This is a genomic window from bacterium (assembly GCA_037128595.1).
Classification (GTDB): Bacteria; Verrucomicrobiota; Kiritimatiellia; order CAIKKV01; family CAITUY01; genus JAABPW01.
Genome location: JBAXWB010000017.1, coordinates 57,672 through 109,207, shown reverse-complemented (window position 1 = coordinate 109,207; position 51,536 = coordinate 57,672). Strand labels below are relative to the sequence as shown.

Annotated in this window: 51 protein-coding genes and 1 tRNA gene (1 of these 52 only partly in view); 14 read left to right on the top strand and 38 right to left on the bottom strand. The window is 56.4% G+C overall.

All coding sequences use genetic code 11. From position 1 onward, the window contains the following. Nucleotides 1–217: 217 nt before the first annotated feature. From lepB to WCS52_11885, 5 genes are all read right to left on the bottom strand, one after another. Nucleotides 218–1,324: a signal peptidase I gene (gene lepB / locus WCS52_11905; protein MEI6167890.1), complete on the bottom strand. Its 1,107-nt coding sequence runs from the start codon at nt 1,322–1,324 to the stop codon at nt 218–220. 18 nt (nt 1,325–1,342) lie between these two features. Continuing rightward, nucleotides 1,343–3,169 carry a translation elongation factor 4 gene (gene lepA / locus WCS52_11900; GenBank protein ID MEI6167889.1) on the bottom strand — a complete coding sequence of 609 codons (1,827 nt, stop codon included), beginning with the start codon at nt 3,167–3,169 and terminating at the stop codon, nt 1,343–1,345. 8 nt (nt 3,170–3,177) lie between these two features. Further along, nucleotides 3,178–3,885 carry a ribulose-phosphate 3-epimerase gene (gene rpe, locus WCS52_11895; protein ID MEI6167888.1) on the bottom strand — a complete coding sequence of 236 codons (708 nt, stop codon included), beginning with the start codon at nt 3,883–3,885 and terminating at the stop codon, nt 3,178–3,180. A 281-nt stretch (nt 3,886–4,166) separates the two neighbouring features. Next, nucleotides 4,167–4,394 (bottom strand): CopG family transcriptional regulator, encoded by a 228-nt coding sequence (locus WCS52_11890; GenBank protein ID MEI6167887.1) that lies wholly within the window; start codon nt 4,392–4,394, stop codon nt 4,167–4,169. Next, on the bottom strand, nt 4,384–4,644 hold the full coding sequence (locus WCS52_11885) for a BrnT family toxin (protein MEI6167886.1): 261 nt from the start codon (nt 4,642–4,644) through the stop codon (nt 4,384–4,386). The genes WCS52_11890 and WCS52_11885 overlap by 11 nt, the downstream gene beginning before the upstream one ends. An 8-nt stretch (nt 4,645–4,652) precedes the next feature. Here WCS52_11885 and WCS52_11880 point away from each other — a divergent pair, with 8 nt between their 5' ends. Then, the gene (locus tag WCS52_11880) at nt 4,653–5,066 is read left to right on the top strand and encodes a hypothetical protein (protein MEI6167885.1); all 414 of its coding nucleotides are present in this window, start codon (nt 4,653–4,655) and stop codon (nt 5,064–5,066) included. A gap of 5 nt (nt 5,067–5,071) precedes the next feature. On the opposite strand, the gene truA is transcribed toward WCS52_11880, so the two are convergent. Continuing rightward, nucleotides 5,072–5,839 (bottom strand): tRNA pseudouridine(38-40) synthase TruA, encoded by a 768-nt coding sequence (gene truA / locus WCS52_11875; GenBank protein MEI6167884.1) that lies wholly within the window; start codon nt 5,837–5,839, stop codon nt 5,072–5,074. A gap of 147 nt (nt 5,840–5,986) precedes the next feature. Here truA and WCS52_11870 point away from each other — a divergent pair, with 147 nt between their 5' ends. The 6 genes from WCS52_11870 (at nt 5,987) to WCS52_11845 (ending at nt 12,034) form a co-directional block, all read left to right on the top strand. Further along, complete coding sequence (locus tag WCS52_11870; protein ID MEI6167883.1) at nt 5,987–6,406, top strand: hypothetical protein; 420 nt, start codon at nt 5,987–5,989, stop codon at nt 6,404–6,406. A gap of 1 nt (nt 6,407) precedes the next feature. Further along, the gene (locus WCS52_11865) at nt 6,408–7,484 is read left to right on the top strand and encodes a UDP-N-acetylglucosamine--N-acetylmuramyl-(pentapeptide) pyrophosphoryl-undecaprenol N-acetylglucosamine transferase (GenBank protein MEI6167882.1); all 1,077 of its coding nucleotides are present in this window, start codon (nt 6,408–6,410) and stop codon (nt 7,482–7,484) included. A gap of 38 nt (nt 7,485–7,522) precedes the next feature. Then, entirely contained in the window at nt 7,523–8,308 is a 786-nt protein-coding gene (locus tag WCS52_11860; protein MEI6167881.1) for a dihydroorotate dehydrogenase electron transfer subunit, read from the top strand. Nucleotide 8,309: 1 nt separating this feature from the next. Beyond that, entirely contained in the window at nt 8,310–9,224 is a 915-nt protein-coding gene (locus tag WCS52_11855) for a dihydroorotate dehydrogenase (protein MEI6167880.1), read from the top strand. Further along, nucleotides 9,221–10,825, top strand: coding sequence for a hypothetical protein (locus WCS52_11850; protein MEI6167879.1), 1,605 nt, complete (start codon nt 9,221–9,223; stop codon nt 10,823–10,825). Before WCS52_11855 ends, WCS52_11850 begins: the two co-directional genes overlap by 4 nt. 114 nt (nt 10,826–10,939) lie before the next feature. Next, nucleotides 10,940–12,034 carry a hypothetical protein gene (locus tag WCS52_11845; GenBank protein MEI6167878.1) on the top strand — a complete coding sequence of 365 codons (1,095 nt, stop codon included), beginning with the start codon at nt 10,940–10,942 and terminating at the stop codon, nt 12,032–12,034. 7 nt (nt 12,035–12,041) lie between these two features. Here WCS52_11845 and WCS52_11840 read toward each other — a convergent pair whose 3' ends face one another. The 4 genes from WCS52_11840 to WCS52_11825 form a co-directional block, all read right to left on the bottom strand. Beyond that, on the bottom strand, nt 12,042–13,031 hold the full coding sequence (locus WCS52_11840) for an aldo/keto reductase (GenBank protein MEI6167877.1): 990 nt from the start codon (nt 13,029–13,031) through the stop codon (nt 12,042–12,044). Then, nucleotides 13,024–13,290, bottom strand: coding sequence for a hypothetical protein (locus WCS52_11835; GenBank protein MEI6167876.1), 267 nt, complete (start codon nt 13,288–13,290; stop codon nt 13,024–13,026). The genes WCS52_11840 and WCS52_11835 overlap by 8 nt, the downstream gene beginning before the upstream one ends. 31 nt (nt 13,291–13,321) lie before the next feature. After that, the gene (locus tag WCS52_11830; GenBank protein ID MEI6167875.1) at nt 13,322–13,987 is read right to left on the bottom strand and encodes a YceH family protein; all 666 of its coding nucleotides are present in this window, start codon (nt 13,985–13,987) and stop codon (nt 13,322–13,324) included. Between the two features lie 94 nt (nt 13,988–14,081). Further along, nucleotides 14,082–15,716 (bottom strand): DUF4080 domain-containing protein, encoded by a 1,635-nt coding sequence (locus WCS52_11825; GenBank protein MEI6167874.1) that lies wholly within the window; start codon nt 15,714–15,716, stop codon nt 14,082–14,084. 100 nt (nt 15,717–15,816) lie between these two features. Between WCS52_11825 and WCS52_11820 the strand changes: the two genes are divergently transcribed. The 4 genes from WCS52_11820 to queF are packed head-to-tail and all read left to right on the top strand — an operon-like array spanning nt 15,817 to nt 19,828. Continuing rightward, nucleotides 15,817–16,302 (top strand): SH3 domain-containing protein, encoded by a 486-nt coding sequence (locus WCS52_11820; protein ID MEI6167873.1) that lies wholly within the window; start codon nt 15,817–15,819, stop codon nt 16,300–16,302. Beyond that, a complete protein-coding gene (locus tag WCS52_11815) occupies nt 16,299–17,201 on the top strand; it encodes a M48 family metalloprotease (GenBank protein MEI6167872.1) in 903 nt (300 codons plus the stop codon). Before WCS52_11820 ends, WCS52_11815 begins: the two co-directional genes overlap by 4 nt. Before the next feature lies 1 nt (nt 17,202). After that, complete coding sequence (locus WCS52_11810; protein MEI6167871.1) at nt 17,203–19,353, top strand: adenylate/guanylate cyclase domain-containing protein; 2,151 nt, start codon at nt 17,203–17,205, stop codon at nt 19,351–19,353. Nucleotides 19,354–19,408: 55 nt separating this feature from the next. Then, entirely contained in the window at nt 19,409–19,828 is a 420-nt protein-coding gene (gene queF, locus WCS52_11805; protein ID MEI6167870.1) for a preQ(1) synthase, read from the top strand. A gap of 49 nt (nt 19,829–19,877) precedes the next feature. On the opposite strand, the gene WCS52_11800 is transcribed toward queF, so the two are convergent. From WCS52_11800 to WCS52_11685, 24 genes are all read right to left on the bottom strand, one after another. Next, nucleotides 19,878–20,225, bottom strand: coding sequence for a hypothetical protein (locus WCS52_11800; protein ID MEI6167869.1), 348 nt, complete (start codon nt 20,223–20,225; stop codon nt 19,878–19,880). Between the two features lie 14 nt (nt 20,226–20,239). Further along, nucleotides 20,240–21,268, bottom strand: a complete 1,029-nt coding sequence (gene recA, locus WCS52_11795) for a recombinase RecA (protein ID MEI6167868.1) — start codon at nt 21,266–21,268, stop codon at nt 20,240–20,242. Between the two features lie 45 nt (nt 21,269–21,313). After that, nucleotides 21,314–22,285: a UDP-glucose 4-epimerase GalE gene (gene galE, locus WCS52_11790; protein ID MEI6167867.1), complete on the bottom strand. Its 972-nt coding sequence runs from the start codon at nt 22,283–22,285 to the stop codon at nt 21,314–21,316. After that, nucleotides 22,282–23,313, bottom strand: coding sequence for a UDP-3-O-(3-hydroxymyristoyl)glucosamine N-acyltransferase (gene lpxD, locus WCS52_11785; protein ID MEI6167866.1), 1,032 nt, complete (start codon nt 23,311–23,313; stop codon nt 22,282–22,284). The genes galE and lpxD overlap by 4 nt, the downstream gene beginning before the upstream one ends. 6 nt (nt 23,314–23,319) lie before the next feature. Continuing rightward, nucleotides 23,320–23,901 (bottom strand): OmpH family outer membrane protein, encoded by a 582-nt coding sequence (locus tag WCS52_11780; GenBank protein ID MEI6167865.1) that lies wholly within the window; start codon nt 23,899–23,901, stop codon nt 23,320–23,322. A gap of 18 nt (nt 23,902–23,919) precedes the next feature. Beyond that, nucleotides 23,920–26,262 (bottom strand): outer membrane protein assembly factor BamA, encoded by a 2,343-nt coding sequence (gene bamA / locus WCS52_11775; protein ID MEI6167864.1) that lies wholly within the window; start codon nt 26,260–26,262, stop codon nt 23,920–23,922. Continuing rightward, nucleotides 26,259–27,689: a replicative DNA helicase gene (dnaB, locus tag WCS52_11770; protein MEI6167863.1), complete on the bottom strand. Its 1,431-nt coding sequence runs from the start codon at nt 27,687–27,689 to the stop codon at nt 26,259–26,261. Before dnaB ends, bamA begins: the two co-directional genes overlap by 4 nt. Nucleotides 27,690–27,694: 5 nt before the next feature. Further along, nucleotides 27,695–28,141, bottom strand: a complete 447-nt coding sequence (gene rplI, locus WCS52_11765; GenBank protein ID MEI6167862.1) for a 50S ribosomal protein L9 — start codon at nt 28,139–28,141, stop codon at nt 27,695–27,697. A gap of 18 nt (nt 28,142–28,159) precedes the next feature. Continuing rightward, complete coding sequence (rpsR, locus tag WCS52_11760; GenBank protein MEI6167861.1) at nt 28,160–28,378, bottom strand: 30S ribosomal protein S18; 219 nt, start codon at nt 28,376–28,378, stop codon at nt 28,160–28,162. 31 nt (nt 28,379–28,409) lie between these two features. After that, complete coding sequence (gene ssb / locus WCS52_11755; protein MEI6167860.1) at nt 28,410–28,877, bottom strand: single-stranded DNA-binding protein; 468 nt, start codon at nt 28,875–28,877, stop codon at nt 28,410–28,412. Between the two features lie 19 nt (nt 28,878–28,896). After that, nucleotides 28,897–29,223: a 30S ribosomal protein S6 gene (gene rpsF / locus WCS52_11750; GenBank protein MEI6167859.1), complete on the bottom strand. Its 327-nt coding sequence runs from the start codon at nt 29,221–29,223 to the stop codon at nt 28,897–28,899. 2 nt (nt 29,224–29,225) lie between these two features. Further along, nucleotides 29,226–29,843 carry an aminoacyl-tRNA hydrolase gene (gene pth / locus WCS52_11745; protein MEI6167858.1) on the bottom strand — a complete coding sequence of 206 codons (618 nt, stop codon included), beginning with the start codon at nt 29,841–29,843 and terminating at the stop codon, nt 29,226–29,228. 3 nt (nt 29,844–29,846) lie between these two features. Then, nucleotides 29,847–30,575 (bottom strand): 50S ribosomal protein L25, encoded by a 729-nt coding sequence (locus tag WCS52_11740; GenBank protein ID MEI6167857.1) that lies wholly within the window; start codon nt 30,573–30,575, stop codon nt 29,847–29,849. 26 nt (nt 30,576–30,601) lie between these two features. Further along, complete coding sequence (locus WCS52_11735) at nt 30,602–31,531, bottom strand: ribose-phosphate pyrophosphokinase (protein ID MEI6167856.1); 930 nt, start codon at nt 31,529–31,531, stop codon at nt 30,602–30,604. A gap of 31 nt (nt 31,532–31,562) precedes the next feature. After that, a tRNA-Gln gene (locus WCS52_11730) sits at nt 31,563–31,636 on the bottom strand. 980 nt (nt 31,637–32,616) lie between these two features. Further along, nucleotides 32,617–33,786: an HD domain-containing protein gene (locus WCS52_11725; GenBank protein ID MEI6167855.1), complete on the bottom strand. Its 1,170-nt coding sequence runs from the start codon at nt 33,784–33,786 to the stop codon at nt 32,617–32,619. A gap of 62 nt (nt 33,787–33,848) precedes the next feature. Next, nucleotides 33,849–34,118 (bottom strand): toxin-antitoxin system HicB family antitoxin, encoded by a 270-nt coding sequence (locus WCS52_11720; protein ID MEI6167854.1) that lies wholly within the window; start codon nt 34,116–34,118, stop codon nt 33,849–33,851. A gap of 86 nt (nt 34,119–34,204) precedes the next feature. Further along, entirely contained in the window at nt 34,205–36,085 is a 1,881-nt protein-coding gene (locus tag WCS52_11715; GenBank protein MEI6167853.1) for an aminopeptidase P family protein, read from the bottom strand. Continuing rightward, a complete protein-coding gene (locus tag WCS52_11710; protein MEI6167852.1) occupies nt 36,082–37,575 on the bottom strand; it encodes an excinuclease ABC subunit UvrC in 1,494 nt (497 codons plus the stop codon). Before WCS52_11710 ends, WCS52_11715 begins: the two co-directional genes overlap by 4 nt. A 24-nt stretch (nt 37,576–37,599) precedes the next feature. After that, entirely contained in the window at nt 37,600–40,554 is a 2,955-nt protein-coding gene (locus WCS52_11705; protein MEI6167851.1) for a glycosyl hydrolase, read from the bottom strand. A 144-nt stretch (nt 40,555–40,698) separates the two neighbouring features. Beyond that, nucleotides 40,699–41,607: a sugar phosphate isomerase/epimerase family protein gene (locus WCS52_11700; protein ID MEI6167850.1), complete on the bottom strand. Its 909-nt coding sequence runs from the start codon at nt 41,605–41,607 to the stop codon at nt 40,699–40,701. A gap of 30 nt (nt 41,608–41,637) precedes the next feature. Continuing rightward, nucleotides 41,638–42,669, bottom strand: a complete 1,032-nt coding sequence (locus tag WCS52_11695) for a Gfo/Idh/MocA family oxidoreductase (protein MEI6167849.1) — start codon at nt 42,667–42,669, stop codon at nt 41,638–41,640. Nucleotides 42,670–42,673: 4 nt separating this feature from the next. Further along, nucleotides 42,674–43,669, bottom strand: a complete 996-nt coding sequence (locus tag WCS52_11690) for a sugar phosphate isomerase/epimerase family protein (GenBank protein MEI6167848.1) — start codon at nt 43,667–43,669, stop codon at nt 42,674–42,676. 20 nt (nt 43,670–43,689) lie between these two features. After that, the gene (locus WCS52_11685; protein MEI6167847.1) at nt 43,690–44,787 is read right to left on the bottom strand and encodes a Gfo/Idh/MocA family oxidoreductase; all 1,098 of its coding nucleotides are present in this window, start codon (nt 44,785–44,787) and stop codon (nt 43,690–43,692) included. Nucleotides 44,788–44,905: 118 nt separating this feature from the next. On the opposite strand from WCS52_11685, the gene WCS52_11680 reads away from it, so the two are divergent. Then, complete coding sequence (locus WCS52_11680) at nt 44,906–45,634, top strand: AraC family transcriptional regulator (protein MEI6167846.1); 729 nt, start codon at nt 44,906–44,908, stop codon at nt 45,632–45,634. A 6-nt stretch (nt 45,635–45,640) separates the two neighbouring features. Here WCS52_11680 and WCS52_11675 read toward each other — a convergent pair whose 3' ends face one another. Both WCS52_11675 and WCS52_11670 read right to left on the bottom strand, forming a co-directional pair. After that, a complete protein-coding gene (locus tag WCS52_11675) occupies nt 45,641–46,825 on the bottom strand; it encodes a flavodoxin domain-containing protein (protein ID MEI6167845.1) in 1,185 nt (394 codons plus the stop codon). Between the two features lie 24 nt (nt 46,826–46,849). Next, nucleotides 46,850–47,392, bottom strand: a complete 543-nt coding sequence (locus WCS52_11670; GenBank protein ID MEI6167844.1) for a 3D domain-containing protein — start codon at nt 47,390–47,392, stop codon at nt 46,850–46,852. Between the two features lie 63 nt (nt 47,393–47,455). Here WCS52_11670 and WCS52_11665 point away from each other — a divergent pair, with 63 nt between their 5' ends. Then, on the top strand, nt 47,456–48,340 hold the full coding sequence (locus WCS52_11665) for a DUF4412 domain-containing protein (GenBank protein ID MEI6167843.1): 885 nt from the start codon (nt 47,456–47,458) through the stop codon (nt 48,338–48,340). Nucleotides 48,341–48,416: 76 nt separating this feature from the next. Here WCS52_11665 and WCS52_11660 read toward each other — a convergent pair whose 3' ends face one another. Next, nucleotides 48,417–48,944 carry a hypothetical protein gene (locus WCS52_11660; protein ID MEI6167842.1) on the bottom strand — a complete coding sequence of 176 codons (528 nt, stop codon included), beginning with the start codon at nt 48,942–48,944 and terminating at the stop codon, nt 48,417–48,419. A gap of 180 nt (nt 48,945–49,124) precedes the next feature. On the opposite strand from WCS52_11660, the gene ilvD reads away from it, so the two are divergent. After that, the gene (gene ilvD / locus WCS52_11655; GenBank protein MEI6167841.1) at nt 49,125–50,795 is read left to right on the top strand and encodes a dihydroxy-acid dehydratase; all 1,671 of its coding nucleotides are present in this window, start codon (nt 49,125–49,127) and stop codon (nt 50,793–50,795) included. Nucleotides 50,796–50,803: 8 nt separating this feature from the next. On the opposite strand, the gene WCS52_11650 is transcribed toward ilvD, so the two are convergent. After that, nucleotides 50,804–51,536, bottom strand: the 3' portion of a protein-coding gene (locus WCS52_11650; GenBank protein MEI6167840.1) for an AEC family transporter. 260 nt of this gene lie beyond the right edge of the window; only the last 733 of its 993 coding nucleotides appear in the window; its start codon lies off the right edge, out of view — the gene reads right to left on this strand; it ends in the stop codon at nt 50,804–50,806.

The window sequence follows — 51,536 nt, the reverse complement described above, 5'->3', positions numbered from 1 at the left end:
GATTGAAACGGGCAAATATTCTTTCAGAATAGGCCCAACTGGCGAACTCGGGCTAATGGAGGGCGCCGCTCTGTCGGCGCCGGAGCGGATGAGGTTGTGAGCGCCCCCTTCAGTCAGGTTAAGAGCAGGCAAACCACTCCATTGAAGGGGAAATATGGAACGCCAAAAGTCAGTCCGGAACGGACTCGCAACGCGCAACTCTCAACTTGCAACTTCTCTACTGAATCCATCCCCAGCGGCGGGAGAAGGGCCAGTAAACGATCATGGCCGGGCCGACCAGATTCCGGGCGGGGACAGAGCCCCAATAGCGTCCGTCGAGACTGTTATGGGTGTTGTCACCCAGGGCCAGGTATTGGTCGGATCCGAGGGTCAGAACGTCGTTCGTGGAACGGATGAATAGGGCCCCCTGCTCCACCTCTCCCAGACAATAGCCGGAGTACCCCGGAGACCGTTCCGAGATCCGCCGGATGGCGGCCGGCTCCTTGACCACTTGGCCGTTGACCAGGAGGTTCGGCTCACGGATGGAGATGGACTCAGTGGGCAGTCCGCACATCCGTTTGATGTAATGAGTCTCTTCGGTCAGTCCGCGGATCGGGATCCCGGTGGTCCGAAAAACCATGACCTCACCACGGGTCGGTTTCATAAAGTTCCACTTGATCCGGTTCACAAACAAATGATCCCCGGTGATCTGATACCCCCGGGCGATAATCTGACCGGTGACAACCTCGTCGCCATTCTTGACGGTCAATGGCAACCCCATAGGGATGGCGTGAGCCAGACCGCCAATGTCATAGGCGGCTTCCCCGACCCCATCACCCGTACGACGGGACGAATAGGGTCCCCGGATGACCCCAGCCGTTTGGGCGGTGCATTCCACATAGGTTTGGCCAAAGAGCAACCATTGGGCATACTTGAGGGGCACCTGGTCAAATATCCCCTTCCCGTCTGCCGGCTCATAGTGGATTCCATACAAGGTCGGCTGCATGGATCCGGTGGGGATTTTGAAGGGTTGCAGGCAATAGGTGCGAAACGCCATGGCGACAGCAATGGCCACCACGAACACTTCAAGATTCTCCCTGAACCCGGGAAAGGATTTGGGCGGCATGAGAACAGAAATGGCTTTTTGAACGGCGCCACACCCGGCCTCGATCCGGGTGATATCCTTCTGGCTCACGGCGGCGGTCAATTCGGATTCCGCCTTGTTCAGCGGCTCCAGAGCTTGGGGCGTCACCACATCTTCACGGAGATGGCGGCACAACTGGGCATGGCGTACCCATTCCTGACCGTGCTTAATGAATTTACGCTTTTGAAAGTATCCTGCCATGGTCGTCTCCGCCTCCACTCAACCCGTTGATTTCAATACTGAGATGAACGCTTCCTGCGGCACGCTGACGGATCCGATATCCTTCATACGCTTTTTGCCTTCCTTCTGGCGCTCCAGCAATTTGCGTTTCCGGGAAATATCGCCGCCATAGCACTTGGCGGTCACGTCCTTGCGCATGGCCTTGATGGTTTCCCGGGCAACAATGTTTTTACCGATGGCCGCCTGGATGGGCACGGTGAACTGATGGGCCGGAATCACGTCTTTAAGCGCTGCGCACATCTGGCGCCCGCGTGAGACGGCCTTATCCCGGTGGATGATGCAGGAGAAGGCATCCACACTTTCGCTATTCAACAGGATGTCCATTTTGACGAGATCGCTGGGGGCGTAGCCGATGTGCTCATAGTCCATTGAGGCATACCCGCGGCTGATACTCTTCAGGCAATCATGGAAATCGATCAGGATCTCGTTGAGCGGCATGGTCGCGCTCAACATCACGCGCTTGGCGTCAAGGGTGTCCGTTTTCTCAACCAACCCACGCCGGTCCATAACGACCCGGAGGATGTCCCCGATATTCTCGTTGTGACAGATAATGAAGGCCCGGATCATGGGTTCCTCCATGTGATCCACCCGGGTGGGATCCGGCAGATGAAGCGGGTTATCGACCTCGATCATCGAGCCATCCCTGAGATGGACCTGATAGATCACGGAGGGATAGGTGCTGATGACATCCAGATCAAACTCACGGCGCAAGCGCTCCTGGACCACTTCCAGGTGCAGGAGGCCCAGAAAGCCACAGCGGAAGCCGAAGCCCAAGGCGACAGAGGATTCCGACTGGTAGGTGAAGGCGCTGTCGTTCAGCCGCAACTTCTCCATGCTCTTCTTCAATTTCTCGTAGTCGGCGGTATCAACCGGGTAGAGACCGCTGAAGACCATGGGATGGATTTCCTTCATACCTGGCAAGGGCTTGGTCACCTGCTTGTTGTGCATGGTCAGCGTATCGCCGATCTTAATCTCGGAGGAATCCTTGATGGTGCCGATGACATAGCCCACCTGCCCTGCGGTCAGCTTTTTGCAGGCTTCCATTTTGGGCCGGAACCGCCCCACTTCCTTGACTTCGGTGTCCAGTCCGCTGGCCATCAAATGTACCCGGTCGCCTGCCTTGAGTTCGCCATCCACCATGCGGATGAAGGTGACCACGCCGCGGAAGGCGTCGTAGATAGAGTCAAAAACCATGGCCCGGAGATACCCGTCCTGGCAGGTTTTAGGGGGCGGCAGGCGCAGGATGGCCTCTTCCAGCATGTCCGTGATGCCTAACCCGCTTTTAGCGCTGATCCGGCAGGCATCGTGAGCGGGAATGGAAAGGATCTCCTCGATTTGCTTGGCCACCACCTCAGGTTCGGCGCCGGGCAAATCCACCTTGTTGATCACCGGCATGATTTCCAGGTTATTCTCGATGGCCAGATAGGTGTTGGCCACGGTCTGGGCCTCCACCCCCTGGGCGGCATCCACCACCAGAATGGCCCCTTCGCAGGCCATCATGCTGCGGGACACCTCATAGGTAAAATCCACATGCCCCGGGGTGTCGATCAGGTTCAGCTCATATTCAATGCCGTCCTTGGCTTTGTAGGACATGGTCACCGGATGGCTTTTGATGGTAATGCCGCGTTCCTGCTCGAGATCCATGCTGTCCAGGACCTGGTCGCGCATCACCCGGTCCTCAATGGTGCCGGTCAATTGAAGCAACCGGTCCGCGAGGGTGGATTTCCCGTGATCGATATGGGCGATAATGCAGAAGTTCCGGATGGTGGGCAGGGAGGTGAGGTTATTTTGATCTTGGAGATGCATCGTTGATATTAATCCTTCATCGAGTCATACGTTTGAGCCGCGAGCAAGCGCATGGTGGCGACCGCTTCCCGCATATCACTGGCCCGGTAAAGCGACGTTCCGGCAACAAACACATTGGCACCGGCCGCGGCGGCAAGGGACACGGTCTTTAAATCAATCCCGCCATCCACATTGATATCCACATCCAGACCGCGGGCCTTGATGGTCGAGCGGAGGGTTTTGATTTTCGGCAGCACCGACTGGATAAAAGCCTGTCCGCCATACCCGGGATGCACGCTCATACAGAGCACCTCATCCACCTCCGACAGCACCTCGTAGACCGACTCCGCAGGGGTATCGGGGTTCAGGGTAATGCCGGGACGCGCCCCGAGCTGACGGATCGTCTGCAACATGCCTCGGATATCCCCTTCACTTTCGATATGGATCAGGAGCACGTCAGCGCCGGCTTTAATGAAGGGGTGCAGATAGGCTTCCGGCTTGGACATCATCAAGTGGACGCTCAACGGAATGGAGGAGGTCCGGTTCGCCATGGCCACCACGTCCGGCCCCATGCTCAAATTAGGAACGAAATGACCATCCATGATGTCCAGATGCAGCCCATCGGCACCGGCCGATTCGGCCCGTTTGACCCCATCCGCCAGATGCCCGAAATCAGCCGCCAGAAGGGACGGCAGGATCACGACATTTCCTGTTGCTTTTTGTTGTGCGTAATTCATATGCGCCTCATGCTGCTTGCTCCAATTTGGCGGCGCATTATGTCAGGAAGCCGCCATCTCTGCTACAAAAAATAGAGGCAAGGCGAATTCCATTTTCACCAGAAACCCGCATTCCCAGACAGCCCATTATTACATCGGGCGTTCATGCTGAGAGGGGGACTCGCCAGGGCAAGAAGGGACAGGCTGGCGCGCCCCCCCCCCTCCCCGCTCTCTTCTCCGCGAGTTACTCGCTCGCGGCGTTCATCCTCGATGGGCACACAGTTAAGGTGTGGTTCGGGTTTTCATGCGACCGCTTCCTTGAGTTTTTCGGCGAGCCAAAGCTTGATCACGGATTGGCGTGTCACACCTAGGCGATGAGCCTCACGGTCAAGGGAATGAATCATCCAGACGGGAAAATCCACATTGACCCGCTTTTGTTGGCAATCCGGACGAACGGCTTTTGAAAGATCCAAATGCCGGGTAATGTCGTCGCCCTTTTCAAATTGATCATCAAATGTCTTAGCTTTCATAAATCTCAAGCTCCTCCCCACGCGAACGCCGCACCGAGATGATTCTGGTATTCTTCCCTCGATTGGTAATCACTGCCGACCAATGTTTACCGCGGATTATCCCGATGACAACCGTTCGCGGTTCATCAGCCGTTCGGGCGGGTATCTCAACCCGATCCACATCTGTCCAGAGATCTTGCGCCTCCACAAAATCAATCCCATGCTTTTGCTTGTTGGCGGCGCTTTTATTTGGATCAAATTCAAATGCCATAACTGTATATGAAATATACCTTTTTCACTCTTGAATCAATTATTAATTCTGCCCGTACGCGACTCTTGACCCGCGACGAGCGTGCGAGCCGTCGCGGTCAAAGAGATGGTTCGGCTATTGACGTATTTGCCCGCCTGGCAGGCGTGTGGGTGAAACTATTCCTGACGAAGGATCGAGGCACGCTTCTTCCCCGTAAACTTGATGAACCACTCCAGGATCAGATTAAGGAAGTCAGACGTATTCATGACCAGGATCTGAAGGCAGGACATGGCGCTGTCTATCTGCCCTTCGCGCTTGACCGCAAATATCCGGCGGCCCCGAAGGAATTCGGATGGCAACAGGTTCATTGCAACACCGGATTTGCCAACCATCACGGCGGGACAACTGAATTTCGGCAACGTCAAGGAATCCGCAGGAATTAAAATATTCAATACCACACGCGCCAGAGGAAAAGACCTTCAGGCGGGGCAGTGGGCACGCGGGCGGTGCGGATTTTGGAGGCCAGAATCTCCGTCACTTCTTCCAGTGGAACGGCGCCCTCCCCCACCCTTAAGAGCAGTCCGGTCAGGCTGCGCACCATCTTATACAGAAACCCCTCGCTGGACGCGCGAATGACCACCTGGGAGCCAACCCGTTTGACGGACAGGGAGTAGACCTCCCTCACCGTGCTTTCGACCACGCGGTTGGGATTTGCCGTGAAGGCGGCAAAATCATGCCGCCCAATCAGGAGGGCGGCCGCCGCCTGCATCGCGTTCACATCCAGCGGTCGCCGGATATGCGCCGCATACATCCGCTTGGTGGGATTCATCACCTTGGCATTCCAGATAATGTAGCGGTATTCCTTTTTGACGGCACTGCGGCGGGCATGGAAATCGGACTTGGCCCGGGCCACTTTCAGCACCCGGATATCCTGAGGGAGTTTGGCATTCATGCCATTCAGAAGATTCCCGCAAACCCATTTCTTTGAAAGATCAAAATGGGCCACCTGTCCTTCGGCATGGACGCCTTGATCCGTCCGGCCACTCCCGTGGACCTTGACCGTCTCACCCGAGAGACTCTGGATCACTTCCTCAATCCGCTGCTGAACCGTCATGTGATTCGGCTGGACCTGCCACCCGGCGTAGGCGCCCCCGTCATAGGCCACGGTGATCCGGTAGCGGAAGGCCGTTGATTTTGGTTTTGGTTTTGAATCCATAATCGTCACTGAATTCACAATATATATTCTTAAAGCCGGTTTTGACAGAGCAAAACCCTCCATACAGGCTGCCGGCCACTCTTGACTTCTCTCCCATCAATCTGCACCATCGCCGACATGGGTTTTGACTTTAAAGCAAATATAACGATGGTGCTCCGGAACGTGGTGGCCAGTGGCAAATTCATGATCCCTGTCATTGTGAGCATGGTGTTGCTGTCCGGCTTTCGCTCCGCCACTTTCTCCTGGGAACACCTGCAGGCGGGTGGGCCTCCTATTGCCAATACCCTGCTGATTGCCTGGTTCAGCGGTTCTGTAATGGGGCCCCTGTTAACCTCCTGGCTGCCGGGGCAGCACTCCGCGACAAAAGGTCTGATGGCCGGCCTGCTGGGATTATTGTTGTTCCCGGCGGCGTGTTTCTTCCTTCATCTTGAACCCCTGGACGTATTGATGGCACTCCTGGTGATCCCGTCCGTCACCTTCTTTCTAATGACAAAACACATTCACCCGATTCCGCTGGCCGGGGTGGCCTTGGCCGCCGGAATCTGGGGCGCTGCGAGGTTTATATAATATGGCGAAATACAGTATTTCATGCGGAGGCACCGGGGGGCATGTATTTCCCGGTATGGCAACAGGACTGGCACTCCAGAAACACGGGCATGAGGTTGCACTCTGGCTTTCGGGGAAAGCCATTGAGGCGGCCACCCGCCATGAATGGGCCGGGCAAGTCATCCAGATTGAGACCGCGAAACTGTCGTTTCACCCCCTGCACTTGCCCCGCACCCTATTAACCATCGTCCGGGCCTTCCGGGCGAGTCTCAAAGCCCTCCGGGCCCAGCAGCCGGATGCCTTGCTGGCCATGGGAAGCTACTCTTCACTCGGCCCCGTGCTGGCTGCCAGATGGCTGAACATTCCCGTCATTCTTCATGAGGCCAACGTCATTCCCGGCAAAGCGATTTCTGTTCTTGCCCGTTTGGCCACTGCTATTGCCATTACCTTTCCTGAAACCCGGACCTATCTGAAACATCCCAACATCCAACTCACCGGACTGCCGATTCGGAAACAGATGGAGGAAGCGGCGGCAATGCAAGGTGCGCTTCCGGCGCATTTCACCGTGTTGACAATGGGGGGAAGTCAGGGGGCTCATCGGTTAAATGAAATGGTTCCCCTTTCGCTGGGGCAGCTTAAGGCTACCGGCATGGCGGTTGAAGCCATTCACCTGGCCGGGGTTAAAGAGAAGGCTGCTGTTGAAGCGGCTTATCGTAACGCCGGTGTCCCCGCCACCGTTTATGGGTTCTGTTCCGATATGGTCTCGGTCTATGGCAAGACCCGGCTGGCGATCTCAAGATCCGGGGCAAACTCCTGCCTGGAACTTGCCTTGTTTGGCGTCCCGGCCATTCTTATCCCCCTCCCCTCCTCTGCCCGTGATCACCAAAGAGCCAACGCCCGGGCCATGATGGCCGCCGGAGCCGCCACCATGCTTGAGCAGGACGTACTCTCCCCTGAGGTGTTGGCCGAAACGATCCGGACGCTGAACACCTCCCCTGATAAAATGGAGGGGATGCGGACCCGGGCACGGGCTCGGGCGGGCGCAGGGGCCGCTGAACGCCTCGCAGATTTGATTGTGAAAATTGGAGGCAGTCGGTAAGGTGTATCGCTTTTTCCGATCAACTGTTGGGAGTGATTATGCGTATTGAAAACGGAACTGTTGTCAGCCATGAACGGATGGGTCCCCATTACCGGGTCCTCACCTTAACTCTTCCTGAAGTCACGGTCTCGGCCACCCCGGGTCAGTTTGTGCATGTCCGTATTGCGAAACTGCATGATGCCGTGTTGCGCCGCCCATTCAGTATTTACAAGGTCGATGGCCAGAACCTTTCCATTCTCTATAAATCGATTGGCCGGGGCACGACCACCATGCAGGCGCTCAGCCCGGGGGATACGGTGAGCATGGTCGGTCCGCTGGGTAATGGGTTTCCCCTGGCCCTGAAGGCCGGGACCATACCGGTATTAATTGGAGGCGGCTACGGGGTGGCCCCCTTGTATTTTCTGGCGCGACGGATGACGTCACGTGGCATTCTGTTTGTGGGGGGGGCCAAGGCCGTGGATATTCTTCTGGCCGATGATTTCAAAGCCATGGGCTGGGAGGTCCGCATTGCAACCGATGACGGCTCGCTTGGCGAAAAAGGCCTGGTTACCGCACCCCTGGACGCCTGGCTGAAGGCAGGCGAGGGAAACGTGCAACCGGAATTCTACGCCTGCGGCCCGAACGGCATGCTCAAGGCGGTCGGCGATCGCGCCATCAAAGGCAACTGGCAGGCGTGGCTTTCTCTTGACCGGCACATGGGGTGCGGTGTAGGGGCCTGTCTGGCCTGCGTACAAAAGGTGCGGCTGAACGGGCAGGACACCCTGGCGCGGGTGTGCAAGGATGGGCCCATCTTTGAATCGCGTGATATTATCTGGGAAGACTAACATGAAACCGACTCTTGATATCAATCTCGCCGGATTCCGGATGAAGAACCCCGTGATGGTGGCGTCCGGCACCTTTGGCTATGGTCCTGAATATGCCGAACTGGTCGATTTGAACAAACTGGGCGCCATCGTTGTCAAAGGCATCAGTATGGAGCCTTGGGGTGGCAACAAAACGCCGCGGATGGTGGAAGTCCCCGGTGGTCTGATCAACGCCATCGGTCTTCAAAATCCCGGCACCCGGGGCTTTACCGAGAAGTATATGCCCTTTCTGCGCAAGCATGACATTGCCGTGATCGTGAATATCTGGGGTAAGACGCTGGAAGAATATGCCGCCGTGGCGGAATGGTTCAACACCATCGAGGGCGTTCACGCGCTCGAGATCAATATTTCCTGCCCCAACGTCAAAGCAGGCGGAAGCTCATTCGGGGTCCATCTTGATTCCACCGCCCGGGTGGTCGCCGCGGTGCGTGCGAAAACCAAGTTGCCCATTATCCCGAAGCTGGCCCCGAATGTCTCGGACATCGGCGCCTTTGCGAAAGTGTGTGAGGATAACGGGGCGGACGCGATTTCCCTGATCAATTCGTTTCCGGCCATGGCCATTGACATTGAAACCCGCAAGCCCATTCTCGCCAATATCTCAGGAGGACTGAGCGGGCCGGCCATCCACCCCATCGCCGTAAAATTGGTTTACGAGGCCGCCAAGTCCGTGAAAATCCCTTTGATCGCGATTGGCGGTATCACCTCAGCCAAAGAAGCCATTGAATTCATGATCGCCGGCGCGTCGGCCGTTGCGGTGGGAACCGCCAATTTCACGGAACCCCTGACGGCCCTGCAGGTGGTGGATGGGATCGCGGACTATCTCGTCCGGCACAAAATTGAAAAAGTCCAGGATCTTGTCCGCAGCATCCGAATATGAAAACACTCCGGCAAATATCCTTCTGGGTGACACTGACGATCAGCCTGCTCATCAGTGTCTGGTGGACCTTCCATGTGCCCTACCGGCCTGAACACGTCTTTGACGCCCTTCCCGCCGCCGCCACCGTGGTGAGCGTTCATCAGAATTTAGCGGAAGAATGTGATGCCGTTTTCAACAATCCGTTATTGCTCCGTGCGATCCGGGCCGGCGGAATCGATGAAGCCAGTCTGGCCGCATTGAGCACCAATACGGTGGCGCGCAAATGGATTGCCAAACTATCCGCCGATCAATCCGTACTGGCCTATGTCCCCGCCATGGGCTCTGAACAGAAGCCCGCCCTGATCGCAGCCTCATGGATCGGGAACCAGAGCCGGCTGTTGCGCTGGCAGATGGCCTGGCTTAAAACACGTGAACTCACCCCGGTTTATCTGGATGATGGAAATCTGACAATCTGGCTGAGCCGCACCCGGTTCGGTAAATCCAACTTGCGGCTTTCCCTGGCCCTATCGGAAGGGCTCGTGCTGGCCTGCATCTCTGAGGATCCCATCGGGGTCCGCACACTCCTCGAAGCCGCTGAAAATTATCCCGATCGGTATACCGTCGCCGGCCGGGGTCGGCCAGCTGTTGCGCACGGCTTACTGAAGGGGTCCCCCCGCCACTGGGGCTGGTTTGAAGCCAATCGCAAGCCGGTGGCGTTCCAATTTGAGCTCCACCCCGAAACCGTGAACCTGGAGATGAGCGGAACGGAAGTGCTTCCGGTTGCCTTACCCCTCAAGGAGGCGGAGGGAACCGGAAATGCGATGAATCTGATCGCCAAGACCTCCGACTTTGCAGCGCTTCTGCCATTGGACTGGGTTTCTGCATTCATCCCGCCGGACCCCCCGTTATTATTCCTGAAGACCGTGAGGGAATTGGCTGACCCCAAGGGAACCCCGGACCATGCCCTGGCATTTATGGCGCTACTGGATCAGGATCACAACGGACGGATCCGTGGACCCATCAATAAAAACTTAAGGTCCCTGATAAAGGGGGTGAAAGCCCCTACCCTGCTATTGGGTCTGCAAATCCAGAGTGATTCCGAGGCCGATAACCGGATCAACCAGACGCTGACGAAGCTCAACAGCCAATACGGACTGGAGTTGACGGCCGGTCCATTTGAGCCGGAGAGCGGATTAAGAATCACCTCGATATACGACGCCAGGAAAAGTTTCTACAGCTCTTTTGAGCCGGAGGAACGGGTCGCCTATGTGGTCCGGGGAAACTGGCTGATTCTTGCCAGCAATGGCTCTGTTCTTAAAAAGCTCCTCAGCCAACCAACAACCGGTGGAAAAAATGACTGGAAGCTGGACCCCGCCGCCATGCCGACGGCAAGCGCCTGGGCCAATTTGAACGGGGTTGGCCAAACCCTGAAAAACGTCTCAGGGGTAGCCAAACTGGCCTCCATGCTGGACACCTCCAGTGGAACACCCGCCCTGCGCGAAACGCTGAATCAGGTGGGAACGGTCGCCGCCGTGCTTCGCGAATTGAACCAGGCCCATCTGACCATGCAGTCGTCTCCCGGCGGTTTCCGGCTCAATCTCGTCATCGGCGCGCCGCTATAACGATTCCCTGGCATAGGGGATTTCCCCCCCCTGAAATCGGGGCTTCCCTGATAGCGCGCCATCGCTGAGCTGTCATAGAGTGTTCGTGCAACCCTACAACCATTAGGAGGCACCGTGAACTACAGCCTAAGCAACACAGTCAACTGCATTGTCCGGACAATCGATGGCGACGCGGGAACAGTGGAGCAATTCTATTTTGATGACCTGACATGGAGCCTGCGCTACATGACTGTCAAGATGAAGAAGGGACCATCGGGGCGCCAGTTTCTCATCCCCATGATGGCTTTAGGCAGACCCGACTGGGGAAAGCACGTGATCCCCGTAAATTTAACCTTGGCCCAGGTCCAGAGCAGTCCTACCACTGACCTGGATGAACCCGTCTCACGCCAACATGAGATTGAGTTGCATCATCACTATGCCTGGCCGGGGTATTGGGGGGAAACCTACTATGCGCCTCCTGGATATGGATCCCTCACCGCCCCCCCCATATTTGGCGTGCTGGCCGCCGAGACGCTCTCGTCAGGAATGCGTAAAATCGATCCGCATCTGCGCAGTACATGGGAAGTCACGGATTTCGGCGTTCAGGCCACTGATGGCCACATCGGCCATGTCGAGGATTTCATTATCGATGACGCGACGTGGACCCTTCGTTATCTGGTGGTGAACACTCGGAACTGGTTGCCGGACAGGCTTTTCCTCGTGTCCCCTCAGTGGATCAGCAAGGTGAGTTGGGACGAGATGAAGGTCTTTGTCGAGCTCACGCGGGAAGCCATCCGGAAGAGTCCCGAATATAACCCTGCAAAACCGGTCAGCCCGGAATATGAAGGGGAACTGCGCGGTCATTTACAGAAACCGGAGCCCAAGGAGTGGGTCCTGTTCAAATTCCATGCCCCCCCGAAAACGAAAGTATATGTTGCCGGAACCTTTAATAACTGGAATCCGACCGCACTTAAACTAGGTTATCATGGAAAGCGGACCTATTCCGCCATGCTCCTGCTCCCGCTGGGAACCTACGAATATAAATATATTGTGAACGGAGAATGGAGCAATGGCCCGGACTGTACGGATCATGTTCCCAATGGCTTTGGGACAACCAACAACCGGTTGATCGTCACCCGATCGCAAGCGCATGACGTTCACCGCCACACCTTTCCCCGGTTGCCCGAGGCGGAGGATCACCGTTCGTGGAGTGCCCCCGTGGGCGGCTGAAATTGCGTTAAGGGATATCTCCCGCCTCAAGTTCGCAGAGGGTTTCACGGTCAAGACGAAGGCCTGGGTTGCGAAGGCTTTCCATGAGCTGGTCATTGGACCGGGGGCCAATAACGGGAATGGTCAGGGCACGCTGGGAGATCAGATAGGCTAGAGCCACGTCAGTCACAGAGGCTGACATTCGTTTGGCGATCCGGACCGCGGCCCGGAGACGGGCATAGTTCAGCGCCGATTCGTAGGGGCCTTTGATGGCGGAATCGTAATGCATTTTCCCCGCATGCGCACATTTGGTGAAAAAACCGTTCGCCTGGGAGGAATAAGGGATGATGGCTAGGCCCTTCTCTTGACACAAGTGGATGGCGGCGGGATCCATCGTTTGCAAGGAATCGTCAGGAAAGCACTTCATGTCAGCATGGGCAAGGGACCAGAGGTTCTGCATGGCGACAAATCCGGCAAGGCCATGAGCCGATGAATACGCGAGGGCTTCTGCGACCCGGTTTACCCGCCAGTTGGAGCAGCCGAAATACCTGATTTTCCCGGACTGGATCAAGGCATCCATGGTCTCCATGATTTCGCCAACGTCTCGGGCGGGATCATCCCGGTGCAACCAATAGAGATCAATCTGGTCAACCGCCAGGCATCCCAAACTCAACTCGATATCCTGCTCCAGATCTTTTCGCGCGAGCCGGCTCTTGCCCATTTCGGACAACGGCGGGTGCCCGCCTTTGGTCGCGAGAATAATCTGAGGCCTGTTCTTGCGGGTCTTGATCCAGTTCCCGACGGTACGTTCACTCGCAGAGGTGCCCCCCGGTAGCCAATCCGCATAAACACGGGCGGAATCCAGGAAGTTACCGCCGGCCTCGACGTAACTGTCCAGCATTTGAAAGGCGTGCGCCTCGGCGATCGTTGACCCCATGAGCGCCGTCCCGAGACACACCGCGGAACTATTTAAGTCGGTATGAAACAGACAGGCTTTGCTCAAGAGCACATCAGTCATGGCTGAATACTATTTTTTTCGCTTCAACCCCGCGAATGGCCGTGAGCTTTTTGATAATGGACGAGCATTTTGTTTCATCACCAACTAATTCGAGCAGGATGATACCGCTGGAGGATGAGGCCTTTCCATCTACGTCGTGCAGCCCCAGTCGTGTCTTGATATGCACCCCGTAATCCGTGAGCACCTTCTGGACAGAACCCGCATGCTTAACCCGATCTGTGATATGAACACCGACAATGATATGTTTGTGTTTTTTCATTGAGTCTTTTGATCCTTTCTATGGAAATACATTATTTAAACTGCCCTGCAAAATCAGCAAACTGGGCCTTTAGGCGAGCCAGTTCATCTTCCAGCGACGCCACTTTTATTTCCAGCGCGGCCAGGCGGTCATTCTCAGCCATAACCGTCTGGCGGGCGGGTTCACCAGCCCCCCCTCCGAGTTCAGTCTCCTCAGGGACCCCCCCTCCCAGCAGGTGTGTATACCGTTCCTCCCGTTGCCCGGGTCGGCGCGGGGCAACCGCGGCCAGGCCACCACCTGTCCAAGCCATTAATTGCTGGAGGACGGGCAGTACTTCTTCGATGGAGGCAAAATCACACAAACGCCCGGCATGGGTCCGGAGTTCACCCACCGTTTGCGGACCTCGCAACATCAGCTCGCACAACACGGCCAATTGCGGTAACAACAACGGGTAGACGTCCTCAATATGGTGGCGATACTTGGGAGTACGGCTGCCCGCCAGCGTGACCGCCCAGGCCAGCCTGCGGTCCCGCAGGGAATCCAGCGCCCGCACGGCATCCTGATCGGACAGTTGCATCACGGGATCGCGGTTTGATTTTTGATTACACGCCATTGTCAGGGCGTTGAGCGTCATGGGATAATATTCAGGGGTTGAAAGGGATTTTTCAACCAGACAGGCTAGCACTCGTATTTCGATTTGGCTCAAGGTCGGTTCCATCTGTCATGTCTCCGTATATCTCTCAAGGCGGATCCGCTTAAAATCCGCCTCGGATGTGCCACAGCTTATCATGCTCAAGCTTTAATGAAAGGCTTTAGCAACGATATACGGCGACGACCGCCCGTTCGCCGCAAGCCCCCGTTCCATAGCAAAACAGATGCGGCGGATGTAATTCAACCCGCCACTTCCGTGAGACCCTGGCCCCGGCATCACCTTCCACCAGCACGGCCTCTGGCGGCAGTTCATTTTTCCATAACACCGCCGGACGCAGGCCGTTTCTGGCACTGAACCCAAGCCGGAACCACCGGTAACATAACCGCTCGGCCACCACCGCCAGCGTGGCGTCGCAGGTGAGCAAAAAGGCATGCAAGGTTTGGAACCTTGCCTCAAGGCCGGGACGGACTGTAAACTCCATACGATCCCTGCTCCATGCCTCAAACCGGGTAAGAAATGACGGATCAATTTCAACCGCTTCGGCAAAGATCAAATGCAGTGGTTTTGCGTTATAATACCAGTCAATCAGTTTGGATAACCGGTCCGACTGACCCAACTCTTCAGGGGATAGGGAAGACGTTTGCGTGACCTGATAAGGAGGAATGGGATTGCTGATCAGCCCCCAGCGCGCCGGATCCGCGGCCAGCGGGGTGCCGGGCAACAGTTTTAAGCGCTCAAGCTGAATCTCGGCGGGCCGGAGCAACATTACGGCCTCCAGATCAGCAACAATGTCAGACAGTTTGCTGCCGGGAAGTCCGGCAATCAAATCCACATGCACCTCAATATCCGGTAAACGACATAAGCGTTTCAGGCCCTCACAGGTTCGATTGACCGTCGCGCCCCGCTCGATCGTCGCGCACACTTCGGGATTTAAACTCTGGATGCCCGCTTCGAGGTGAAACCGGCCGGGTCCTGCCTTGGCAAATTCATCCGCCAACTCCTGATTAAACCGGGCTGGCTCTATTTCCAGATGAAACCGGAGCATAGGGAACTCATCGCGAAACAGCCGGGTCAGCATCAAGGCCCGCATACGGTCTTCATTGAACGTCCGATCCACAATCCGCACATCCTTGACCCCGGCCGAAGCAATGGCCTGCAGATCGGCCCGGACCCGATCCTGTGAATGAATGCGCCGCGCAGTGTGACGACTGGTGCAGAACAGGCAACCGTTCCCGCAGCCCCGGGATGTCTCCAACTGGATGAAAGGCTTCTGAAACCCCATCAGCTCACGCGGATAGAAGGGAGGGATCGCATCAAAGTCCTCTACGCCAGGCGCCGTTCCCTGATCACAATAGACCCCTTGGGAATCCAAGCCACAGACGCCCGGGATATCCGACCACGGCTGCCCCGTCCTCCAACGTTCAAGCAATTCGGGCAGGGCCACTTCTCCCTCCCCCCGAACGGCAATCGTGGCAAATCCATCAGGGCCGGCCACTGCCTCGTTAGACCCGAGACATTCCGGTCCGCCCACCACAATCCGGCAGTCTGGAGAAGTGACACGCAGCGACTTGAGAATCCCGACAACAAAGTCATGGTTGAAGAGGTAAAGCGTGGCGGCCACTACATCCGGCTTGGCGTCAATCAGCTCTGACAATACCTTGGCCGGTGAATCTTTAATGGTCACCTCCAGGGTGCGCCAATCCCAGACGGATTCATCCACCATGGCACGGAGACTCCAGGCCGCGAGACTGGTATGGGAGTAGGAACAATTGACGGCCAGAAATACGACTTTCATAGATCAACCGACGATATCATTAAGAAAAGATCTTGTACACCGGCTTGCAGGAGGATAAGTGTCTGTTATATAGTCATTATCACAAAAGGAGTTTTAGCATATGAACATGAAACGTTTCTGTTGGGCTCTAGGGGTATTCGGGCTTTCGCTGGCAGCCGCAGTCGCCGCTACCGCCACCATCATGAGTGTTCAGATCAATAAGGCGGAGCTCCGGGAAACCCCCTCTTATTTAGGGAAAGTCGTCACTTCACTCGCCTATGGCGATAAAGTTTCAGTTCAATCCCAGAATGGTGCCTGGATGCAAGTCAGTGCCTCCGGCCAATCGGGCTGGCTCCATAATTCCGCGCTCACCAAGAAGACGATTGTCATGAAATCCGGGGCTGGCGCCCAGACGACCGCCTCCAGCGGCGAAATGGCACTGGCGGGCAAGGGATTCAATTCCGATGTGGAGAAACAATTCAAGGATAACCACAAGGAGATCAATTTCGCCCCAGTCGATAAAATGGAGAAAATTAAGATCCCGATATCCGATCTCCAGGAATTCGCCAAAGACGGTAAGCTTCAGTCCGCCGGAGGTGCAAAATGAACCCGCGCTATCTGATCGCTTTTTCGTTATGCCTGCTGGTAGCCGGCTGCGGCACCTTGGGGAAAATTTCCGAAATGGGTACTGAGCTGGCCTCATCAGCCGGCGTGATCTCTAAAGATCAGGCCGAGTCGATCAACAAGAGCGCGGGTGCCATTGACAAGGCTTCGGAGTCCATGACCCCCGAGCAGGAATACTATATCGGGCGCACCGTGGCGGCCACCATTCTTTCCCAGAATAAACCCTATGATCAGAAGGCTCTCACCACCTACCTGAATACGGTTGGCCAATACCTGGCGATGTTCTCCGACAAGCCGGAGACCTTCGGTGGCTATCACTTCCTGGTCATGGACACGCCTGACATCAATGCCTTCGCGGCGCCCGGGGGCCTGATTCTCGTCTCCCGTGGCATGCTCCGCTGTTGCAAGAATGAAGAAGCACTGGCAGGCGTCCTGGCCCATGAAATCGGCCATGTGGAGCTGAACCATGGCATGCAGGCCATTGATAAGAGCCGCTATTCTGCCGTCGTCACGACCTTGTTAGCCGAGGGTGCAAAAAACCTGGCGGGCAGTAATGTGGCTGAATTGACCAAGGCATTCGAAGGCTCCATTTCCGACATCACTTCAAAAATGGTGAACAGCGGATATGCGCGCAAGTACGAATTCCATGCAGACAAGGCGGCGGTAACCATCCTCCAGCGGGCTGGGTATTCCCCGTCCGGGCTGGTCGCCATGCTGCAACAGATGGAGAAGCAGCTCAAGCCCGGTGGCCATGACTTTGCCAAGACCCACCCTCCCCCCGCCGACCGGATCACGGAACTGACGAAGTTGATCGGGACCACCCCTGCGGTGGAGCCGGCGGTGCGTCAGGCGCGATTCAACGATAATATGCGAGGACTGTAAGGTGCCGGCGGAGGGCAAGGAATCAGCCAGTACGCTGCGTTTGCGCCTCCTGCAGGCACTGGGTATTGGTTTGCTTGCTACCATTTGCACCTTGGCTCTTTCCCAGTTTTATCCCCGCATGATGAACCGGGGCGAGTCCCTTACTTGGGATCTAAGGGCGACCTGGTTTGCCAAGCCAGGAACCGACACTGATAAAATCCGGCTTATTTTCCTGGATCAATACAGTCTGGACTGGGGCTCCAAACAGGGATGGTCATGGCCTTGGCCCCGGCAAGTTTATGGAGCCATTCTTAACTTCTGTTCCCGGGCACATGTCAAGGCCGTCGCCTTCGATGTCATCTATAGCGAGCCCTCCAGTCTGGGGGTTGATGATGACGCCGAATTCGGGAAAGCCATCGCCGCCACTCCGGGTTTCGTGGGAGCCATTTTTGTAGGGAAGGAAACCGGGGGCAGCACCAACTGGATGCACAGCATCCCGACTCCGCAATTTAAAATAACCACGGAAAATCCAGCGTCCCTCAATACATTCCAATTACCCCATGCGTCATTCCCCATTCCTGAGGTTGGCTCCAACGCTACGCTGCTTGCCACGGTTTTCGGAAATCCGGATCGTGATGGCCTCTATCGCCGCATCCGTCCGTTCAGCATGTTTGACGGCCGGATTGTTCCGTCGCTGGGACTGGGAGTCTGGCTGGCGTCAACCACCAACCAAACCATGCATATGGAACTCCCCTGGTTTACCGTTGGCGACCATCGTATTCCGCTCGATCGGAATGGATGCGCCATTCTTCGCTACCGTGGACGTTCGCAAACGCACAAAACGGTAAACGCTGCCGCCATCATTGAGTCCGAGATGTTGCTCCGTGAAGGGAAAGCCCCCTTGATCAATCCGGAATCATTCCGGAATACCTATGTTTTTTTTGGATTTACAGCTCCCGGCCTGTTTGATCTCAAGGCTTCCCCGGTAGATTCCGTATTTCCCGGGGTCGAAATCCATGCCACCTTCCTGGATAACCTGCTTTCCTCGGAGATTATGCGTGAAACACCAAGAATCTGGCGAATGTTGCTGATTCTGCTACTGGCCTGCGCCGCCTCCTTGTCGGTCCGGTTCGGACGCCATACCTGGCAAACTCTTGTGGCCTTTGTGGTATTCTTTACCATCCCCATCCTGACTGGAGGATTCGCCTATACACAAGGACTCTGGCTCCCTATTCTTGCACCGCTCGTCGCCACCACCCTCGCCCTGATCGGCGCCCTCGCCCTGAACTATGCCACCGAGGGTAAGCAGAAGCGGTTCATCAAAGGGGCCTTCAAACAGTATCTCAGCCCGCTCGTCATCGAGGAACTGGTTCAGCACCCGGAACGGCTCAAACTCGGCGGCGAACTGCGCGAGCTCTCCATTTTCTTCTCCGACATCAGGGGGTTCACCAGCATCTCGGAGCACTTGAATCCTCAGGAGTTGACCGCCCTGCTCAACAACTACCTGACCGCGATGACCGATATCATCTACAGCCATGGCGGCACGGTGGATAAATATGAGGGCGATGCCATTATCGCCTTCTGGAATGCCCCGCTTGCCCAGAAGGATCATGCGCAACTGGCCGTCCACACGGCGTTGGAGTGTCAGTCCAAACTGACCGAACTGAACCCCGGCTACAAGGAACAGATCGGGGCGGAACTGTATCAACGCATCGGCCTCAACAGCGGCCCGGTGGTGGTCGGCAATATGGGCTCGCGCCAGCGCTTCAACTATACCTTTCTGGGGGATGCCGGCAATCTGGCGGCGCGCCTGGAGGGGATTAACAAACAGTTCGGGACCTCGCTGCTGATTTCCAGCCATACCCGCAAGCAGCTCGATGACCGCATCGCGGTGCGTGAAATCGCCCGGGTTCAGGTCGTGGGCCGCAAGGAGCCCGTATGCGTCTATGAACCCATGCTCCCGGACTATGCGGCGGAACACCATGAAGTGCTGGACCGCTTTGCCCTGGGACTTGCCCGGTATTACGCGGGTTCGTTGACAGAAGCCCTGACGCATTTCGCTTCAATTGAATCACAGGACGCTCCGGCGGCAGCCTATGTGCGCCGATGCAAGACCCTCCTGGCCACCCCTCCCCCCGAATGGAGCGGCGTCTGGGTCATGACGGAAAAATAGTGAGCAGAAAGCAACGGGCAGTATGCAGAAGAGTGAAGAAAGAAATGGAGCAAATATGCACAAACGTGACATCAAAGAACTGACCCTGCTGGGCCATAGCACCACCCGGTATCCGGACAGTCCCGATAAAGCGAGGCTCGAAGCGTTTCCCAATGCTTACGTCAACCGTGACTATGTGGTGGGCTTCGATTGCCCTGAATTTACCAGTCGCTGTCCTATCACCGATCAGCCGGATTTTGGCCATATCAAAATCGAATACGTCCCGAATAAGCTCTGCCTGGAAAGTAAAGCACTCAAGCTTTACCTGTACTCGTTCCGCAACCACAACACCTTCCACGAGGAAGTGGTGAACCGGATCCTGGATGATATCGTCAAGGCCATCAAGCCACGCCGCATCAAAGTGACCGGTACTTTCAATCCGCGGGGTGGAATTGCCATTCGCGCCGAAGCCGAGTGGGCCAGCAAAAAACGGTAGCAAGCCCGGCGCCGAAGGAGCGGCGCCCTCCATTCAAGTGAATTGAAGTCTACCGGGGGAAGAGTTTCCCGCACTTCTGGCATTCCATCACATAGGTGATGCCAGTGATGGATCCGCTGCAATCGATATCGTCGCGACGCTTCAGTTCCGGTGCCCCGCAGGACGGGCACCCGGATTGCTGGTGGGCTTCTTTCTGACGCGCCTCCATCAATTCCGCGTCATGGGCTTCAATGACCTCACAGGCGCGATCAAACCCGTCGTCTGCAACATGCATCTCGACAAACTCAAGTCCCTGGTCTTCCACCACGCGGCGCTCCACGGGGATCTGACCGCGCTGGAGCGCATTCAGCGCCAGCGCGGCATCCGCAGGATCAGAATAAGAAGCCAAAAGCGCCATAACGGAACGCTCCCTTACAGACGGGCCGCACTGACCTTCGCCTTGATACCGTCCACGAGTTTTTTGGACAATGCGGGATCTTTCGACAGGTTTTCTGCCGCGGATTCACGCCCCTGCCCCAACTGAGCCCCGTCATAAAACAACCAGGAACCGCGTTTTTCGACCAATCCATGTTCGATGGCGCTATCGATGACAGAACCATCCCACCATATCCCGCGGGCAAACAGAATGTCGAACTCCGCTTCCACAAACGGGGGCGCAACCTTGTTCTTCACCACTTTCACACGAGTCCGGTTGCCCATGACCTTGCCGGAGGCGTCCTTGATGGCCGCGATACGCCGGATATCCAGACGAACCGAAGAGTAGAATTTCAGTGCCCGCCCGCCCGGGGTGGTCTCAGGACTTCCAAACATGACCCCGATTTTTTCGCGGATCTGGTTGGTGAAAATGCAGAGCGTCTTGGAGGTCGAAATGGCGGCCGTCAACTTCCGCATCGCCTGAGACATCAGGCGGGCCTGAAGTCCGACATGCGAGTCCCCGATTTCGCCATCCAACTCCGCCTTGGGGGCGAGGGCGGCAACGGAATCCAGCACCACCACATCCACGGCGTTACTGCGAACCAGCGTCTCACAAATGCTGAGGGCCTCTTCCCCCGAACCCGGCTGGGACACCAACAGATCGTCTAAATTCACGCCGATCTTCTTGGCATACCCCGGATCCATTGCATGTTCGGTGTCGATGAACGCTGCCAGCCCGCCCGCCTTCTGGGCGTTGGCAATCACATGCAGGGTCAACGTGGTCTTGCCGGAGGATTCCGGTCCGAAGATTTCAACCACCCGGCCGCGCGGCAACCCGCCCACACCCAGCGCCATGTCCAACGAGAGAGCGCCGGTCGGTACGACGCTGATTTCTTTCCGGCCTTCCGCCTCGCCGAGACGCATGATGGCGCCGTCGCCGAACTCTTTCTGGATCTGGGCCAGAACGGCATTCAAAGCGGAATTGGTGGAGGTTTCCGCGGGGGTTTTAGGTGATGCTTTGCTCATAATCAACGATTCCTTTTACTGTCTGCAATGTTAAACGGGCATGTCTTATTTCTTGTAGCCATCCGGATGGGCCTGATGCCATGCCCACGCACTTTCTATAATATCATTTAAATTAGAATTATGGGGAGTCCATTTTAAGATTTTTTTAGCTTTCAAGGCTGAAGCCACCAGACGATCCGGATCTCCCGGACGGCGGGGTGAAATCACTTCGGGAATATCCCGCTGAGTAACCTTGCGCACCACATCAATGACCTCGCGCACCGAAAACCCTGTGCCGGTTCCCAGATTGAAGGGGCCGGTCGCCTTGCCGGTCAGGGCGAGGATATGGGCGCGCCCCAGATCGACAATATGAATATAGTCGCGGATACAGGTTCCATCGGGCGTATCGTAATCATCCCCGAAAATATTCACATGCGGCTGCTGCTTCAGAGCCACCTTGATGACATTCGGAATGATATGGGTTTCGGGATCATGATCCTCTCCGAATTTCTCCGTGGCCCCGCAGGCATTGAAATACCTGAGGAAAACCGGTTGAATCTTGTGGATCTTTTCGTACCACAACAGGACCTTTTCAAACATCAGTTTGGCTTCGCCGTAGGGGTTCACCGGGCGCTGGGGCGTATCCTCCGTAATCGGAATCTTATCCGGGAACCCGTAGGTGGCGCAGGTGGACGAGAACACAATCCGGGGAACATCAAATTTCACCATGGCATCCACCAGATTGGTGGCCCCGGTGGTGTTATTGGCGAAATACATGCCGGGATCTGTCATGGACTCCCCGACCAGCGCATAGGCTGCAAAATGCATCACGGCCTCCGGCTTGGCATTTTTCATCGCCCGCTGAATCTGGCCGACATCGCGCAAATCGCCAACCACGAGCTTGGCCCGCTTGTCCACCGCCGCTTTATGTCCCCGTTCCAAGTTATCGAAGACCACGACCTCATGTCCCTCATTGAGAAGCAACTCCGTGGTTACACTACCGATATATCCGGCTCCGCCAGTCAAAAACACCTTCATACGCTCTCCTCAATACGTTTAATTCTGGATTCCAGTGCCACCAATTTCTCTTTCAGTTCCGGCAAACGCATCGTGTGGGCATGCAGTTTTTTTGCCTCACGCGCCGGCATCGCGGGAGAACCAAAAAGAATGGATCCCGGGGGTGCATCTTTGGACAATCCGGCTTGAGCCATCACGATACAATCACTCCCGATGGCGATGTGCCCGGCAACCCCTACCTGACCGCCTAATTGGACGCGGTCACCAATGTGCGTGCTTCCCGCAATCCCGACTTGTGCCGCCATCGCGGTATCCTCGCCAATGGTGACATTATGGGCAACCTGAACCAGATTATCCAATTTGGTCCCATTGCCCACACGGGTTTCACCGAAACGGGCACGATCAATGGTGGTATTGGCACCGATTTCGACATCATCACCCAGTACCACAATGCCCACCTGCGGGATTTTCTTCCAGTGTCCGGCTTCCTTGACGTAACCGAACCCGTCACTTCCGATGACCGCCCCGTTATGCAGAATTCCCCGGGCGCCCACCTTGCAATATTCGCGTATTGTCACCTGCGGGTAGAGCAGACATTTCGGCCCGATTTCACAAAAATGGCCGATATAGCATTGGGCCACGAGCACGGTTCCCTCACCTATTACCGCCCCCGGCTCAATCACGCAAAGGGGTCCGATGGTAACGTCCTTGCCGATTTTCGCATCAGCTGCAATGACGGCCGTCGGATGGATTCCCGGCTGATGGCTGATGACCGGACGCGCCAGCCAGAGTGCCACCTGCGCAAAGGCGGCATCCGCGCTTTTAACCCGGATCAAGGTTACCGCCGACGTCCCCGTCCACTCCTCATTTACCAGCACGGCACTGGCGTGTGTTTTGGTCATATCCGGCAGATAGCGAGGATTCCCCAGAAAGGACAGATCACCGGCTTCTGCCTGGATCAGCGAAGCGACGCTCTTGATTTTTACAGAGCCATCCCCCTGCACCCGGCCCCCGAGTTTTCCGGCAATTTCATCAATCGTAAACGTCATGGAAGTTTACTCCTTGGAGGCGGCCTTGTCGGCATTCAGAATTTTCAAAACCTCGTCGGTGATATCCATCAGGGGATCCACATACAACACCGACTCCAGGCCATTGCCGAGCAGTCCGCCATCGGCCAGCACCAGGGTATAGTGGCCTTTTTGGGAGCAGGCCGTAATCGCCGCCTTGATTGACTTGGCGAGTTCGCCCTGGATCTTGCGACCTTCCCCTTCCAATTCCTTTTTCCGGGTGGCGGCCTTATCGCGAATGGTGTTTTCAAAATCAATGACCGTAGTGAGCTTCTCTTCCGCCAGCTCTTTCTTTTTTTCGCGGGCTTCTTCTGTCAACGCCTTGTTCTCGGCCTCAGCACGCAGGGTCTCGAATTCCTGCTTCATTTTTTTATGCTGCGCCATGAGTTTGTCGCGTTCTGCGGAAAAATCCTCAAGCTGCTGCTGAATGTGCGCCTCCGCCAGTTCGGTTTTGTAATACTCCTTGAGAATCCGGGCCGTGTCTACAACGGCGATTTTAAGCTCTGCCGCTCCCGCCACACCTGCCATGAACCCCACCAGCGCCAACCCTGCAATCATCTGTTTTTTCATACGCTACTCCTATTTCTGTTAAAACCCATACCCGATTGAGAAACTCCAGTTTTCAGTTCTCGATCTGGGATCATCCTTCTTTACCGGCCAGGCATAATCAAACCGCATCGGGAAACCCGGGATATCCAGACGCAACCCGATACCGACCCCGGCGGCATACTTATTGAAATCAAATTCGTAGGGATCATACCATACATTGCCGACATCATAGAAGGTGGCAAATCTGAATTTCGGAATACCGGGCACTGGAATGGTATATTCCGCACTGCCAACGGCCAGACTCTGCCCGCCGGCGGGACGCACATCCGGTGACCCATCCGCCCGGACGGCCTTGGTACCCACCCAGCGATAGCGGAACCCTCGAACTGTTCGGGCACCACCCGCAAACAACCGTTCCGTAATGGGCACTTCCTCCATATCTCCATAAGTATCGACTACTTCCGCGCGACCCCGGAAACTCAGCACATGCTTCCACCACAGGGGAATATATAATTGCCCGCCCGCCTCCAGATCATAAATATCCGTATCAAATCCCAACGGCCCGCCCATAAACGTTCCCTGGGTATACAGTTTTGAACCCCGGGTCGGCACAAAGAAGTTATCCCGGGTATCCCGGGTCCACGTGCTGCTGACCGAGCTGGCCAACCGCCGGGGATCCGAAAAGTACACCACATTGGTATCCCCAGCGCTATCCACCACCACATACGCATTGGTATCTGCAGAATCCTTGGTCGAAACCTGTTCCAGCCGGTACTTGAAATCCAGCCGGTTGGGGCCCCATAGCGGGACGCCCAGTCCGACCGCGCCCCCCTGCCGGAGCACTTCATAATCACGATCGTCCTGCTTCACACTGTACAGGTCCACACTCAACGACAGCTTCCGGTCCATAAACCACGGCTCGACAAATGACAACGTGTAGGCTTCCCGGGTCGACCCGAATTCTCCCCGCAGTTTGATTTTCTGTCCGGCCCCCACAAAAGGCTTGCCGCTAATATCAAAGTTGCCCTGACTGACTTCGGCAAATCCGATGAGCTTATCAATACTCGAGAACCCGACCCCGGTCATGAATTGACCCGTCCGCTGCTCTTCCACATTAAACACCAAGTCTGTTTTATTGGTCGTACCGACCGGCTCATGTTCGCAATTGACGTTTGAAAAGAATCCCAGATTCCGCAGGCGGTTCTCCGTCGTCCGTACCCGCACGCCGTCAAATTGATCCCCGGGATAGATCAGCAATTCGCGCCGGATGACCTTATCCTTCGTAACGCTATTCCCCCGGACCAATACATTCCGGACAGTGGTCAGGCGGCCCTCATTCACCACAAACCGGACATCGACTTCCCCGGCCTTCTCGCGGAGATCCAGCTTGGGCTGCACATAGGTGTCCATATACCCGCGACTTTCATAGTAGTCACGAATGGCATCGGCGGCCTTATTGATGATTGAGGTGGAGGCCTCCCCGGCAATCTTGAGGTCGGCGGCCTTCAACAGCGGCGCATCAGGATAGATGGTGGCCCCGGAAATCGAGACTTTCGAAATGGAATATTTCAGATTTTCCTGGATCGGCACAGAGATGATATACCGTCCCGGTGCCTCTTCGCGCTTCACCGGGGGCTTGATTTCAACATCCAGAAAGCCGGCATCTTTATAAACCGCCCGGATCCGCTCACACCCCGACGATAACTCTTCGACATTATAAGGGGTCTTATGAAACCAGCTTAAGGGATTGTACCAGGCCATGATCTCCATGGCCTCCCGGATGACAGACATTTCTACCGATTTCCTGCCGGGGAACTCATAGCGGACGATCTGCGCCTTATCCCCTTCGCGGATATTGATCAGGAGCGAGACCTGCCCCGGTTGTCCGGCCACCGGGTCCATGCCCGCATCCAATTTAGCAGTGGCGAAAAGCCGTTTGCGGTATTCCTCGGTCAATTTCACCAGCCTGGCGGCAATGGTGGGATCATCGATGAAATCACCGGGATTCAATCCCACAATATCCTGAACCTTGGCGACACTAAGCTCTTTATTCCCTTTGACGCGCACTGGATTCACCAGTTTATACTTCATGCGCACCACATACACCAGGGACACCCCGTCCCCCTTGACATCCACCTCGGCCGTGACATCCGCCAGTTTTCCCGAGGCCAACAGGGAGCGCACATCATTGGCCACCTCCGCCCGGTTCAGTGGAGCCCCTTCCCGGACGGCAATATAGGAACGGATCATCTGCTCATCCGCCGGGACCGGTCCCACCGTCTTGATTTTCAACACCTTCACAACCGGTTCAGCCAGGGCGGGACACGCCATGACGAGTCCAATCAAAACGAGTTTAATGATACGGTTTACCGTCATAGTCATCGGATCTCCTGATGTAAATAGGCCGGCTGAACGGCAGGTTCATCAACGCCATGCGCCGCGTCACGGAATCGGGTGAAGGCGTCATCAAACGCCATCCTGACTTCTTCCATGGCCGGCCCGTTACGATTCTTGGCGATCTCCACAATCGCCAGCGTGCGATCTTCCCGTTCCGCATCATTTGAAGTCCGGCAGGGGCGTCGCAACAACATCACAATATCCGCATCCTGCTCAATGGATCCCGAATCACGCAGATCCGACAGCTTTGGTTTTTCCTCACCCCCCCGGGCTTCGGGCGCACGACTGAGCTGGCTCAACACGAGGACGGGAACCCCTAGTTCCTTGGCCATTCCCTTGATGCCGGCGGAGACCATGGTGATTTCAACTTGACGTCCGTGTCGGGAATATTCCGGCGCACGTAGGAGCTGGAGATAATCAATGACAATGAGCTCAACATTATGTTTGCTCTTCATCCGGCGCGCGCGGGCCCGCAACTCCATGATATCCAGCCCGGCGCTATCATCAATAAAAATAGGGGCATGTTTCAGTAGATTGGCCGCATTGATCAAGTGGGCATGGTTGGTCGCCGAAATGAAGCCATCAGAAATCGAATGCCCGGATACCCCAGCATGGCAGCAGATCATGCGTTTGACGAGATCCAGACAGGACATTTCCAGGCTGAACACCCCGACAGGCCGCGGACGGGATTCAGGGTCCGCCTTCCCCAGGGCCACATGCTCCACCACGTTCATGGCCAATGACGTTTTCCCCATCGAGGGCCGGGCCGCCAGCACCACCATATTGCCGGGCTTCAGCCCCTTGATCATTTTATCAAGGTCCCTGAACCCGGTGGGAATGCCCTGGAACCCCTTCTGCTCATTATCAAAAGTGCGGATGATCTCATCCACCATGGTTGGCCAGGGACGCATCTGCCCATGCTGATGGGCGGTGATATCGAAGAACGCCTGCTCCACATGACTCAGCACCTGGGAGGCCTCGACCGTGGGATCGTAACAGCTCTGCTCAGCCCGCCGGGAGGTGGAAATCACCTCCCGGAGTAAATGCCGGTCCCGGACGATATTGATGTAATATTCGGCATGGGCGGAGGTAGGCGTCGCATCCACAATCCGATGGAGGGTGGTGGGGCCTCCTATGCGATCCAGTAGCCCGGTGCTCTTCAGGCGCTCACCCACCGTCAGCAAATCAAGAGGCCGCCCGCCATGAGCGAGCTCCAGCATGACCTCAAATATGACGCGATGGGCGGGGATGTAAAAAGAATCGGGAGCCAATTGTCGTTCGATGCAAAGGTCCATGACCTTATCCGCATCGAGCAACACGGCCCCCAGCACCCCCCGCTCCGCGTCCTCGCTATGCGGTGGAACGCGCTCAAGAGGCGTCACCTTGGACGAGACAGGGGCTTCATTGGCCATAGGAACTATTCCTGCACGACCCACACCTTGATGAGGGTCTCGACATCGACACCGACCTTGACGGTCACATCAAAGGCGCCCAATTCCTTGATCGGTTCAAGTTCCACCGCGTGCTTATCCAGCTCAAACCCCTGAGCCGCCAGCAACTTGATGACATCCCCGCTGGTCACGGAACCGAAGAGCTTGTCGCCCTCGCCCACCTTGACCGGAATGGTGTATGACCCCTTTTGAATGGCTGCGGCCAGATCCAGCGCCTTTTCCTTCGCGGCCTTGCGCTCAATTTCGCGCTGCACCTGAAGTTTGGCGAGTTGGCGGCGGTTCCCTTCCGTCACGGCGGCTGCCAGTTTCTGGGGAACCAGGTAATTTCTCGCGTACCCATCGCTCACCTTGACCACTTGTCCGGCCGTACCGAGATCCTTGACGTCCTGCATCAAAATCATTTCAATCGACATAATTTGCTCCTATCAATATTAGCGCAACAATCCCATTACCCGGGCACGACGAATCGCGCGGGCCACTGAGCGCTGCAACTGGGGTGCCGCACCCGTCAACCGTGCAGGCAGAATCTTGCCCTGTTCGGAGGTGAATTTTCGCAGCATTTCGTAGTCGCGCGGATCAATATGTTTGATGCTCTCAACTTGAGGCACACGACGCTTCGATACCATGTTTACACTGTTGTTCTCTCGCATAGCCATAACTAGTCTTCCTTCTCCTTAAAAATTAAAACGGCAAATTATCATCATCCCCGGTCGGAGGCACATCCCCAGCCGCAGAGGGAGCCGCGCCTCCCCGGACCACCTGAGCCGGGCGAATCTCGCCCACAGGGGAGTCCGGAGCATCGCTGTATTCCGCGCTGCGTTTCGGAGCACCGATAAACTGGGTCCGGTCGGCCACCACCTCAAGGCGGTTATGCTTCTGGCCGTCCTTTTCCCATTCATCATATTTCAGGCGGCCTTCCACCAGGAGTGGCGAGCCTTTTGACAGATACTGTCCGCACGCCTCACCCTGTTTGCCCCACACGACCACATTGACAAAACAGGTTTCCTCGCGCTCTTCGCCTGAGGCCAACTTGTATTTATTGCTGATCGCCATCCGGATTTTGGCCAACGCCTTTCCCGAGGGCAAATAGCTCACCTCGGGATCGCGGGTAAGATTTCCAACCAGGAAAACTTTATTCATCGTGGCCATAAGAGACACCCTTCCGAAATCAGGCAGGGACCGCGGGGGCCACTGCCGGCGTCTTGTTCAGCAACTTCTCATCCACGCGGGTGATCTGAACGCGGAACACATCGTCATTCAAATGATAGCGGGAGGTCAGCACACTGATCTTGTCGGCAGCAATCCGGAACGTGACCGACAAGTAGAATCCGGACTCTTTTTTCTGCATAATCCGGGCAAATGACCGGCGTCCCATATCGCGGGATTCCAGAACCTTGCCGCCGGCTTTTTCGATCTCACTGGTCACATAAGCGGCCAGATCCTTCAAACGCTCTTCTTGAACGGTTTCACCAAAAATGAACAATCCTTCGTACATATTCACTGCTTTTTTCCTCCTGCCGTTACATCGTCTAAGCCGGCCGGATTTTCCTGCCTGGCATTAAAGCGGTTCATCGCAAAATCCATGCCTTTTTCCAGAATGACCTGAACAGCATCAGCCGTTTCCCCGATCGCTTTCTGGACCACCGCCCACTCCTCGCGTCCGAACTTTCCAAGCACATGGTCTACCAGATCATCGTGAGTCGCCCCACGCCCGATCCCGACCCGTACCCGTGCGTATTCCGTCGTCCCCAGGATCTCGTTGATTGACGCCAATCCCCGATGTCCACCTGCGCTACCCTTTTTACGGAGGCGCAGTGTTCCGAGCGGAATATCCGCATCATCCACCACTACCAGCAGATCCGCCGGGCTTACCTTGCGGTAATTTAACACCGCCCCGACCGCCCTACCGCTATTATTCATAAACGTTTGAGGCTTTACGAGGATCAACTCCTCGCCGGCATACACCGCAGACCCGACAAACGCATCAAATTTTGAACCGGCTTTCAGCTTGCAACCCAAGCGTTCCGCCAGGCAATCCACCAGCAAAAAACCCATGTTGTGCGGCGTTCGCTCGTATTCCGCACCCGGATTGCCAAGTCCCACTACTATTTTCACGGATTATTTCTTGGCAGGCTTAGCCGCTGCAGCCTTCGCAGGAGCTGCCGCCCCTTTCGCAGGAGCTGCCGCACCCTTCACAGGAGCTGCACCTTCCGCCGCCCCTTCTTCCTTCTTCTTGCCGATCACCTCAGGAGCCGCTGCTGCCGCCGCTGCGGCTTCATCGACCTTCTCCTCACGAGGCGCCACCACCGTGGCCACAGCCACATCACCCGCGGTCAACACCGTGTACTTCGCATCCAGCTTGATGTCCCGGATCATCATGGTCTTGCCCAGGCCCAGTTCGGTCACATCCACCTCGAAGGAATCCACCAGGTCACCCGGCAGACACTCGACTTCGATCTGGCGCAGCAAGTGCTCCAGGATACCGCTCTGTTGCGACACACCCACCGGCTCGCCCTTGAGCTCGATCGTAATGGTCACGCGCATCTTCTTGGTCATCGAGATTTCCAGGAAATCAGCATGCAGCACTTCGCCCTTGATGACGCTATGCTGGACCTCGCGCAACAACGCCTTGACCACGCTGCCGTCCACATCCAGATCCACAATCAGGTTTTCACTGGCGTTATGCGTAATCATCGACTCGAAAGCACGACCATTGATCTTGATCGAACAGGCGGCTTTTTCCCCGTACACAACGGCAGGCACAAAGCCTGTCCGGCGCAAGGCCTTGGCAGCCGACGTTCCGGAGGTTTCGCGTTTGCTCGCAGACAATTTAATTTCTTTTCCCATACTTACCTTTTCCCTTTCAACTTAACCTAAACCTTGAATAACGACGATACTGACTGATTGTCATGAATGCGCAAAATGGCTTCCCCCAATAATCCCGCCACGGAAAGCACCGTTACGGGAAATCCATTCGGGTTCGCCAGCAGCGGCACTGTATCCGTGACCACCAGTTCCTTGATCTGAGAGTTTTTCAACCGCTCAACCCCGACATCCGTCAACACCGCATGCGACACGGCCGCATAGATGCCTTCGGCGCCATTTTCCTTGAGAATGCGGGCTGCCGTGGTCAGGGTTCCGGCCGTGGTCGCCAGATCATCCACCAGGACACAGTTACATCCGCGAACATCACCGACCATGGTCAATGCTTCCACTTCACTGGGGCCCTTGCGCTGTTTCGCGACAATGGCCAGCCCGGCCCCGAGCATCTCGGAATAGGCATGTGCCATCTTGAGGCCACCGGTATCCGGGGAGACGACCACCAGCTTGCTTAATTTCTTATCAATCAAATGTTTGGCAATCACCGGCGACGCATACAGATGGTCCACGGGAATGTCGAAAAATCCCTGCAACTGCTGGGCGTGCAGATCCATCGTCAGCAACCGGTTGGTTCCCGCCGCCACCAGGATATTGGCGACCAGTTTGGCGGTGATCGGAACGCGGGGCTGATCTTTGCGATCCTGCCGGGCATATCCGTAAAAAGGCATTACTGCGGTAATCCGGGCGGCGGAGGCACGACGCAACGCATCCACCATGATCAGCAGTTCCATCAGGGTTTCATTCGCCGGATGACAGGTGGGTTGGACGATAAAGACATCCCGGCCTCTGACGTTTTCAAGGATCTTCACAGCCGTCTCGCCATCGGGGAAACGGTTGACCATCGCTTTCCCCAATGGGATGCCAAGCGAGTCGGCAATGTTCTGCGCCAACTTCGGATTCGCTGTACCTGTAAAAATCTTCATAATAGTCTACTTACTATAACTCAACGCCTGATGGTTGCCCGACTAGGATTTGAACCTAGACTCTAGCCGTCAAAGGGCCGTGTGCTACCATTACACTATCGGGCAATATTTGCGCAACCTTCGTCCATAACCATGGCCCCAACTCACCCTTTACCTGCGCTTCAATCGCCAGGGCTTGGTCGTGATTGGCAGCCACGGCAAAAACCGAGGCCCCGCTGCCCGACAACAATACCCCCAACGCCCCTGCAGATTTCAGCCTCTCGGCGAGAATCAACAGGAGCGGATATTTGTTAAAAACCACCGCTTCCAGAGAATTCTGGAGACTGGCAGAAGCCAGTTTCACATCTCCTCTTTCGAGCGCAAAGCACGCATTGATAAAGGTTTCTTGAGGTGAAGTCAACCCTGTTCTAAATCTGCGATAGATATCCCGGGTGGGAGCATTAAAGCCGGGATTGACCACGACAATCCACCACTGGGTTCCCGCAGGCCAATGGCAGGGAACCGGACGCACTTTTTCGCCCCGCCCCTCCATACATACCGGTTTCCCGTAGACCATGGCGGGAATATCGCTCCCCAGCCGGGCCCCCAATTCCATTAATGGCTCAACGGCTAATCCCGTCTGCCAGAGCCGGTTCAGGCCGACCAGCGTCCCTGCGGCATCTGCGCTGCCCCCGCCCATGCCGCCCCCGATCGGGATTTCTTTTTGAATTTCAATCCGGGCCCCGCCCGCATACCCCGTGGCTTCGCGCAACAGCCCGGCCGCACGCGCCGCCAGGTTATCCGCCGGCGCCGGCAGCAGCACCTGATTCTCCCCGGGCAACCCGACCACCGCGCAGGAGACGTCAATCGACGCGCCCTCCGTCGCCGTGAGCGTGAGGGTGTCATAAAGAGAGACCGGAACCACCAGGCTCCGGAGGTCATGATACCCGTCAGGCCGCTTGCCGAGAATCTCAAGGGTCAGGTTGATTTTGGCAGGAGCCAGAATCGTCACCGCAGGGGATTCATCCGCCGATATGTCTTTCTTTTGCACCATGGCGCGGGCGGAGTTATCAAACCCCCCCACCCATGTCAAGACGCCAGAAAAATCACCCCACCGGCTTGGGCAGGAATATTTCCTGGAAGAAGCTCCGCGCATAACGGTCCGTCATCAGCGACATATGGTCGATGATGATCTGGGACAAGGCCGGACGATCCCGCTTACCATACATTTTCTGGATGAAATGATGCAGCTCACGGACCGCAACCGAATCCCGGTCTGCAGATAATCCCCACAGGGTTTGGCGACGCGACGAAAGCTCCCGCAGCTCAAAGTCAAAGATACTGGCGAGCATATTGTCTGCGCGCACCGCATATTCCTTCAGGAGCGGATGATAGTAAATATTCTTGCAGTTATAACGATAGAGCTGGGTGAAGGCATCGAAGACATCATCCGAAAACCCGATCCGCTCCGGGGTTTTGAGATTGGTGCGGATCATATCCGTCACCAGATTATTAATAATGGTGCGGTTGTCCGCGCCTAATACCCGGATCACCGTTTTGGGCAACGCCGGCATCTTCCCGAACACGCTCAGGGCATCCTCATAATCCCGCCCGGAATAGGCAATCCGGTCCGCCAGCCGCACCACGCAGCCTTCCAGTGTAAAAGGGACCATCCCGCGGCGTTTGATTTTATCAAGGGCTGGCCCCGGCTTGGCACGCGGCCCCAGGTACTGTTCCGTGCTCTCCCCGCAATGGCATACAATTCCATCGCGTACCTCATACGTCAGGTTCAGGCCATGCTCTTCCGTGGAGGGCCGGAAAGCGAGCCGGTCCACCACCCGCAGGCTGTGCAGTTCATGGGAAAATGACTGCGAGGCATCAATGCGCTTCCAGAGTTTGTCCAGGGCCGTTTCGCCGGCATGGCCAAACGGGCCATGCCCCAGATCATGCCCCAACGCAATGGCATAGGCCAGATCCTGATTCAAGCCCAGCGCCCGGGAAATGGTCTGCGCAATGGAGGCCATATAGAGGGAATGGTCCACCCGCGTGGAGACATGGTCGCTTTCAGGCGAGAAAATCACCTGGGTCTTGTAGCGGAGCCGCCGGAACGCGGTGCAATGAAGAATGCGATGGGCATCGCGCTGGAATGCCAACCGGATGGGATCTTCCGCTTCCTCGCGCTGCCGGCCTAAACTGGCCGAACTGCGGGTCGCCAGAGGATGATCCAATATCTTCTCCTCCCGGTCCTGAACAAGCTCTCTGAGGGTCTTCGTCATGTATGCACCTATATCAAGGCCGCCCTTGTTCAGTCCAGAAGGAACCACTCATCTATCAGGCATTATCCCCAATAGCCGATACCTGTCGCTGTCCTGAAATTAGAATCGTTTGCCTGCGCGGGCACATCAGGCACGGAGGCCAGAGCATCCTTGAAGGCCTCTTCATTGAAACGAGCGGAGGCTTCCCGGAAGAAATCGCTGGTCTCATGGCGAATCACTTCATTGGAGATGGATGTCACCATGAATTGATTGAGAGACATATGCTCATCGTTAGCCAATCTGCGCACTTTCCCGTGAATAGAATCTGGAAGGCGAGCCTGTATCGTTTTCATCGTATTGCTCCATTCCTTATTGCACGACCCGTTGCTAAAGCCCTGTTTATAAGCTTTAGCACATGACCACGTTTCCCGTACCGCCGTTACACCGGGCGGGTTTTCCGTTTTAACCAAGCCAAGGCCGGACCCTCAAGTTCTGGCGAAAGACGGGTCCACACGGTCTTATGGTAAGCATTCAGCCAAGCACGCTCTTCCGGTGTCAGTAAGGCCAAGATTAATGGTGCCGTATCAATGGGACACAGCGTTAGCGTGTCAAAGCGCAGGAATGGTCCGTAGCCGGCATTGCCCGCCTCCGCCACCAGGGCCATGTTCTCAATCCGGATCCCGTATTTGCCCTCGCGGTAGAACCCGGGCTCTATGGTTACGACCATCCCAGGCTTAAAGGCGCTGGGACTCCAGACCGAGGTGAACCCATGCGGTCCCTCATGGACATTCAGGTAAGCCCCCACCCCATGTCCGCTCCCATGTTTGTAATTCACCCCATCTCCCCACAACGGGAGTCGCGCCAAAGCATCCAAATGGGTCCCGGTCAACCCGGCAGGAAAACAGACCCGGCTCAAGGCGATCATTCCTTTGAGGACTAACGTATAGTGGCGTCGTGCCGCCGGTGATACCGGCCCGAGCGCTACCGTCCGGGTGGTGTCCATCGTCCCTTCAAAGTAGTTCCCGCCGGAATCCACCAGAAACAGGCCTTTTGGCTTGAGCTGAGCCGCCGAGTCACGGTCGACCGTATAGTGGATCATCGCCGCATTCGCCTGATAGCCGCATATCGCATTGAAACTATCATCCCGATACTCCGGCGCCGCCTGACGGAATTCCTTGAGCGTTTCCCTGGCGGTAAACTCCGTTACCCGCCCCCCGCGCGCCAGCTCACGCTCAAGCCAGACGAAGAACTTCACCAGCGCCAAACCATCCAGCCGAGCGGCCGTATCCCAATTCGCCTGCTCAACGGGATTTTTTATGGCCTTTAATTCCGTGGTGATATCCAGCGGCTCTTCCAACCGGCGCACCCCCTTCGGAATGGCATCGATCAGCCGGCTATTCACCCGTTGCGGGTTATAACAAAGCGCCTTTCCCTTTTTTAGAGCTTTGAGGGCGGGGCCGACCGACTCATAGGGACGCAAGGTCACTCCCTGTTTCTTGAGAGTGGCTTGCAAGACCATTGAGAATTTTGAACGCTCAGCAAAGAGGATGGCTTCCTTCATCCCGACCAGCGCATAAGCCAGCACCACCGGTGAATGCTCCACGTCATTTCCCCGGATATTGAATAGCCAGGCGATATCGTCCAGGGAAGAGAGCAAGCAGGCGTCGGCTCCTTTTTCTGCCAACCTGGCGCGCACGGCTGCCAGTTTCCGGCTCCGTCCGATCCCCGCAAATTTCACAGGAAAATCGATCGCGGGCGCCTGCGAGGGAAGCGGACGATCCGTCCACACCTGATCGCACAGATCTTCATGCGTTTTGAGTTTCAACTTTTTACCAGCGAAGGCTTTCTCCATGTCCCGTACGGCCGAGACCGAAAAGACCTGTCCGTCGAAGGCAACGGTCTGGCCGGGCTTCAATTGGGCGATGATCCAGTCGTTAATGGTCGGCACCTTCGGCTCCCGGCTCTTGAAAAGCCTGATCCCGCTCCCCTGCAGCTCTTTTTCAGCCTGGAGGAAATACCGGCCATCCGTCCAGAGTGCGGCAGACTTCAAGGTAATCACTAACGTTCCAGCTGATCCGGTAAACCCGGAGGCCCACTTCCGAGTTTGCCACCGTGCTCCCACATATTCGCTCTGATGGGGATCCGAGGACGGCACCACCAGGGCCGCCACCCTGCGATCCGCCATCCGTTTCCTCAGAGCCAAAAGTTTTTGCGGCACATTCATTTTATATTCCTTGGTCTTCATTTCGTCCCTCAAGGGCACCTGATCGACCTGCCGCCGCCGGGGACGCCGGCGGCCACCCTGAGTTGTTAAAATCATCCATGATGAGTTCCTGGAGAACTCCTCGCCCGCAGCCATTCATTGATGGTTTTGGCGGAGGTCAGGCTCACGCCGGGCACGGCGGCAATTTCTTCCGCCGAGGCGCGCTGAAGCCGGAGCACGGACCCGAAATGATTCAGGAGGGCCATCTTGCGCTTCTCCCCCATCCCGGGAATCTCATCCAGGGCCGACTCCCTCAGACGGCGTCCCCGCAGCCGCCGGTGATAGGCCAGCGCGAACCGATGCGCCTCATCCCGAATCCGTTGCAACACATAGAGTGCTTTTGAATCCGATGGCAGTCGGAGCGGTGCCGCCTGCCCTGGAACATGAATTTCCTCAAACCGCTTCGCCAGGCCGATCACCGGCACGTGGGTCACCCCCAGCAGCAGCAATTCACCCCGCGCCGCATTCAACTGCGACAACCCGCCGTCCACCACCAGCAGATCAGGACCGTTTCCGCCATCCCGCTGTAACCGCTCAAACCGCCTGCGGATCACCTCCGCCATCATGGCGGGATCATCCGCCTGATGCACGGTCCGGATCCTGAAGTGACGGTAGCGATTGGGCGAAGGCATGCCATCCACGGCGCACACCATACTGGCCACCGAGTGGGTCCCGGAAATATTGGAAATGTCATAGCATTCAATCATCCGGGGCGGTGTAGTCAGGTTCAACGCCTCCTGCAACCCCTTTATCCCGGCCTTGGCATCCTCCGCCTTGATTTCCGGAGTGGACGCCACCCGTGCGCGCTGGTGCGTGATCTCCCGGAGCATGAACCAGGTGTCGCGCAACGCCGCCGCCTCTTCAAAATGATGGTGGGCTGCCGCCTCCGCCATGCTTTCCCGCATGGCCTCGAGCAGGGCGGGCGTCTCCCCGCGCAGAAAGGCACACGCGGCGGCAACCTTTTCCAGGTAGGCCTCCCGGGTGATCCGTCCGATACAGGGGGCGGAACAGAACCGGACAATATCGTTGAGGCAGTGTTTGTGTTGGATCGCATCAGGTTCACGCGGGGCACATTTGCGCAAGCCGAAATGCTTCTCCACAAAATCCATGGCCACCCGGGTGGCGACGGAATTGACATAAGGCCCGAGATACACCGCGCCATCATCACGCCGGATGCGTACCCCTTTGAACTGGGGCCAGGGCTCGGCCAGATCAATCCGGAGCATCAGGAACCGCTTGTCATCCCTCAAATCAACGTTATAACGGGGCTTATAATCCTTGATCAGCTGGCCTTCCGTCAGCAGGGCTTCGGCCTCATTGCGCAGGACCACGATATCGAAATCGTCCACACTCCGGATCAAGCCGCGTAGTTTGGGGTCAGCCCTTACCCAGGTACTGGTGCGGAAGTAGGACTGAACGCGTTTACGCAACGAGGCCGCCTTGCCGATGTAAATAATCTTACCCCGCCGGTCCCGCATGAGATAACACCCCGGCTGATCGGGGAGTTCCTGCAGTTTCCGCCGCACTTTATCTGGAATCGTGATCACAGGGCGGCATTATACACAGAATGATCAGCCGAGCAAAACTTCGAAAGGCGTATCCAGTCCGTACCCCACAGAATAGTAATCACGCCCCGGCGGCTGGTCGAATTGAGGTCCTTTTCCCCAAGCCCAGGGATCGGTAATATTGAGGCGACCGACCCCCAGATGGGGTCCGAGCGGATTGCGCAAGGAACCATAGACAACCAGGTCCACGGTATTTTCGCCCGGGACCACGCTCTCCGTAATATCGCACTCCATGGGTTGATGATAAATCACCCCCGCTTCCTTGCCGTTGACCACCACTTTCGCCACTACCCCGCTCCAGGCAGGCAGCAATACCCGGACCCGCTTCCCCGTTGAGACCGGCAGGATGAAGGTGGCGGAATACATCACTCGATGTCCATAAAGGGGCAACCCCTGCTGACTCCAGTTCCCCGGCCCCAGGGGCCTGGGAGGGGCGATCACAAACCCTTTCTCGACCGCCCTGAGGGAAAAATCGCCAACAATATGCGCGGCCTCAAACTCGTGGAACACCGTCATGGGAGAGGCTTTAATGGTGAGGGTATTTTCACCCACCCTTGCCGCTCCGGCAATATCCAGAAGCCCGAAGGCCCGATCAATCCACCAGACGCCGGGTTGGGCCTTGATCTCAATGTCATTGCAGGTAACCCGGTAAAGGTCGGGACGTTCCACCACCGCTAACAACCGGCCGGGAACGGCCGTCTCAACGGTAAAGTGATAGGTCGCCCGGAAACCGCTTGCCGCCGGGAACGTCGTTTTCAGAAGCTCGTCCCGGAACTGCACCGCATGATCCCACGGATTTCCCTGAAGCCCGTTTTTCTGGAAAATAAACTCCGCCGCGGGCTTCCAGTAGAGCGAAGTCTTGAGCTCCCCGCCTGCCTCCACATCAACATAATCCAGAATCAGGTTGTTATCGTCCAGACGACGAACGGAGAAGTTGGACAGGGCGACAGGGACACCAGACGACACGGAGGTCGTCCCGCCAGAGAGAAAACAGGGAGGAGAGACGGACTCTGTCGCGGCCGTATCCACCGTATCCAGATACAGCAGAGTACTGCCGCAGGGAGGCAGCGTGAATGAGACCGCAATCTGGCCATCGGCCTGCCGGGAAACCGCACGGACGAAAACAGCCCCGTTATCCAGACAGACCTCACGGGCCCCTTTAGCCCGGGCCACAACCTGTCCCTCAGCAGAACTCGTTTTGCTGGTATTTGTGATGAAAACAATGTCCCCATCACTTAACTGGCGGCGATGATGATGCACCAACCCTTTATTAGACGGATCCAAGAGCACACGCACGGCCGGATTGCACCTTTCCGTCACTTTCTCAGACACCTCGCTTTGATTCACAAAATGCCAGCCTTTTGAGCTACGCAGCCGCTCGCATTCAGCGGTACGCCGGCCATCGACATGAGATGGCAGATCTGATCCGGCACAGGACAGGACGGTTCCCCCTTGTTCCAAAAACCGTTCAAGCAGATCAAAAGTCACCCGGTTGATGGTTTCCATTTCGGCTGGAATCACGACCACCTCATAGGCGCATTCACCAACCTGAAAACGCGCTTGCCCCTCTGCCGTCATCGTGACCGAGCCGCGCTCCTGGATGATATGCTCACTCCCCAGGTCAAACTCAAGCTGGCGTTGGGCCAATGCCACGACAAACGCCTGAAACTTATCCCCGATCTCCTTCAGCCGGGCCTCATCCGCAAAATGATGAATCCAAGCGGTGCTGGTTGGTTCGAGTACAAGACAGGGATTGAGTTGCCGCCCCTGGGACAAGGCGCAGGATACCCGCGCAAAATAATCCACCAACACCCCATAGCATTCCATCCAGGGCGAGTGATAGGAAAACGTCGGGGGATAATCCCGTTTACGGGCACCCCGTAAAGAGATACTGGAGAGGTGCTCATTGATCGTATTCACGCCGAGCACGGTTACCCAATCCCCGACGCGCTTATAGTCCTCAAAGGTCATCTCCGCGCCGCTGCCACCATATGTTTCACACAGGGTTCGGACGCGCCCGGTCTGATTGGCCACGCTGGCAAGTTCCAGGACAATCCGTGTGTTGCCGAACTGGGCATGAGGCCCCTCCGCATATTCGCTGAACAGCAGATCGATCCCCGGCCGCTGTTGCCAGGCGGACATCGCCATATTATCGGGGACCGTCGCACAGTTGGGCCAACCGTGCTCCCAGTAATGGCCGGTGAACTCCATACCCGCCTTTTCACAATATCGGTAATAGGGTTTGGCCCAGCGATCCACAAACAGCTCATTGATCAACTGAAAATAGTGGTGCCGGAAGGCCTGTCCTTTTTCACACGCCTCTTTAAGATACGGGAGTCCCTCATAAATATCTTCGCCCCAGCGCTGGCTGAACTGCTCGGGAAGATCAGGGGTCCAGTGAATGTCCCCGCAGGGCCTGAGGTGGGGCTCATCGGTAAAAACGCCCGGAATCGCCCGCCCGAATTCAGCCCCGAAGCGCCGGCGATACGGCTCCAGTGTAACCTCTAGAAATTTTTCCGTTACCCCGGGCCGGATCAAATCTGTATGGAATCGCCCGCCGTACCAGGGTGATTCCCCGGCCTGCACCTGCGTAACAACCCGATTCGAATCCACGGTGAGCCCGAGCGCACGGGATTCCGGCATCACCTCAGGCACATGGCCGCCGGCAAATCCCGAGGGATAGGAATTCTCGTCATAAATCCAAAGGCGTACATTATGCTGGCGTGCCAGCTTCAGCGCATAAGTCCACAGGGCGAACCAGTCTTCGGACAGATAGGGCGTCATCAGTCCGGGCCGGGGATGCACAATGACCTGCCGGATATGCTGTTCGGCTAACGCAGAAAGCGTCTGCTCCAGCTGTTCCGGTGTCACGAAGTCATTCCAAACCCAGAACGGGGCGGAGGTGAATTCATTCGGCGGGTGATGAAGATCGAGCGCGGAAATAGTATCGATATCTTTCATAGCCCAAGACTGTCCCATAAACATTTCCGGACAATCAAGTGCCAAAAAGCCCTTCAGATCAAACGTCTGATTCCAAATGGCAACAGACGCAATTAGGATTTCTCGTCAGGCACCGCCATGCCCCCCTTCCCCTTGGCCCCAGATTTACAGCACAACCGGATTGGGCACAAACGCGCCGCCCCGGCAATGTTTCAGGTAATTCAGACCATGTACCTGGCCCGTCATCTCCAAGTCGCCCTTGTAGACGGGATCGTGCCAGCCTTCAATATCAATGGAGCCTTTGAATCCGCCCCGTCGCAACTCGGTGATGACATCGGTCCAATTGGTATCCCCGAAGCCCGGCGTGCGGTGGAAGGCAAATTTGTCTTTGCCAAAAACTCCCTTGGTCTTCACGACATCCCACAAAATGGAGGCGTCCTTTCCGTGCACATGGAAAATGCGGCTCACCCACTGACGAAGCTGCGGAATCGGATCAATTAATTGAACCATCTGGTGGCAGGGCTCCCATTGCAGCCCGATGCTGGTACTGGGGACCGCATCAAACATCAATTGCCACGCGTCGGGGTTATGGGCGATATTCCAGTCCCCGGTCAGCCAGGTACCGTCCATGCTGCAATTCTCGAACGCAAGACGAACTCCCTTGCCTTCCGCGCGTCGGGCCAATTCCCCGAACACTTCCTTGAACCGGGGAATGGAGTCGTCAATCGGCTTGCCTCGCACCCGCCCGGTAAACCCGGCGACGATATCCGTCCCGAATAAATGGGCGTTATCAATCAGGGTTTCCCACCCCTTGAGTGTCGTCTGATCCTTCTCTCCGGTTTCAAGGGGATTCCCGAAGATCCCGATCGAACTGATGACCACATCTTTGCCGCCAATCGCCTCCTTGACCTCAGCGGCCAATTTTTTGATATCGTTATCACCCAGGGTCTGCCAGAACGTCAGGGAGAAACTCTCAAACCCGTGCGGCAGAATCTGCTGAATGTATTGTTTCGTGTGTTGACCGCCCCCGACCAGCGTTCCGATCCTGATGTCACCATGATTCTGATAGTTCATAAATTGCGTATCCTTAAGAAATTCGGCTCGTCACCATTTGACCAGTACCTCTTTGCCGGTTGCCGCACTTTTAACGGCGGCAAACACCATCGCGAGACTTTTGATATTGTCCGTGCATACTGTTTCCGGCAGCGTGCCATTTCGCACACAGTTCACATAATCCAGGATCTGTCCGCCATGGGACCCCGTCCGGCTCGGGTCGTCAAAAGGCGCCACCGGGACGGCCTCGCAGGAAGAAATGAACGAGCCGGTTGTCTTGACCGCCTGGGCCTGGATATCCTTGGCGCCGTCCCACCGGAAGCTCCCTTTGGTCCCGATCCCGTGCCAGGTGCTCTCCCAGGTGGTGTTCATCCCTTCAGCGCACCAACTGCCCCGGTAGGTATACACCACGCCATTACTCATGGTGAACAGGGCCACGGCGGAGGCATCGTGATCATACCACGAACCGGCCGGGTTCCATTCCTTACAGTAAACAGACACTGGATCGCCTCCGCCCAGCAGGCGGGCGGCATCAAAGGTGTGAATGGCCATGTCCAGCAGAAGCACATGCTTCATGTGGTCCCGGAATCCGCCGAAATGGGCACCAATGAAAAAGTCGGAATTCAGCGCCGTCAGGGTCCCGATCTGCCCGCCCTCCACCAGCTTCCGCACACTCCGTATATTGGCATCGAAGCGGCGATTCTGGATGACCGCATGGGTGCGCCCGGCCTTCTGAGCGGCCCGTACAATACGCCGGGCATTGGCCATGCTGTCGGCCAGGGGCTTTTCCCCGAGGACATGACACCCATGGCGGAAGGCCTCCAATGCCACGTTGACATGCGCTTCAGGAACGGTGCAGTCAAACACCATGTCGGGTTTGGTTTTTTTTAGAACCGCACGGAGATCCGTACCAATCTCAACCGAATCCGCCAGATTAAACTCCACCGCCCGCTTGCGGGCATTTTCATCAATCCGGTCAACCAACCCGACAAACTTGATGTCAGGCATGTCAACAGCCGGCCTCAGCCAGGCTGCACTGATGCTGCCACAGCCAACGAGCACCACGCGAAACGGATCAGACATAAGGTCACCCTTTTTCAAATGCCGCATCAAAAGCCACGTTTGACGGGGGGAACGCAAGCCGTTTGACGAACTCGCAGGCCTCTTTGGCGCCATGCTCACGATCCATACCGCTATCCTCCCACTCCACGGAGAGCGGCCCCTGATAGTTGATGCGGTTCAACGCACGGATAATCTTCTCGAAATCCACATTCCCCCGACCCAAAGAGCGGAAGTCCCAGAAACGGCGGGAATCCCCGAAGGTCAGGTGACCGCCGAACACGCCGGACAACTGCGGCGTCTGAGCCCAGGCCACATCCTTCATGTGAACATGGAAGATGCGGTCTTTAAACCGCTCGATGAACGCCACATAGTCCACGCCCTGGTACCCCAGATGGCTCGGATCATAGTTGAAACCGAAGGCCGGATGCCCATCCACCGCCGCAATGGCACGTTCCGCCGTGACAATGTCAAAAGCGATTTCAGTGGGATGGACCTCCAGGGCGAACTTCACGCCCGCCTTCTGGAACTGATCCAGAATCGGCTTCCACCGTTTCCCGAAATCCGCATACCCGGCCGCCACCATGGCTTCTGATACAGGCGGAAACGCATAGAGCAAGGACCAGATCGAGCTCCCCGTGAAACCGTTGACGACCTTGACGCCGAGTGTCTTGGCCGCCTGGGCCACCTTGATCATTTCCCCGGCAGCGCGCTGGCGCACCCCTTCGGGATCGCCATCCCCCCAGATATACGGAGGGAGAATGGATTTATGGCGCTCATCGATCCGGTCACACACCGCCTGGCCCACGAGATGGGCGCTGATGGCATGCACCTTGAGCCCGTGACACGCCAGCGTCTCATGCTTCTTGCGGCAATAAGCCGCATCCGCCTGATCGACCTCGAAGTGATCGCCCCAGCAGGCCAATTCCAGCCCGTCATACCCGAACCCCTTGGCCTTCTGGCAAAGTTGTTCCAGAGGCAGATCCGCCCATTGTCCCGTGAATAAGGTTACCGGTCGCGCCATGATAGATTCTCCTTACTGAATTATTTAAAAAACACCGGTTTGCCGGTTTTCGCTGATTTGTAAATGGCTTCCAGGATCTCCGTCACGACCAGCGCCTCTTCAGGCTTCACCATGGGGTCCGTGTCGTTGATGATACAATCGATCCACATCCGGGCTTCGCGTTCAGCCGCATTATCACTGCTGCCATCATAGAAGTCGACCCCGCCGGTCTTCAGCTCGATGTTATTGGTGAAGAGCTTCCCGTGTTTCTCACCATTGACCCGCAACCCGTCGCCCCACATGTCGGCGCCGCCCTCGGTCCCGCACAGCGTGGTCTTGGCCTCGCCGGTCTGCAGGTAGTTGATCGCCCAGCTGGATTCGAGCATGATCGTCGCCCCGTTTTCCATGGTGATGAAGCCGAAGGCCGAATCTTCCACTTTGAATTTCTTGGGATCCCAGGGACCCCAGGCATTGGCGCAATTTTTCTGCTTTCCAAGTTTATGATAAACTGAGCCCATTACGCTCAACGGCTTGTAGTTATTCATCATCCACAGCGTCAGGTCGAGGGCGTGCGTCCCGATATCGATCAACGGGCCCCCGCCCTGCTCCTCCTCGTTCAAGAACACGCCCCATGTCGGAACGGCCCGGCGGCGGACCGCGTGCGCCTTGGCATAATAAATTTCGCCCAGATCCCCATCGCGGCAGATCTTATTGAGATAAAGGGAGTCGGCGCGGTAGCGGTTCTGGTACCCGATGGTCAGCTTTTTCCCGGACCGCTTCACCGCCTGGACCATTTTGCGGGCATCCGCGGAAGTCTTGGCCATGGGCTTTTCGCACATGACATGCTTTCCGGCATCCAAGGCCAGAACAGCAAGGTCCCCGTGGGATTTGTTGGGAGTACAGACATGGATCACGTCAATGGACTTATCCTTGAGCATCTCCTTGTAGCTCCCGCACACCCGGGCGCCCTTGGCCCCATAAGCTGCGGCGGCCGCAGCCGTCTTTTCAGGAATAATGTCAAAAAACGACACAATCTCCACATTGGGTAATTTCTTCAGACTGGGCAGGTGCTTGCCATTGGCAATCCCACCACACCCGACGATTCCAATTTTAACGACTTCCAGTTTCTTGGCGGCCATAATCCGATCTCCTGTTTATGTATTTATAGAAAAATTAATTGCGTGTGAGCGACAATACTAGATTTCACGCCACTTACCGGTCTTGCATGAAACACGCATCTTTGTGTATATTTTCGGCATGAGTCAAAACGATCCAGCTTCGGAAAAATCCCCTGTTCATTCAGCATTCAAGCTTTTTGACTTCCTTCCCGACGTTTCTTTCTTTGTAAAAAACCGGGACAGCCAGTTTATTTACGCCAATTCGGCCTTCATTAAAATGCTGGGAGCGAGAAGCCTGAAGGAGATTCTGGGGAAGACCGACCATGACTTCTCGCCGAAGGAACTGGCCGACCGCTTTGTGCGCGATGACCGGCAGGTCATCAGGAGCGGAAAAGCGATGACCAGCCGCGTTGAACTGGTGCCGAATTTCGACAACAGCATCAGCTGGCATATCACTACCAAGATCCCGGTCCTGGATGACACCGGAGAAATCGTGGGAATGGCGGGAATGACGCGAGACCTGAACCGGACGAATGTCACGGCCAGCCGGTACAAGTCAATGGCGGAAGTCATGAAGTACCTGGAAAGCCACTACCCTGACCCCATCCCGGTCAAGGACCTCGCCACTATCGCCCATCTCTCGCTCAGCCAGTTTGAGCGTCGGTTCAAGGCGCTTTTCCAGGTGACCCCGGTGCAATACCTGATCCGGCTCCGGCTGAACAAGGCCGGCCAGCTCCTGACCTCCTCCACCGCCAAAATCACGGATATCGCCAGCCAATGCGGGTTCTATGACCACAGCCACTTCATCCGGCAGTTCACCCGCGCCTACGGCCTGTCCCCCTCCGCCTATCGTCAGCAGCACCAGTGACGGCTCTCAAGGGGCTTTCACGGCGGCAGCCAGTTCACGCCCCATGGCGTGACATTGTTCCATCTCGGCGGAACCCGGCTGCCACTTGACCTTCAGGCCGGGCCGTGCCAGGGGAATCCCCGCCTTCTTGAACACTTCTTCGATATCCTTGACGCTCTCGCCACTCCAGCCATAGGACCCGAAGGCCGCGCCTATTTTGTTTTTGAAGCGAAGCCCCTTCATCTCTTCCAGGATCTTGGCCATGGAGGGAAGAATGCCGTTGTTGTGAGTGCAGGACCCCAGCACAATCAGCTTGGACTTGAAAATGTCCACCATCAGGTCATTCCCATCCGACAACGCCGCATGGCACACTTTGCAGTCCACCCCGCATTCAATCAACCCTTCCGCAATCCCTTTAGCCATTTTCTCAGTGGCATTCCACATGGTGTCATAAACAATCAACGCGGTCGGCGCGGGCTTCTGCTGCGCCCATTCCTGGTATTGTTTGACAATCTGCAGGGGATCCTTCCGCCAGATCACCCCATGGCTCGGGGCAATCATATCGACGGGAAGATTCAACGCCAGGATTTCATCAATCTTTTTGGTGACCTTGTCACTGTAGAGCGTCAGGATGTTGGCATAATACTTGAGCGCCTCCTCGTACAGTTCCGCCTGGTTGACCAGGTCGTTGAACAGGAAGGCCGAGGCATAATGCTGCCCGAAGGCGTCATTGGACATGAGAATGTTATGACCGGTCACATAGGTGAACATGGTGTCGGGCCAATGGAGCATCGGCGCCTCGACAAAAATCAATTCGTTTTGACCAAGCTTGAGCCGGTCGCCGGTTTTCACGGTCATCATCTTCCAGTTCTCGTGATAATGCCCCATCACACTGGACGCCCCGTTTTTGGAAACCACGATCGTGGCATTCGTGCAGTATTTCATCAGGGTCGGCAAACTGCTGGAGTGATCCGGTTCCGCGTGATTCACAATCACGTAATCAATCTTCGAGGGATCAACGATCGCCTTGATCTTCGCCATGAACTCCTCCGCATGGTGATCCCAGACGGCATCCACGATGGCGATCTTCTCGTCCATGATCAAATACGCATTATAGGTCGTCCCACGGTGAACCGACAATTCCACTCCGTGAAACCGCCGGATACCCCAATCAGTCACCCCTACCCAATGAATGTTTTTTGAAATTTCCATAAGAACCGATCCTTCCGCTGTCATTTATCCTTCAAACCAAATCCGTACCCGCTTCACGCGTTTGCCCCACTCCAGGGCCTCGCGATGAGTGGGGAAAAACAAATCTATATGCTCCCCGGTAATGGCCCCGCCCCGATCCTCGACGCGGCCGGCACCATACCCCTCAATATACATGACCGTTCCCAATGGAAAACGCCCGGTATCGGCTGCGATGGTCCCCCGTTGCGCCTTCGCCCCGCTCGCCGTAATCCCGACCTCTTTGCGCCGGCCTTTCAGCGGACCCGACGAATACACCGGCCGCATCAGCCAATTCCGGTGCCAACTACAGCATTCACCGCAGGGACAATACCCCGTCGTGAGCAGTTTCCGCTCGACCGGACGCGTGTCGCGGGGCGGCTGGACCGAGGCGCAACCAGTCACCCACAAGGCCATCAGCAGCAGACCAAAAAATGAAACGGCGTTCTTCACGGCCAAAAACAGTACCATAACGGACGGGAACTGGGCAAATGATGTGTGAGGGGCATTGCCGCCCTCCACGTATTCGGCATTCCATCGCTGGACAAACATGCGGTAATTAAGCTAAATTCAATTCCGTTATTCATGTAACTAATTCATCAGGAGATATTATTTATGCTGATCACCAAGAAAATCCTTGTGCCCCTGCTTGCCACCGCCTGGGTTTGCCAATCCTTTGCAGGATACCAGATCACGGTTAAAAACAGTGATGCCGGCGGCGGCCATGGCAAGAAAAAACAGGAGACCAACGTTGTCAAAATGACGACGGACTCCGGCAAGGCCCGCATCGACTTCACTGAAGGCCAGGCCCCCGGCGCCGAGAAAGGCAGCTATCTCCTCACCAAGGATAACGGACAGACCTTCCTGATGGTCATGCCCGAAAACAAAACTTACATGAAGTGGGATATGGATGCCATGATGGGGATCGCCGGCGCCATGGGAAACATGATGCAGATGAAAATCACCGACCCGAAGGCCGAAACGCTACTGGATGAGTCAGGCGAACCCATACTGGGCTACCCGACCCGCCATTTCAAGCTTCGCACGTCCTACCGGATGTCCATGACCGTCATGGGCTTTAAAAACGAAAGCACCATCTCTAAGGATGAAGAAACCTGGACAACCACCAAATTGGATCTTGCCGCTCTCGGAGCCTGGGTCGGCAAGGTGCCTAAAACAAAAAACGAAAGCCTTGATCAGTTGATTCAGGCTGAAAAAAACAAAGTCAAGGGATTCCCCCTGAAAATGCTTTCGGTCGAAACCGCCACGGATAGTCAGGGAAAAACCAGCGTTTCAAAGTCGAGCATGGAAGTGACTGAAATCAAAACGGTTGAAGCCAATACCGTCTCCTTCGACGTTCCTGCTGATTATAAGGAAATGAGCCTGCCGATGACGGCAGGAAATGAGGATGAACCATCCAAGAGCCACTCGAAATCGAAAAAGGTGTCCTCGTTCGATTTTGGCGCTCTTATGAAACAGGCAATGGACCAGGCGAAATAAGCAGTGAGCAGCCTCCGTCGCCAAGGCTATGGAGGCCAGGGTGGGCAGTGATGTCCACTGCTAACTGCCTACTGAATTACTGGCTCAACGCCGTCTTCATCGCCGGGAATTCCTTTTCGACAGCCTCGGCGAGTCCCACCCAGAAATCTCCCCCAGCGGCAAGCATGATGCCCATGTACAGGGCGACTTCCCGCGGCGGGAATTTGGCCACCACCGCGCGAACGCCTTTGGTGACTGACTTCAGGTCAGCCTGAGTCACGCTGTCGTCTATAATGCCATTTACATGCTTCAATCCCTGTGCCTCGACAAAACAAACCAGCATCGGGGTCTTCCGGCATACGACCCAGGATCTCAGCAAATCATCACAGAGATGCCGGAGGGTAGGACTGTCGACCAGCCGACGCAAGTGCCGGACTTTTTCCTGGACGGGCAACCGCTTCAAAAAGGGCTCCCGGAATTTCATCGCACCAGCGAGTTCCTTGGTCACCCGCGGCAGGGCGTCGCGGCTGAAGGTGTCTTTCCCTTCCAATAAGGCCAGGCAGGCATCTTCCTTTTCGACCTGCGTCAGCGCAGTCCACACATCTTTTACGGTTATCTCGATCATGACTCACTCCATTTAGTGGGTATTCCCCCGATAACACACCCTTGCCGGTGTGACAAAGGCGGGGATGTTCCAATCAAACCTGGGGATTGTCAACTTCACAATACGCTTCCCTCCTCGACAGCCTCCCGGGACTCAGGTATAGTCCGCCCCCTATTTGAGACAATGAAAGGGACCATCAAGATGAATAGCGACCAGATCAAACAGGGTACAGAACGCGCACCACATCGCAGTCTTCTACGGGCCACCGGCATCGTCAAAACAGGCGATTTCAACAAGCCCTTTATCGGCGTGTGCAACTCATTCAACGAAATCATTCCTGGCCATGCGCATTTGAACAAGGTGGCGGAACTCATCAAAAAAGCCATCCGGAAAGCCGGGGGCATTCCCTTTGAATTCAACACCATTGGGGTCTGCGACGGTGTCGCCATGGGCCACACGGGCATGAAGTATTCCCTGCCAAGCCGGGAAATCATCGCCGACAGCGTGGAATCCGTAATCAAGGCCCACTGCTTTGACGGCGTCATCTGCATCCCGAATTGCGACAAGATCGTGCCCGGCATGCTCATGGGGGCACTTCGCGCCAATGTTCCCACCCTCATGGTCAGCGGGGGCCCCATGGCGGCAGGCCGGCTGCCCGATGGCAAAGCGATTGACCTGATCAGCGTCTTCGAAGGGGTGTCTGCCCACAAACAGGGGAAAATCAACGACGAAGCGCTCCAGACGCTTGAGGAACACGCCTGTCCCGGGTGCGGCTCCTGTTCAGGGATGTTCACCGCCAACTCCATGAACTGCCTGTGCGAGGCCATCGGCATCGCCCTGCCGGGGAACGGGAGCATTCTGGCCATTGACCCGCGCCGCAAAAAATTGTTCCGCACGGCCGCCACCCGCATTGTGGAGATGGCTAAAGCCGGTGGTCCCCTGCCGCGCGAAATTGTGACGGAGAAATCCCTGGATAATGCGTTTGCCACCGATATGGCCATGGGTGGAAGCACCAACACCGTGCTTCATGCACTGGCCATTGCCCATGAGGCTGGGGTCAAATATGACCTCAACCGGATCAACCAGATTTCCCAGAAGTGCCCCAATATCTGTAAAGTATCCCCCTCCTCTCCCTATCACATGGAAGATGTGGATCGGGCCGGCGGGATCAGCGCGATTATCAAAACGGTTGGCGCCATTCACGGGATTATCAGCCGGGATGCCCCGACCGTCACCGGCAAGACGATCTGGCAGAATGTGGCCCGGGCCGAAGTCAAGGATGCCGACATTATCCGCCCCATCGATAAGCCCTATTCCGCTGACGGCGGCCTCACCATCCTGTGGGGCAATCTGGCCGAAAACGGCGCTGTGGTGAAAAAGGCCGGGGTGGCGGCATCCATGCTGAAGTTCCGCGGACCTGCGGTGATTTTTGAATCCCAGGAAGACGCCTGTACCGGCATTCTCAAGGGCGCGGTGAAGGCTGGCGACTGCGTGGTGATCCGGTATGAAGGACCCCGTGGCGGCCCCGGTATGCAGGAAATGCTGGCCCCCACCTCTTACATCATGGGCGCCGGACTGGGCGAAAGCGTCGCTTTGATCACCGATGGCCGCTTTTCCGGCGGTACCCGCGGTGCCTGCGTCGGACATGTGTCACCCGAAGCCGCGGCAGGCGGTGTCATCGGACTGATCAAGCCGGGCGACATCATCAACCTGGATATTCCGGGCCATAAACTCGAAGTGGAAGTGACGGACGAGGAGCTGAATCGCCGTCGCGCTGAATCCGTCCCGTTCATCCCCCGGAACGTTACCGGCTATCTCAAGCGTTACGCCCAGCAGGTGACCAGCGCCAATACGGGAGCGGTGCTCCAGTAGACACGCCATTACACCAGCCAGTGACAGCACCAGACGGCGGCGGGAACGGTGAGCAGACTGAGCAGGGTGGTGATAAAGATGGCGCTCGCGGTCAGGCCGCGATCTCCATTGTAATGGTCGGCAAACATGGAACAGCTGATCGCCACGGGCATGGTCACAATCACCGTCGACGTCACGAATTCCAGCTCCGTCAGGCGCACCCCCACCAGCATTGTAACCACTTTAAGCGCCAACAGGGTCACAAACGGAGCCAACGCCAACCTGGCCAACGTCACCCCGATCAAGGGTCGCCACTGAAATTGGCTGGTCTTCATTAAATCGGCCAATTGGGCCCCCGCCACCAGCAGCGAAAGCGGAATGGTCAAATCTCCGATCATTTTAAGGGCACCTAGCACCCCGTTAATGGCAAGCCCCCGGAACGGACCGGCCTCTGCCTGCGTAGTCATCCCGGGCCAGCAAAGGGCCAGGATCACCCCGGCGACCGTCGCCATCACTCCGGCATTGCTCAACAGCATCCGCCAGGCAGACTGCGATTCAACTTCCTCCGCTTTCAGCAGGCGGATGCAATAGGTCCACAGGGTAATCTGGGCGCCCAGATTGTAGAGCAGAACGAAGCGCACCCCCTCGGCGCCATACAGGCCCGCCGCAATCGGTAATGGCAGGAAAACCCAGTTCGGAAGCGCGACCAGGAAGACGAAGGTTTTCCGGCTTTCTGCGGACACCCCGAAGAAACCGACCGCC

What these genes read in the sequence shown, in the direction of transcription:
- lepB (MEI6167890.1), bottom strand. Translation starts at nt 1,324, where the DNA reads ATGGCAGGATACTTTCAAAAGCGTAAATTCATTAAGCACGGTCAGGAA.
- WCS52_11735 (MEI6167856.1), bottom strand. Translation starts at nt 31,531, where the DNA reads ATGAAGATTTTTACAGGTACAGCGAATCCGAAGTTGGCGCAGAACATT.
- recA (MEI6167868.1), bottom strand. Translation starts at nt 21,268, where the DNA reads ATGAGCAAAGCATCACCTAAAACCCCCGCGGAAACCTCCACCAATTCC.
- rpsF (MEI6167859.1), bottom strand. Translation starts at nt 29,223, where the DNA reads ATGTACGAAGGATTGTTCATTTTTGGTGAAACCGTTCAAGAAGAGCGT.
- WCS52_11850 (MEI6167879.1), top strand. Translation starts at nt 9,221, where the DNA reads ATGAAAACACTCCGGCAAATATCCTTCTGGGTGACACTGACGATCAGC.
- WCS52_11660 (MEI6167842.1), bottom strand. Translation starts at nt 48,944, where the DNA reads ATGATCGAGATAACCGTAAAAGATGTGTGGACTGCGCTGACGCAGGTC.
- WCS52_11685 (MEI6167847.1), bottom strand. Translation starts at nt 44,787, where the DNA reads ATGGCCGCCAAGAAACTGGAAGTCGTTAAAATTGGAATCGTCGGGTGT.
- WCS52_11720 (MEI6167854.1), bottom strand. Translation starts at nt 34,118, where the DNA reads ATGAAAACGATACAGGCTCGCCTTCCAGATTCTATTCACGGGAAAGTG.
- WCS52_11825 (MEI6167874.1), bottom strand. Translation starts at nt 15,716, where the DNA reads ATGAAAGTCGTATTTCTGGCCGTCAATTGTTCCTACTCCCATACCAGT.
- WCS52_11865 (MEI6167882.1), top strand. Translation starts at nt 6,408, where the DNA reads ATGGCGAAATACAGTATTTCATGCGGAGGCACCGGGGGGCATGTATTT.
- WCS52_11690 (MEI6167848.1), bottom strand. Translation starts at nt 43,669, where the DNA reads ATGGCGCGACCGGTAACCTTATTCACGGGACAATGGGCGGATCTGCCT.
- WCS52_11780 (MEI6167865.1), bottom strand. Translation starts at nt 23,901, where the DNA reads ATGAAAAAACAGATGATTGCAGGGTTGGCGCTGGTGGGGTTCATGGCA.
- WCS52_11860 (MEI6167881.1), top strand. Translation starts at nt 7,523, where the DNA reads ATGCGTATTGAAAACGGAACTGTTGTCAGCCATGAACGGATGGGTCCC.
- WCS52_11815 (MEI6167872.1), top strand. Translation starts at nt 16,299, where the DNA reads ATGAACCCGCGCTATCTGATCGCTTTTTCGTTATGCCTGCTGGTAGCC.
- WCS52_11870 (MEI6167883.1), top strand. Translation starts at nt 5,987, where the DNA reads ATGGTGCTCCGGAACGTGGTGGCCAGTGGCAAATTCATGATCCCTGTC.
- queF (MEI6167870.1), top strand. Translation starts at nt 19,409, where the DNA reads ATGCACAAACGTGACATCAAAGAACTGACCCTGCTGGGCCATAGCACC.
- WCS52_11665 (MEI6167843.1), top strand. Translation starts at nt 47,456, where the DNA reads ATGCTGATCACCAAGAAAATCCTTGTGCCCCTGCTTGCCACCGCCTGG.
- WCS52_11835 (MEI6167876.1), bottom strand. Translation starts at nt 13,290, where the DNA reads ATGAAAAAACACAAACATATCATTGTCGGTGTTCATATCACAGATCGG.
- WCS52_11855 (MEI6167880.1), top strand. Translation starts at nt 8,310, where the DNA reads ATGAAACCGACTCTTGATATCAATCTCGCCGGATTCCGGATGAAGAAC.
- WCS52_11680 (MEI6167846.1), top strand. Translation starts at nt 44,906, where the DNA reads ATGAGTCAAAACGATCCAGCTTCGGAAAAATCCCCTGTTCATTCAGCA.
- ssb (MEI6167860.1), bottom strand. Translation starts at nt 28,877, where the DNA reads ATGGCCACGATGAATAAAGTTTTCCTGGTTGGAAATCTTACCCGCGAT.
- lepA (MEI6167889.1), bottom strand. Translation starts at nt 3,169, where the DNA reads ATGCATCTCCAAGATCAAAATAACCTCACCTCCCTGCCCACCATCCGG.
- WCS52_11670 (MEI6167844.1), bottom strand. Translation starts at nt 47,392, where the DNA reads ATGTTTGTCCAGCGATGGAATGCCGAATACGTGGAGGGCGGCAATGCC.
- WCS52_11715 (MEI6167853.1), bottom strand. Translation starts at nt 36,085, where the DNA reads ATGATTTTAACAACTCAGGGTGGCCGCCGGCGTCCCCGGCGGCGGCAG.
- lpxD (MEI6167866.1), bottom strand. Translation starts at nt 23,313, where the DNA reads ATGACGTTTACGATTGATGAAATTGCCGGAAAACTCGGGGGCCGGGTG.
- WCS52_11800 (MEI6167869.1), bottom strand. Translation starts at nt 20,225, where the DNA reads ATGGCGCTTTTGGCTTCTTATTCTGATCCTGCGGATGCCGCGCTGGCG.
- WCS52_11725 (MEI6167855.1), bottom strand. Translation starts at nt 33,786, where the DNA reads ATGACGAAGACCCTCAGAGAGCTTGTTCAGGACCGGGAGGAGAAGATA.
- WCS52_11820 (MEI6167873.1), top strand. Translation starts at nt 15,817, where the DNA reads ATGAACATGAAACGTTTCTGTTGGGCTCTAGGGGTATTCGGGCTTTCG.
- WCS52_11740 (MEI6167857.1), bottom strand. Translation starts at nt 30,575, where the DNA reads ATGGGAAAAGAAATTAAATTGTCTGCGAGCAAACGCGAAACCTCCGGA.
- WCS52_11890 (MEI6167887.1), bottom strand. Translation starts at nt 4,394, where the DNA reads ATGAAAGCTAAGACATTTGATGATCAATTTGAAAAGGGCGACGACATT.
- ilvD (MEI6167841.1), top strand. Translation starts at nt 49,125, where the DNA reads ATGAATAGCGACCAGATCAAACAGGGTACAGAACGCGCACCACATCGC.
- WCS52_11880 (MEI6167885.1), top strand. Translation starts at nt 4,653, where the DNA reads ATGAAATATACCTTTTTCACTCTTGAATCAATTATTAATTCTGCCCGT.
- galE (MEI6167867.1), bottom strand. Translation starts at nt 22,285, where the DNA reads ATGAAGGTGTTTTTGACTGGCGGAGCCGGATATATCGGTAGTGTAACC.
- WCS52_11695 (MEI6167849.1), bottom strand. Translation starts at nt 42,669, where the DNA reads ATGTCTGATCCGTTTCGCGTGGTGCTCGTTGGCTGTGGCAGCATCAGT.
- WCS52_11830 (MEI6167875.1), bottom strand. Translation starts at nt 13,987, where the DNA reads ATGGAACCGACCTTGAGCCAAATCGAAATACGAGTGCTAGCCTGTCTG.
- rpe (MEI6167888.1), bottom strand. Translation starts at nt 3,885, where the DNA reads ATGAATTACGCACAACAAAAAGCAACAGGAAATGTCGTGATCCTGCCG.
- WCS52_11700 (MEI6167850.1), bottom strand. Translation starts at nt 41,607, where the DNA reads ATGAACTATCAGAATCATGGTGACATCAGGATCGGAACGCTGGTCGGG.
- truA (MEI6167884.1), bottom strand. Translation starts at nt 5,839, where the DNA reads ATGGATTCAAAACCAAAACCAAAATCAACGGCCTTCCGCTACCGGATC.
- WCS52_11840 (MEI6167877.1), bottom strand. Translation starts at nt 13,031, where the DNA reads ATGACTGATGTGCTCTTGAGCAAAGCCTGTCTGTTTCATACCGACTTA.
- rplI (MEI6167862.1), bottom strand. Translation starts at nt 28,141, where the DNA reads ATGTCGATTGAAATGATTTTGATGCAGGACGTCAAGGATCTCGGTACG.
- WCS52_11675 (MEI6167845.1), bottom strand. Translation starts at nt 46,825, where the DNA reads ATGGAAATTTCAAAAAACATTCATTGGGTAGGGGTGACTGATTGGGGT.
- rpsR (MEI6167861.1), bottom strand. Translation starts at nt 28,378, where the DNA reads ATGCGAGAGAACAACAGTGTAAACATGGTATCGAAGCGTCGTGTGCCT.
- WCS52_11885 (MEI6167886.1), bottom strand. Translation starts at nt 4,644, where the DNA reads ATGGCATTTGAATTTGATCCAAATAAAAGCGCCGCCAACAAGCAAAAG.
- dnaB (MEI6167863.1), bottom strand. Translation starts at nt 27,689, where the DNA reads ATGGCCAATGAAGCCCCTGTCTCGTCCAAGGTGACGCCTCTTGAGCGC.
- bamA (MEI6167864.1), bottom strand. Translation starts at nt 26,262, where the DNA reads ATGACTATGACGGTAAACCGTATCATTAAACTCGTTTTGATTGGACTC.
- WCS52_11705 (MEI6167851.1), bottom strand. Translation starts at nt 40,554, where the DNA reads ATGAAAGATATCGATACTATTTCCGCGCTCGATCTTCATCACCCGCCG.